The sequence below is a fragment of the Agrobacterium tumefaciens str. B6 genome (assembly GCF_001541315.1).
Classification (GTDB): domain Bacteria; phylum Pseudomonadota; class Alphaproteobacteria; order Rhizobiales; family Rhizobiaceae; genus Agrobacterium; species Agrobacterium radiobacter.
This window is the reverse complement of sequence record NZ_LMVK01000023.1, coordinates 113,537-171,207: the sequence shown is the minus strand read 5'-3', so window position 1 is coordinate 171,207 and position 57,671 is coordinate 113,537. Positions and strand designations below refer to the sequence as shown.

Below are 57,671 nucleotides of genomic sequence, written 5' to 3'. Positions count from 1 at the left end.
CCGGACGCTTCGGCCCGCTCCCAAAGACGCCAAACCTGTCGGAGCCGTAAAATGACCGGCCGTAAATCCATCCGGGATTCTCTGGCAGTGCTGGTATGGGGGGCCGTTGCGACGGGCGCGATGGCGCAGTCCTCCCCCTTCGACATGTCGCCGGAACGGCCCGCCCAAACTGCTCCGACACCCGTACCGCCGTCCACCATTCCGCCTGCCGTACCGCGCCAGCAGCCTCCTGCCCAGAAGCCGGCCCCAACGCCGTCTCAGCCATCCGCCACGCCGCCCTTTTCGGTTCAGCCCGCGCCGCAGCAGCAACAACGCCCAGCCGTTCCGTTGCCGCCGCCGGTTTCGGCTCCTCCGCGTCAGGAAGGCGCAAGGCCGGTTCCGGCGCAGGCCTTGCCGCTCAGCGCCGACAGCCGCCGCCGATACATTCTGCCCTATGAAAAGCTCAGCCTTTCCGGTGAGATCGACCGCCGGCAATGGAGCGTTTATCTGACGCCGGAGCAGGTGAATGCCGCCGTTTCGCTCAATATCGGCTATCAGAACGCCATTGTGGTCGCGCCGGAAAGCTCGAATTTTCAGGTCAGTCTGAACAATGTCCCACTGGATCCGGCGCGTATCGAAGCGCCCGACAGCGAGGGCAATGTCTCCTTGAAGATTCCGCCCGGCGTCCTGCAGGTTGGTTCAAATGTCGTGAGACTGGGCGTGCAGCAACGCCACAGAACCGATTGCACGATCCAGTCCACCTATGATCTGTGGACCGATGTCGACCCTGCGAGCACCTATATCGGCTTTAATGCCGATGTCGCAGGAAGCTTTGCCAATATCGACGATATTCAGGCAACGGGGCCGGATGGCAAGGCGATGACGTCGATCGAGATTGTCGCGCCGGCACTGGGCAATCCGGCGTTTGCGGATTCTCTCCTGCGTCTTTCACAGGCGCTGGCGCTCAGAACCCAGATGCCGAACCAGGCGATCCGTTTCGTGGCCGCGCCTTCCACAGAACGCAAGGCAGGCACGCTGACGGTCCTCGTCGGAACCGCCCGTGAGATTGCCGGGATAGTCGGTACGCTGCCGCCCGAGGCGTCGGCGGGCGCCTTTGCCGGCTTTGGCGCCGCAGCACCTGGTGGTCTTTCGCCGCTTTTCGTCAGCGGCCCCACCCCGCAGGCGGTTCAGGCGGCAATAGAGACGCTGTTTTCCTCGATATCGCGTACGCCCGGGGCGCAGAGAACGACCTTTTCGACCCGCAGCTGGCATGCGCCCGATGTGCCGCTTGTGATGTCGGACCGCCGTATCGCGCTTTCCGAACTTGGCCTCGAAAGCACCGAATTTGGCGGCCGGCGTTTCCGCAATGAGTTTTACGTGGGCATGCCCGCCGATTTTTATGCCTCGGCCTATGGTGAGGCGTCGCTTCTGCTCGACGCCGCCTATTCGTCGCAGGTACTGCCGGGCAGCCATATCGATATCTACGTCAATGACGAGATCGCCTCGCCCGTGCCGATTTCCACCAATGGCGGCGGCATTTTCCGGCATCTGCCGATCAATGTGACGATGCGTCATTTCAAGCCGGGGCCCAACAAGGTAACCATCGGGGCGGTGCTGATGACGGCGCAGGATCAGGCCTGTGCGCCGGGCGCGCCCGCCCGCACGACCCCGCGGTTTGCGGTGTTCGACACGTCTGGACTTCATATTCCGGACTATGCACAGATCGGCCGCAAGCCCGACCTCGCCGCGATGGCGGGCGCCGGACAGCCCTATCGGACCGGCGGAACTCCTGTTGCACTGTCGCTCGACCGTTTTGACACTGACACCATGTCTGCGGCAGCGACGCTGATCAGCCGGCTGGCAAGCGTGGCGGGGCATCCCATCAACATCGAGACTGTCGCATCGCCGCTGGTGATCGGCGACCGCGACGCGCTGTTCGTCGGAACGATTTCGCAATTCCCGCAGGCATTGATCGGCCAGTTCAATCTCGTTCCGTCCAGCCAGATATCCTGGAAAATGGGAACCGGCGTTCAGCCGCCCGCGCAGAGCAGCGAAACCCTCTTCAACGACTGGCGGGAACGGGTGGATGGCGGTGTCTGGGAGGGGCAGGTGTCGTCTCTCGAGGAGTGGATGAAGCGGAATTTCGACCTGAGCTCGGATACGCTGCGCTTCCTGCCGGCGGCCGAGCAGCCTTATGCGCCACCCGGCAATGTCTCCTTCATGCTGGCGCAGGGACTCAGCCCCTCCGGCCAGGGGGTGTGGACGCTTGCCACGGCACCGACATCAGCGGAACTTCTTGACGGCATGGCGGCGATGACGCGGGAAAACCGCTGGCGCGGTGTCACGGGTCGTGTCGCCGCCTACGATGCCGCTGCCGAAAAGCTCGAAACGGTGGAAGTGGAGCGGCCGTATTTTTACGTCACGCGGGCGTTTTCCCTTTCCAACTGGAGGCTGGTTGCCGCCAACTGGCTGTCATCCAATGTGCTTTCCTATTCGCTGGCATTCATCGGTTTCGTGTCTCTCCTCGGCCTCGCCACTTTCACGATGCTGCGCATGATGGGGCGGCATCGATGAAGAACGGGATCTCGAAACTGGCCGGCATTCTCCTCGTGTCCGTGATGGCGGTGTTTGCAGGTATTTCGGTCAGCTGCGCCGCTTCGGTCTCACCGGAAGCGTGGTCGACCTATAAGGGTGCATTTCTGGATTCCGGTGGTCGTATCATCGATACCGGCAACGGCAATATCAGCCACAGCGAAGGGCAGGGCTACGGCATGTGGCTTGCCGTGCTTGCAGACAACCTGTCCGACTTCGAATTGATCTGGAGTTTCACACGTACCGAGCTGCTGGTGCGTGATGACGGGCTTTCCGCCTGGAAATGGGATCCGCGCACCAAGCCGCATGTCACTGATATCAACAATGCCACGGATGGCGATATTCTGATCGCCTATGCGCTGGCGCTGGCGGCCGGGCAATGGAACCGTCAGGATTATGCCGAAGCATCCGCGGCCATCGCATCCGCCGTTCTCAAGAAGACGGTGGTACAACGTGGCGGGCGGGTGCTGCTTCTGCCGGCTGCCAGCGGTTTTGACGAGGGCGACCGGGAGGACGGGCCAGTGGTCAATCCTTCCTATCTGATTTTCGAGGCGTTTCCGGTCCTCAATCTCGTCGCGCCATCGCCGCTCTGGAAAGCGCTTGCCGATGATGGCGTGGCGCAGATCGGCGCCTTCGCTTTCAGCGATAGAAAACTGCCGGCCGATTGGGTGTCTGTGAAGACGAAGCCGCAGCCGGCGTCGGGTTTTCCGCCGGAATTCGGTTATAATGCGGTGCGTATTCCGCTTTATCTTGCAATGGCGAAGATGGGCTCGCCGGATCTGCTTTCCCGTCTGAAACCCGGTATGACGCTGGAAAGCGGCGCTGCCGGACCCTTCGACCTGAAGAGTGGCGAGGTCAAGGATGTCCTGTCCGATCCCGGCTATCGTATCATTCCGGCGCTCGCCGGCTGCGTCAGCGGGGGGGCGGCCATTCCCGCCGAACTTAAAAACTTTCAGCCAACACTTTATTATCCTTCCACATTGCATCTTCTGGCATTGTCGTTTCTGGCAAGGAATAACGGGGAATGCCGATGAACAAGCCATTGTCGACCTCGGCTCTCATCCTGCTTCTGATTGCGCTCGCCGCCTTCCACTGGCGCGACAGCATTCTCGGGCGGGTTTCGGACGTGCATACCTCGGCGGTCGGTGATAACCGCGCCGTGCAGCGCATTTCGCCGGCAGCCAATCCGGCCCAGATCAACGCTTTCGTCAAAAACCGCGAGATGGCGCAGGTGACTCAGCCCGCGACACCGCCGGTAACGGTGCCGGCGACCGATCCTTTGCCGGTGACGCAGGCCGGCGGGCAAGCACCGCAAACACAGACGGCGCAGGCACCGGCCCCTCGTACGCCCCAGCCCACATCGGGCAGCATGCCCGAAGTCGATCTCAGCGCGCTACGCTATTTTGCGGCGAGAGGCGATACCCAGCGCCTTCAGGCTGAAATCGCGCGTCTTCGCACGCTTTATCCCAACTGGACGCCGCCGGCCGATCCTCTCGCCATTCCCGAAAACGGCGATCCGCGGCTCGATGCCATGTGGCAGCTCTATACCGACGGCCGTTATGCCGAGGTGAGAAAGGCGGTGGCCGACCGCCAGCAGGCGGACCCCGGCTGGCAGCCGCCCGACAATCTGACGGGCATGCTCACCTTGGCCGAAGCGCGCCAGCGGCTCGTCAATGCCTCCGATCTCAAGCAATATGCGACGGTGGTGGATACGGCGGCCAACAATCCCGGCCTGCTGACCTGCAGCGAAGTCGATGTTCTGTGGCGGGTGGCCGACGCCTTCGCCAATACCGACCGGATGGGACGGGCACGCGACGCCTATCTCTACATTCTCGACAATTGCACCACCGCAAGCGACAGGCTCGCCACGGTGCAGAAGGCATCCGCGCTTCTGCCGGCGGAAATGATGGACGATCTGCTGGCCAAGGAAAAACCTGGCGCAGACGGCCAACTGGAATTCGAACCGGTGAAGAACGATCTCGCCCGCCAGTTTGTAGCCAAGGCCGGGGAAAAAGTGAAAGAGGGCGAAAAAGAGCGCATCACCGTTCCCTCCGCCTATGTGATGCGGCTTGAGCGGCTTGCCGAAACCGACAAGCTTGCGAGCGACGCCCTGTTGCTCGGCTGGTACAATATCCGCCAGAAGAACATGACAGAGGCGGAAAAGTGGTTCCGCAAGGCGCGGGAAGAGGAAGACAGCGCGTCCGCCTCTCAAGGGTTGGCGCTGGCGCTGATCGACCGTAACGAGCCGCGCGAGGCCGAGGACGTCATGTATAAATGGCGCATGGCTTCCGACGATGCGCTTGCGACCTATCTTGCCGCAACGGCCAATCTTCTTGCGCTGCAGCCGCCGGTCGTGCTGCCGCCGGATGTGTTGCAACGCATTGCCGTCGAAACGGTGGCGCGCAAGGATGCGGCCCCCGCGCAGCAATTTGGCTGGTACTCGCTCGCCTTCCGGCAGACCCCGCTTGCGTTGCAATGGTTCAGCACGGCTCTTGGCTGGAAGCCCGATGATGAGCCGTCTGCCTACGGCATGGCCGTCAGCTATCACGATCTTCGCAATCTCGCCGGTCTGCGTGGCATCCAGCAGCAATGGGCAAGCCGCTCCCAGCGGATCGCCGATGTGGGAACGGCGCGCATGGTGGATCAGTCCGGGCAGACGGTTGCCCCCATAACCGCGCCGTCCACTGCCCCACAGGCGACGGCGCCCGTATCGGCCTATGTGCCGCAGGCCGAGACGGCGGTGGTATATGCCCCGCCTGTCGTCCAGCAGCCGGAACCCGCACGCAAGCAGGCGCGCCGACCGGTGCAGGTGCAAAGGGAAGCCAGCGCCGCATCGCGCCCACGCTCCTGCGCGGCCTATCCCGATCCGCAGCGTCTGCCGCCGCAGCAGGCGCTCGATCTCGGCTGGTGCCTGATGGAGACGAACCGGCCGGCGGAGGCGCTGAAAGCCTTCGAAGCCGCGCTTGAAGGCGGTCAGTCAGCAGTTAAAAGCGACGCAGCCTATGGCCAGAGCCTTGCTTATCTGCGTATGGGCTTGACGGACCACGCCGCCGGTTCGGCGACGAAATCGAGCATGGACCGCCCGCGCGCGACGGAGCTGCAGGTCTCGATCCTTGCTGACCGCGCGGTTTCTGCCTTCCAGTCGAAGCGTTATGCCGAAACGCTTCTCCTGCTCGACCAGCGGGCACGGCTGGCGGATGAGCGCACGGACCTGATGGTGCTGCGTGGTTATTCCTACCTCGCCATGCGCCGTTACGGCGAAGCGGCACAGATTTTCGAAAGCCTGACAGCCATCGGAAATCAGGATGGGATCAAGGGCCTGGCTGCCGTGCGCGCCGCTCGTCCGAGTAACGGCCCGCAGGGCGGCGGCTGAGGCAGGCCGGCGTGACGCCGGTGGCCGCTTATTTCACGTCGGTGAGGTTGCAGATGATACGCATGAAGATGCGTGCTCCGATGCCGACCAGCGCGTCCGGAAAATCGTAATCGGGATTGTGCAGGTTGGGGTAGTCCCTGCCTGCACCGAGGAAGAACATGGCCGAAGACGAAACGGCGCGAAAACGGCCGAAATCCTCGGAAGCCCGCATGGGCAGCCCTTCCGAACCGTGGGAGATTTTCTCCTCGTCCAGCGCTTGCCGGATATGCTCGACCGCGTCGGGCGCATTTTCGCAATGGAGGAAAATATCGTCATAGGTGATGTCGAGTGCCAGCTTCTGCTCGGCTGCAACCTTTCTCGCCAATGACTCCGCAGCCTCGCAGAGTTTTTCCATCCGGTCGTCGGTCAGTGTCCGCAGCGTCGCCCAGATTTCCGCATCGGCCGGAGAAATGCCGAAAGCGGCTTCACCCATAACGGCATGGGTGATCGTCACCATCGAAAAATCAGGCTCAGGCGGGAAACCGGAGCCGAGTTCGGCCAAGGCCGGCATTAGCTGAGAGATGGCCCGCATGGGGGAAATGCCGTGTTCGGGCGAGGAAGCATGCGCGGTCTTGCCGGAAAGGCGGATTTTCACACCACGCGACGCGCAGTTGACCGGTCCCTCCACGACGCTGACATGGGCGAAAGGCAGGCCCGGCAGGTTGTGGAGTGAAAAGGAGTAGTCCGGCTTTATGTGTTCGAAGCGCGGGTCGGCGAGCACGGCGGCGGCGCCCGCACCGGTTTCTTCCGCCGGCTGGTACAGAAGGATCACGCGGCCGGTCTCCGGGCGCTGCCGGGAAAGGCCGAGCGCCAGCGCCGTCAGAATGGTGGAATGGCCGTCATGGCCACAAAGATGGCCCTTCCCATCGGTGCCGGAGCGGTATTCGGCCTCACTCTTTTCGTGAATGGGCAGAGCATCGAGCTCCGAACGGATCAGGATCGCCGGACCGCTTTTGCCGCTGTCATAAACCGCGGCGACACCATGGCCGCCGAGATCCGCAAAAAGCTGGTCGGGCTGCGCCTGCTTCAGGAAAGTGCGGATGCGCCGCGCTGTTTCCTTTTCTTCGCCGGAGATTTCCGGATGACGGTGCAGATCATGGCGAAGCTCAACGAGATCGAGCATGTCCTTGTTGGTCAGAAACATCAAAAATCCTTGCAAGTCGTCCGGCCGGTTTTTCCAGCCGCAACTTACAGGGCGTTGCCTTTAATGCAAAACTTTTGGCGGGTGCCAGCGTTTGCCCGCCGTTTTCGGCTTGGTAGCGAGGGTGACGATATCTGACGGCAGCGGTACCTTTGTTTTTGCCAGTTCCAGCCGGGCAAGAGCTGCACGGGCTTTTTCTGCATATTCCAGATGCGCCGCATCGTCGGAATGATAATGCTGCAGCCTGTCGAGGATTTCAGCGCCTTCCACCGTTCTTTCGGCGGCAATCAGCGCCACCGCGCATTTATAAAGCGCTTCCCGGTGGAAGGGTGCGCGATTGGTTACCTGGCGGAAGGCCTCGGATGCCTCGTGGTAGTACTGCTGCGCCAGCCGGGCCTCGCCGATGCGAAGCCACAGGACGACGGGTTCCTGGCCAGCGGCCAGAAGGCTGAGAAAGGCGATCTCGGCCTCCCGGAATTCACCCCGGTCGAACGACAGATTGGCGAGCCCGAATTGCGCGCCGAGATGGTCAGGTGCTGCGGCAAGCACCTGCCCGAAGGCGATATTGGCGGCCGCCTTCTGGCCGCTCTTGTAGAGTTTGAGCGCCTGTTCGTAGACAAAACGGATGCTGCGGGGGTGAAGCGTGCCGCCGAGATTTTCGCCCGAGCGGGTGCGGAACAGCGTGCAGCTCAGCTTCTGCTCCTCCGGCCCGAAGAAATATTTGTAAGGCTCGTTGCCGCGCAGGAAATCATAGGTCCTGAAACCCTGCTCGATCGCCCGGCGGATGCAGTGGCCATGCAGCACGAGGCCGGGGGAAGGGGTCTTCCAGTTCTCGTCGCGGCCGGTGATATAGAACAGGACCGACTTCTTCTGGCGGTCGATGATATTGGCGAGTGCCCCCAACGGCTGGTCGCCGAACCAGAGGACCGGTACTTCCAGATCGCCGCGGATATAGACATCCATCAACATTTGTCGTGTCGCGCCGATCAGGAGTTCCGTACGCTCCTTGCCCTTGTGCGGCGCCCAGCGGATGCGCCAGAAATCGAACAGGATATCCATATCCCGCCTGATCGTCTCTCTCGTCGCGAAGGTGATGCTATATTCATCGCCGCCTTCGACCTTTCTCAGGAAACGTCGGAGCTTTTGCCGGGTCTGGCTGCTCATATGGCTGTCGAGATAGCTATCGAACGTCTCCGGCAGGGCCACCACCGGGCAGATGCAATTGTTGATGTTGTAGGGGTTGGTCGGCATGTTGTCGCGGAACATGACGAGCGGACCCTGAAGCGCGCGGATCATTGCGTCGCGACGCTCCGGCGGGCCGGCGAGATAATCGAGTTTCAGTTCTGTCCAGTTCTGCTGGCGTATATAGGAGCAGAAACCGGCAACGGCGTGATTTTCATAGTCCGGCAGGGTGATGAAGCCGGTGTAATCCGCTGCCGCATTGCCTGCCATGACGATGCTATCATGGAAGCGGCCGGTTTTCTTGTCCGGTTCGGTGACGATGCGCAACGGGAAAAACGCCACATAGGGCGAGCCTTCCGGCCGTTCGCGCAGCGCAAGGATGAACCAGCGCCTGCGGCGCGGCATATAATCCCTGAGCCATCCCCAGGAGAGGAAATGCCGGGCATGGGGATCGGCCATGAACACCGCATCCCAGTTTTCGCGGATCGCCTCGAAGCCGGCGTCCGTGTCGATGATATCGATGCGCATTCGTCCCCCTCCCAATACTGATCACACATTCGGGAGGCTTCATTTTATGGGGAAACGGTCGGCTTCAAATATTCCCTTCGGGTGAAAGCCGTACATCAAATGGGATTAGCCCGTCGCCGATCCGCCATCGCTGCGCCGCGACAAAAAAGACCTTGTCAGCCGATGGCAGCGCTCTAACATGCGGGGCTGAATGCGCGGCCGGCTCAACGGTCCGCATGGCACAGGAGTTCTCATATGGCTGTTCCTTATATGCTTCTGACCGGCGCCAGCCGCGGAATAGGGCATGCCACCGTCAAGCTGTTTCAGGAAAAGGGCTGGAGGATTCTCACCGTATCGCGGCAACCCTTTTCCGAGGAATGCCGTTGGCCGTCTGCACGGGAGAGCCATATTCAGGCTGATCTGGAGGACTTGTCCCGCATTGACGCTCTGGCGGACGAGGTGCGTTCACGCCTGCCGGAGGGAAAGCTTGCGGCGCTTGTCAACAATGCCGGAATTTCGCCCAAGGGTGAAGGCGGAAGTCGTCTCGGTGTGAAGGATACGACGGCGGATATCTGGACGCGGGTGCTGAACGTCAATCTCGTTTCGACGGCGCTGCTTGCCCGCGCGCTTTTGCCGGAACTTGAGGAGGCGAAGGGCTCCATCGTCAACGTCACATCGATTGTGGGCTCACGTGTGCATCCTTTTGCGGGCGTGGCCTACGCCACATCGAAGGCGGCGCTCGCGGCGCTGACGCGCGAACTTGCGCATGAGTTCGGCCCGCGTGGCGTGCGCGCCAACGCCATTGCGCCGGGTGAGATCAACACCGCCATCCTCTCCCCCGGAACGGCGGAACTGGTGGACGCGCAGGTGCCGCTCGGGCGGCTCGGCACCACGGCCGAGGTGGCGCAGACCATCTATTTCCTCTGCTCGGAACAGTCGAGCTACATCAACGGCGCGGAAATTCACATCAACGGCGGCCAGCACGTCTGACACGCCGACCATCAACCGAAAATGGAGCCCTTATCGATGACCATCCTGCCGAATTCCGTCGAGGCACGCGATATCGCCTATCAGATGCATCCGAACGTCAATCTGCGCAAATTCGAAAAGACCGGCGGTCTGGTGATCGAGAGCGGCGAAGGCATCTATGTGACCGACAGCAGCGGCAAGCGCTATATCGAGGCGATGGCGGGGCTCTGGTCGGTGGCGCTCGGTTTCGGTGAAAAGCGGCTGGTGGAAGCGGCGACGAAGCAGATGCAGAAGCTGCCCTATTACCACACCTTTTCCTACAAGACGCACGGCCCGTCCGTCGATCTCGCCGAGTTGCTGATCGAGCTTTCGCCGGTGCCGATGTCCAAGGTGCACTTCACCTCCTCCGGCTCCGAAGCCAACGATCTCGTTGCCAAGATGGTCTGGTATCGCTCGAACGCCCTGGGCGAGAAGGACAAGAAGAAGATCATTGGCCGCATCAAGGGTTATCACGGCGTGACCATCGCCTCGGCCTCGATCACCGGCCTGCCGCGCAACCATGAAAGCTTCGATCTGCCGCTGGACCGCATGCTGCACACGGCCTGCCCTTCCTATGTGCATTTCGGCAAGGATGGCGAAAGCGAAGCGGAGTTCACCGCACGTATCCTTGGGGAATTGGAGGATCTGATCCTGCGGGAAGGTCCCGAGACCATCGCCGCCTTCTGGGGCGAGCCGGTGATGGGCGCCGGCGGCGTTCTCCTGCCGCCTGAAGGTTATTGGGAGGGTGTGCAGGCGATACTGAAGAAATACGATATTCTGCTTGTCGTGGACGAGGTGATCTGCGGTTTCGGCCGAACCGGCAAGATGTTCGCCTGCGAGACCTATGACATCAAGCCGGACGTGCTTGTCGTCTCCAAGCAGATTTCGTCGTCCTACATGCCGCTTTCGGCGATCATCATGAATGACAGTTTCTACCAGCCGATTGCCGATGAATCCGATCGTATCGGCTCCTTCGGCCACGGTTACACCGCCTCTGGCCATCCGGTCGCAACGGCTGTGGGGCTGGAAAACCTGAAGATCATTCAGGAGCGCGACCTTGTCGGTAATGTCGCCCGACTGGAAGGAAAGTTCCTCGATCATCTGAACGCGCTTGCCGACCACCCGCTTATTCATTCCTCGCGCGGTATCGGCCTGATCGGCGCGCTGGAGGTAAAGCCATGGGAGGGCATGAAGGCGGGTGATACCACGCTCACGCTGGCTGCGGCCATCGAGAGCGAAGGCGTCATCACCCGGCCGATCGGTGAAGCCATCTGCTTCTGCCCGCCGCTGATCATCACTGCCGAGCAGCTGGACGAGCTGTTTGCCGGTGTGAAGCGCGGTCTCGATAAGGCATTGGCCGCGAAAGGCTGACACTGCACAGTTTGCAATTCCGCAACGGAAAAGCCCGGAGTATCGCAAGATGCTCCGGGCTTTCTGTAGTTGCCTGCCCGGGAAAAACCGGGACAGGCCGGACCTTGGGAGGTCGTATTATTCGGCCGGCTGGACCGATGCCGGAAGCGAATCCACATCGGCGATGCCGGTGAACTCTTCCTTGCCGCTCAGAACGCGGGCAAGCTGGTCCTGATCCAGTTCGCCTTCCCAGCGGGCGACGACGATGGTGGCGACCGCATTGCCGACGAAGTTGGTGAGCGCACGGCATTCCGACATGAAGCGGTCGATGCCGAGGATCAGCGCCATGCCGGCAACTGGAACCGAAGGCACGACGGAGAGCGTGGCTGCGAGCGTGATGAAGCCAGCGCCGGTGATGCCGGCCGCACCCTTGGACGAGAGCATGGCAACGAGCAGCAGGAGGATCTGTTCACCGAAGGAGAGGTGGATACCGGTTGCCTGTGCGATGAAGAGCGCCGCCAGCGTCATGTAGATGTTGGTGCCATCGAGGTTGAACGAATAACCGGTGGGAATGACGAGGCCGACGACGGAACGCTTGCAGCCCGCCTTTTCCATCTTGCTCATCAGGCCCGGCAGGGCGGCTTCCGAAGAAGAGGTGCCGAGAACAAGAAGCAGTTCTTCCTTGATGTAGCGGATGAGCGCGACGATCGAGAAGCCGTTATAGCGGCAGACGGCGCCGAGAACCACGAACACGAACAATGCGGACGTGATGTAGAAGGTGCCGATCAGCATGGCGAGGTTGGTAACGGACGAGATGCCGTATTTGCCGATGGTGAAGGCCATCGCGCCAAAAGCGCCGATGGGGGCGGCCTTCATCAGGATCGCGACCAGCTTGAAGATCGGATACATCAGGGCATGCATGAAATCGGTGACGGGCTTGCCCTTTTCGCCGACGACGCCGAGCGCGATGCCGAAGAGCACCGAGAAGAACAGCACCTGCAGAATATCGCCGCTGGCGAACGCGCCGACGATGGTGGTCGGGATGATGTTCATCAGGAATCCGGTGATGGTCTGCTCATGGGCCTTGTCGGCGTAGGTCGCGACGGCCTTGGCATCCAGCGTGGCGGGATCGATGTTCATGCCGGCGCCCGGCTGCACGGTGTTGGCGACGATGAGGCCAACGATGAGCGCGAGCGTGGAGAAGACCAGGAAGTAGATCATGGCCTTGCCGGCTACGCGGCCAACCTTCTTCATGTCGTTCATGCCGGCGATGCCGGTCGCGACGGTGAGGAAGATGACGGGAGCGATGATCATCTTGACGAGGCGGATGAAGCCGTCGCCGAGCGGTTTCAGCTGTTCGCCGAAAGCCGGATAGAAATGGCCGAGCGCGATACCGGCGATGATGGCCACCAGAACCTGAAAATACAGGTGCTTGTAAAATGGCATTTTGGCGTGGCCTGCGGCCACGGCTGTCGTATCGATCATGTTTTTTCCTCCTCGGCCTCACCCTGCCTTTATTGGCCTCCCGGGATCGCCGTGTCGTTGACGGCTTCGTGCCGATTGTGGAGTCATGTGCAATACGCATGCCAGACTTGCTTATTTGCCGTAACCAGCTGATTTCAAAAGTAGTTTTTATTGAAGCTTCGCCGGCTCAAGGGCATTTGTGCGGAATTCCGGACAAAATCTCTTGCGATCTGTGCGTAAATCCGCACAATTATCCCATGACCTATCAGGATCAGACACCTCATTCCCAGGCGAAACGGCGGGCGCAATGGCTGGCGCTGGCGGGTCTGTGGCTGCTCGTCAGTCTTGGTGTTCTGCTGGTGGCCGATGAGTTCGCCCGCAACCAGGCACTGCGGGCGGCGGGTTCCGAGGCCGCCACGGATGCCGAATTGAAGATCGCGCTTCTTAATGTTGCGCTGGAGCGGCCGCGCGCCATTCCGCTGGTCCTGTCAGGAGATCCCGATCTTGCCGCTGCGCTGGATGGTGGTGGTGCTCCTGCCCTCGATCGGCTGAACCGCAAGCTGGAGGGGCTTATTGAAGGTACGCAATCCTCGGTGATCTATGTGACCGGGCCGACCGGATTGACCATTGCGTCGAGCAATTGGCGGCAGGCGGACAGCTTTGTCGGCTCCAATTATGCTTTTCGCGAATATTTCCAGGCGGCGATGAAGACCGGCATGTCCGAACATTATGCGCTTGGCAATGTCAGCCGCCGGCCGGGTCTTTATATCTCCCGCCGTATCGATTCCGCCGACGGGCGGCCGCTTGGCGTCGTCATCGCCAAGGTCGAGTTCAACCGGCTGGAGACCGACTGGAACATCGGAGGCAAACCGGTCTATGTGGTCGACAGAAACGGCGTCGTGCTGATGACCAGCGTGCCGGAATGGCGCTTCAGGACCGTCGCGCCGATTGATGAGGCGCAGCGGAAAATCATTTCCGAGAGCCTGCAATTTGGCAATGAGGCGCTTTCAACCTTGCCATTTCGGACGGCGCGGCGCTCGAGCGACAGCGTTCCGCTTATTCATGTTGATGAACCGGGGAGCGAGCGCGGCGACTACCTGCAACTCGAAATGCCGGTTCCGACCACTTCATGGACCCTGCATTATCTGCAGCCCGTGGCGCCGGCGCTGAACGCCACAATCCGCGAGGGCAGGGTGGTGGCGTTGGCGACGCTGATGCCGCTGATGGCGCTTTCGGCCCTGTGGCTGTGGCGCCGGCACAAGGCGCTTAAGGAAAAGGAAGAGGAACAGCGTGCCCGCACTGAGCTGGAAATGAAGGTGCAGGAACGCACCCGCGACCTGACCAGAACCCGCGATCACCTGCAGGCCGAAATCGCCCTGCATGAAAAAACCACCGGCGAGTTGCGTAATGTGCAGCACGAGCTGGTTCAGGCCAACCGCCTTTCCATTCTGGGGCAGGTGGCGGCGGGTGTGGCGCACGAGATCAATCAGCCGGTGGCGACGATCCGCGCCTTTGCCGACAATGCCCGCACGCTGCTGAAACGCGACCGCATGTCTGAGGCCACCGAAAATCTCGAAAACATCGCGGCGTTGACCGAGCGTATCGGCACCATTACCGGCGATCTGAAAATATTGGCCCGCAAGGGTCGCACCGCCGCCGAGCCTGTCAGCGTTCGCTTGGTCATCGAAGGCGCGGTCATGCTGTTGCGCAGCCGCTTTTCCGGACAGATGGATGCACTGGATATCGTGTTGCCGGATCAGGACCTGAAAGTGCTCGGCAGCCGTATCCGGCTGGAGCAGATCCTCATCAACCTTCTGCAAAACGCGCTGGAAGCCACCGAGGAGATTGGGGCGGCCCGTGTCGAGGTGCGTGTGCGCGAAGAAGGTGACATGGTCGTGCTTTCCGTCAGCGACAACGGCACGGGCATTCCTGAAGCCATCCGCGCGCAGCTTTTTTCGCCCTTCAACACATCAAAGGAAAGCGGCCTCGGCCTCGGTCTCGTCATCTCCAACGATATTGCTTCTGACTATGGCGGGCGTATCGAGGTGGATAGCAGCGAGGCGGGTACTCGTTTTTCCGTATTTCTGAAGCGAGCATGACATGACGGTGGACGGAACCATATTCCTGGTGGACGACGACTCCCAGCTGCGCAAGGCGATGGTGCAGACGCTGGAACTCGATGGATTGCCGGTTACTTCGTTTTCTCGCGCAGAACAGGCGCTTGAGGCCTTGAACGAGGATTTCGACGGCGTCGTCATCACCGATGTGCGCATGCCGGGCATGACCGGGCTAGAGTTTTTCGACCATGTCCGCAAGATCGATGCCGATCTGCCTGTCATCCTCATCACAGGGCATGGCGATGTGCCGATGGCCGTCGATGCGCTTCACAACGGCGCTTATGATTTTATCGCCAAGCCATTTCCTGCCGGGCGCATGGTGGAAAGTGCCCGCCGGGCTGTGGAAATGCGCCGGCTGGTGCTGGAAAATCGCGCCCTTCGCCGGGCGGGGGGACGGGCGGAAGATGATCTGCCGCGGATGGGTCAGCCGCCCGCCATGGAGCGCCTGCGCACCACGCTTCGGCACATTGCCGATACCGACGTGGATGTGCTGGTGGCTGGCGAGACCGGCAGCGGCAAGGAAGTGGTGGCAACGGCCCTTCACCGCTGGAGCAAGAAACGCTCGAAAGGTAATTTCGTGGCGCTCAATTGTGGGGCGCTGCCGGAAACGGTGATTGAAAGCGAGCTTTTCGGCCATGAACCGGGAGCTTTTACCGGCGCGCAGAAAAAACGCGTCGGCCGCATCGAACATTCGAGCGGCGGCACCCTGTTTCTGGATGAGATAGAAAGCATGCCGCTTGCGGTGCAGGTGAAGATGCTGCGTGTGCTGGAAATGCGCGAGGTCTCGCCACTCGGGTCGAACGAGGAGCGGCCGGTCGATATTCGCGTGGTGGCGGCGGCCAAGGTCGATCTTGGCGATCCGTCCGAACGTGGCACGTTTCGCGAGGACCTCTATTACCGGCTGAATGTGGTGACGCTGTCCATTCCGCCGCTGCGCGAACGCAAGGCGGATATTCCGCTGCTGTTCTCCCATTTCGTCACCAAGGCCGCCAACCGTTTCAACATGCCGGTGCCGCAGATCAGCTCGGGCATTTCCCGCCGCCTCAATGATCATGACTGGCCGGGCAATGTGCGCGAACTCGGGCATTTCGCCGAAAGGGTGGTGCTTGGGTTGGAGGCGGAATCAGCGGGAGCGCCTGCATTGCAATCCGCGCTCCCCGCCTCCGGCACCTTGCCGGAGCGCATGGATGAGATCGAAGCGCGCATCATCCGCGAAACGCTGGAACAATCGAATGGCGACGTGGCGGAAACCATCGCCACGCTCGGCATCGCCCGCAAGACCTTTTACGACAAGCTGCAACGCCACGGCATCAACCGGGCGGATTATGTGAAGAGCGGCGCGGCGTGAGCCGGCGCGGGGCCGGTTGACGCATGATGAAAAGCCGCGGACGTTTCCGTCCGCGGCCTGACAATAACGACCATAATTGTGCCGAAGGTCGGCTTGATCAACCCGCTACGCAGAAATGACGCTGGCCGTCATAATCCGTATAGGTCCCGGTGCGGGAATTGAAGCTCCGGTAACGCTGCGAGCAATAGTCGTACCAGGCGTTGGTCCATGGCTCGATGGTGCGATAGGTGGCGCGCTGGCCGTAAACCGGGCGGCTGTCATAGACAGGTTGCGGGCGGTAGACCGGAGCGGGGCGATAAACAGGCTGCGGCTGGGGCCGATAGTAGCGATAGTCCGGCTCTTCATCGACATAGCTCGGCTCATAGCGGCGGGGCGGGTCGATATAGACACGCTCATCATCCACCGGCGCCGGGCGGGACATTGCGGAGCCGACGGCGACACCAGCGGCAAGACCGAGTACGCCACCCAGAATGGCAGCATCGCGACGGTCGCGGCGGTCCCAGTCGCCAGCGGATGCGCTGCTCAAGGGAACAATGGTAGCGGCGGCGACAGCAATTGTCAGAACTGTTTTAGCTGCAAAGGACGACATGGTGTGTTCTTCCGTACAGGTGGCAGGGTGCTGCCAGTTGCAAATTCGATGGTTAAGGAAATACAGCCCGGCTGCTGAACGGGCGCTGAATGAATTGTGGCGGACCGGCGGCTGCCCGCAATTCCTGTTTGCGTGCGCCGCACTTCGCGCTAGAACTCAAGAACAAACAGGACGCCCCGATGAGCCTTTCCCAGATAACCGTCAATTCCGACACCTCGCATGAAGACCGTGCCCAGGCCATTCGCGATACGCTGCGTGACGCCATTGTCGACCGTCGGCTTGCGCCGGGAACCAAACTGTCGGAATCGGAAGTGGGTACGCTGTTCGATGTCAGCCGCACGGTAGTGCGCGCGGCACTTCAGATGCTGGCCTATGAGGGGCTGGTGAAGGCTGAGCGCAACCGCGGCGCCTTCGTTTCCAATCCCACACCGGATGAAGCGCGGCAGGTGTTCGCCTCGCGCCGGCTGATCGAACCCGGTGTCGTCGATGCCGCCATCGAGAAAATCACGCCGGCGGCAGCCAAGCGGCTGCGGGAGCATCTGGTGCAGGAAAGCCGTCATCAGCATGAGCGCGGCCCGAGCGCCAGACGCGCGGAAATCAAGGCATCGGGCGATTTCCACCTGATGCTGGCCTCGCTTGCCGGCAATGCCATTCTGGAAAAATTCATGGACGAGCTGGTCGCCCGCTCGTCGCTGGTGATCGCGCTTTACGGCCGCTCGGGTGTTTCAAGCTGCGGCCACAATGATCACGCCGATCTCTTGGACGCGCTTGAGGCGAAAGATACGGCGAAGGCCCGCGCGCTGATGTTGCAGCATCTTGACCACATTGAGGCCGACCTTGATCTGCGCATGATGGAAGGCCTGGCACTGAAGGATGCGCTGGCGCTCTGATTGACCGCGCATCCCCGTCTAGAGGGGCGGGGATGCGCGGATTAATCGCGTGTCAGGCGGCGTAACGGCTGATCGCCAGATCGTGGGTGTCGATCTCCGGCTTGTTCCCGCTGATGAGATCGGCAAGCACCCGTGCGGAGCCGCAGGACATTGTCCAGCCGAGCGTACCGTGGCCGGTATTGAGATAAAGATTGCTGTAGCGGGTGGCGCCGATGACAGGCGTACCGTCTGGCGTCATTGGGCGCAGGCCGCACCAGAACTTCGCCTGGGTCTGATCGCCAGCGCCGCCGAACAGGTCTTCCACCGAATGAGCCAGTGTTTCCTGCCGCGCTGCCGGCAAATCCTTGCTAAAGCCGGCGATTTCAGCCATGCCGCCGGCGCGGATGCGTGAGCCAAGCCGGGTGATAGCCACCTTGAAGGTCTCGTCCATGACCGTGGAGACGGGCGCGCGCTCCTCCTTTACGATCGGAACCGTGATGGAATACCCCTTCACCGGATAAACCGGCAGAGTAAGGCCAAGCTGCCGCAGGAATTGCGGAGAATAGCTGCCGAGTGCGGCGACGAAAATGTCAGCCTCCACCAGTCCCCGGGTGGTTTCCACCGCCTTGACACGTCCCGCTTCAACGATGGGGCGCATGATGCCGGTATCGTAGAGGAAGGTAACGCCGGCTTCTTCGGCCATGCGGGCAAGTTCAGTCGTGAACATGAAGCAATCGCCGGTTTCGTCGCCCGGCAGGCGCAGGCCGCCCACGATCTTCTCCTTCGCCGGCGCGAGGCCGGGTTCGATGGCGGCGCAGCCGTCGCGGTCGAGAATCTCGAAAGGCACGCCGCCCGCCGTCAGCACGTCGACATCCTTGCCGATGGCGTCGAACTGCTTCTGGGTACGGAATACTTCGAGCGTGCCCTGCATGCGCTGGTCATATTCGATGCCGGTCTCTTCACGCAGGGCCATCAGGCAATCGCGGCTATATTCGGCGACGCGCACCATGCGGCTCTTGTTGATGGCATAACGTGCCGAGGTGCAGTTGCGCAGCATCTGGCTCATCCAGCGCCAGGCGGCCGGGTCGGCCGTCGGGCGGATGATCAGCGGCGCGTGTTTCATGAACAGCCATTTCATCGCCTTCATCGGAATGCCGGGGGCAGCCCAGGGTGAGGAATAACCGGGGGAAACCTCACCGGCGTTGGCGAAGCTGGTTTCCAGCGCTGCGGCCGGCTGGCGGTCGATCACAGTCACCTTGTGTCCGGCTTTGGCCAGATACCAGGCGGAGGTCACGCCGACGACTCCGGCTCCGAGGATAGTGACGTTCATGATCGTCTCACTTGTGATTGACTGATGTTGAAGCAATGGCCGGGGTTTCACCCGGCTGAATGTAACTGCGGCGATAACGGCGTCCGAGGCCTGTCAGGATCTCATAGGCGATCGTGCCCGCATCGTCGGCGATGTCTTCCAGCGTCTGGTCTGGCCCGATCATCTGCACGAGACTGCCCTGCGTCAATGCGTCTTCGGGCAGGGCGGATATGTCGAGAATAATGCTGTCCATCGAAACGCGGCCCGCAATCGGCAGGCGCACGCCGTTATACCACGCCGCGCCGCGATTGCTGAGCGAACGCGGCAGGCCATCAGCGTAACCGGCCGCGATTGTCGCAAGCTGCGTCGGACCGGGCGCCTCGAAAGATCCGCCGTAACCGACCAGCGAACCGGCTGGAACAGTGCGGGGCTGGATGACGGCGAGGTCAAGACGAACGACCGGCTTCATCGGGTTGGGGCGGGCAAAAGAGGGCGCGCCGCCATAAAGCGCGATGCCGGGGCGCAGGAGATGATTGTGGTAATCATTGCCCAGAAAGATGCCGCCGGAGTTGGAAAAACAGACCGGTACATCAGGGAAAGCAATGGCAGCTTTGCGCATCACCGAAAGCTGCGTGGCATTGGAGGCATGGTCCGGTTCATCGGCGCAGGCGAGGTGGCTCATGACGAAGGCGATGTCGATACCATCAAGCAATTGCGGCTGTGAGGCGAGGACTTCAAGCTCTTCGGGGGAAAGGCCGAGACGGCACATGCCGGTATCGATCTGCACGGCGGCGGCAAGTCTTTTGCCAAGCTTCTTGGCGTGAGCCGACCATTGAGCGATCTGCTCCAGCGAGTTCAGAACGGGAGTAACGGCCATGGCGGCACAGGAGGGCTCATTGACGGGCTGAAGACCATTGAGAACAAAAATCCGCGCTTCTGCCGAAAGTCGGAGCCTGAGCGCTAGCGCTTCATCGATATGGGCGACGAAGAAATTGCGGCAACCCGCCTCGAACAGGACCTGCGAGACGATATCCGCGCCGAGACCATATGCATCGGCCTTGACGACCGCTGCCGTCTGCGATGCTGGCGCCATCGCCGCAAGCGCCAGATAATTGTCGCGCAATGCGCCGAGATCGATGGTCAGATGGCCGCTTGCACCACCGGCTGCCTGCTGGCGGCTGATCTGCATATCCATGTCGCTCACCCTCATTTTTATCTCATGAGGGTATTGCAACGATTATCGAATTTCTTGGCGATTGTTCGAAGGAAATGCGATAGAGTTCGTAATCACGCAATTTTCTTTTGCTAATTGGAATTTTCTATGTCGTCCCTCGATGCGACCGACCGCCATATCATCCGTCTGCTTCGGCTCAATGCCCGCATCAGCAATGCCAAGCTTGCTGCAGAGGTCGGACTTTCGGCATCCGCCTGCCTTCGCCGTGTCGATATTCTCGAGCGGGAAGGGATTATTCGCGGGTACACGGCACTGACCAGCGGTCTTGCCGGCGGCGAGGTGATTTCGGTCATCGTGCAGATCACGCTGGATCGGCAAACGGAGGATTTTCTCAACCGTTTCGAAAACGCAGTGCGGCGATATCCGGAAATCCGCGAATGTTATCTGATGACGGGCGGCTCGGATTATTTTCTGCGCTGCGAGGCGGAAAGTGCGGGGGATTTCGAGCGTATTCACAAGGAAATTCTGTCGAAACTGCCGGGGGTTTCGCGCATTCATTCGAGTTTTGCGATCCGGAATGTGTTGGCGACGCCGAAGGCGCGGTAGCGTGGAGTGTAGGGCTTCCCCCCTGTCCTGTCGGACATCTCCCCCTCAAGGGGGAGATCGGATGGAGCCACCGCTTGTTCCCTCGCAATCATCTACTATCAATAAAGTGGCGTCACTGAATGTCGTGGGCCAGCCACTTGTCGATCTCCCCCCTTGAGGGGGAGATGTCCGGCAGGACAGAGGGGGTAAGCCCCGCACTCTGCACTAACGCCACCACCGATAAAAATGATGCACCGGCCCCCGCCCATGTCCAACGGCAAGCCCCCGCCCGGCATCGAGCGCCCCGCTCAGATACTCCTTCGCAAGCCCCACCGCTTCCCGCAACTCACAACCCCTGGCAAGATAAGCCGTGATCGCCGCCGCCAGCGTGCACCCCGTCCCGTGGTCATTCTTCGTCTCCACCCGTGCCACGGAAAGCGCCTGCATGGCGCCGTCCGCAAACAGATAATCCGTGCTCTGCGGCCCCTCACCATGGCCGCCCTTGATGAGCACCGCTTTCGCACCCGCCTTCAGGATTGCATCGGCCTGACGGGTAATCTCCTTCTCCGTGGTGCCCATCTGCGTGCCGGTCAGCAACGCCGCTTCCGGCAGGTTCGGCGTGACGATGGTGGCGAGCGGCAGAAGCTCGCGCCGCAATGTCTCGATGGCATCTTCATGCAGCAAACGGTCGCCTGACGTCGCCACCATGACGGGATCCAGCACCACCGGCTGTGATTGCTGCCGAAGCCGTTCGGCGATGGCGGCGATGGTTTCGATCCGCGATACCATGCCGATCTTCACCGCATTGACGGCAAGATCGGAGAAAACCGCGTCCATCTGCGCGACGATGGTGGCCACGGAAATATCCTCCACCGCGGTCACGCCTCTGGTGTTCTGGGCGGTTATGGCGGTGATGACGCTGGCCGCATAGGTATCAAGCGCTGAAAAGGTCTTGATATCAGCCTGAATGCCCGCGCCGCCGCCGCTGTCGGAGCCGGCAATGGTCAATGCAATTGATGTCATGGTTGTCTTGCTTTCAGCGTTGCGTCAATTGCGGAGCGGAAGTCCTTGGCTGCACTGGCAATATCGCCCGCGTGGAAAATGGCGGAAATGACCGCGACACCATCCGCACCCGCCTTGATGACGGACGGTACACGCGCAAGATCGATGCCGGCGATGGCGCCCACCGGCATATCAGGTCGCCATTCCCTCAAAAGGGCGCGTAGCGTCGCAAAACCGTCGATGCCAACGGGCTTGTCCGGATTGACCTTGGAAACGGTTTCGAACACGCCGCCAATGCAGGCATAGTCGACGGGCATGGAAGCTGCCCGTTCGGCATCGGCACGGTTCTTGACGGTAAGGCCGATGATCGCCTTTTCACCGAGAATGCGCCTTGCGGTCTTTGCATCCATGTCGTCGGCGCCGAGATGCACCCCGTCCGCGCCAGAAGCGAGCGCCACATCCACACGGTCGTTGATGACAAGCGGCACGCCGGTGCCGGCGATGGCCTCGTGAATGGCGCGGGCGTTTTCGATCATTTCCCGCGTAGAGCCGTGCTTGTCGCGATATTGCAGAATGGTCGCGCCGTTGAGTGCGGCGGCGAGAGCAAGCTCCGGCAGCGGTGCGACATCGCTAAGGCTTGCGTCGACCAGCGCGTTGAGGCGGTAATCAACCTTGTTCATGCCCGATCCTCGCGCGATTGATGATGTCCTCACCGGAAATTTCGGAAAGCGCATCCAGAAGTGCCGGTTCAAATGTGCCGGGGCCTCCGGCGTGTCTGGCGGCGAGTTCGGCGGAAACGCCTGTCACGGCAAGGGCGGGGGCCGCCGCCGTCAGCGCGTCTTTTTCCCCCGCCATGAAGGCGGCGATGACGCCGCCCGAGAGGCAACCCGTGCCAGTCACCTTCGCCATCCACGGATGGCCGTTGACGATCCTGACGCTGCGGGTCGTGTCGCTGAGGTGATCCACAGGCCCGGTCTCGATTCTCACCACATCAGGCACATCGCCGATCAGGCTCATTTCGGCGTGATTGCCGCGCACGATCGTCGGGGAAAGTGCGATGAGTTCGCGCGCGAACTCCAGTCGCGACGGTGAATAATCGCAATGCACGGGGTCGACGATCCACGGCTTGCCGGAGGCATTGGCGATCTCTATCGCAAGCCGGATGACCTTGCGCCGTTCGGCATCCAGTGTGCCGAGATTGACGGTCAGTGCATCCGCCTTGGCCACGAAGCTCTCGATTTCCTCGAGCGAGGTGGTCATGGAAGGAATTCCGCCGACGACGGTGATGCCATCTGCGGTGAATTTCTGCACCACGGTGTTCATCAGGCAATGCACGCGCGGGCGCGTCTGCCGCACGCGCTCCAGAATTTCGGCGGCCTTTGCCGCTGTCGGATAAGTCGTCGTCATGGCTGTTGCAGCTCCACGGCGATGTCGTCCGCCGCCGGCGCCTGCTTGATCAGCTGCATCTCCTGCATGAAGGCGCCGAAACGGGCATAGCGGGTGCGGTCGAATGCGGCCGGGCGCTTGGCGAAACGCGGCAGCGTGTCGAAGAAGGCCTGCTTGTTCAGCGCGTCATCAAGGTTCGGATAGGCCTTGATGAAAAGCTGCCAGGCTTCCTGCGGGTGGTTGGTGATGAAGATCGCGGCCTGTTCCACGGCGGAGAGGAAACGCGGCAGGCGGCTGTCCTTTACGAGATCGCGATGGGGGACGAAGATCAGTTCGTCATAGGCCGGAACGCCATGTTCCTCGGGAAAGAAGGAGCGGCCCTCATGTCCCTCGAGCTTCATCTGCGTCAGCTCGAAATTGCGGAAACCGCCAAGCGTGGCATCCACCTTGCCAGCGATCAGCGACGGCGAGAGCGAAAAATTGACGTTGATGAGTTCGACATCATCCTTCGTCAGCCCGTCCTTTTCCAGCATGCGCTTCAGCATGGCATCTTCGAAGCCGGATACGGAAAAGCCGACCTTTTTGCCCTTCAGATCCTTCAGGCTCTTGATCGGCCCATCGGCGAGAACGGTGACGGTATTGAGGGGCGTTTCGACCAGCGTGCCGAAACGCACGAGTGGCAGGCCGGCGTCGTGGTCGAGATAGAGGTTCGGCTGGTAATGCACGCCGATATCGGCCTGTTTTGCCGAGACGAGACGCGGCACGGCGGAGGGGTCTGCGGGCGGAACCAGTTCCACCTCCAGCCCGGCATCGGCAAACAGGTCGCGTTCTTTTGCAATCACCATCGGCGCGTGATCCGGATTCACGAACCATTCGAGCAAAACGGTGAGCTTGTCGGCCGCCTGGGATTGCATGGGCGCAAGCACGCTTGCAGCCGCGACGACGAGGGAAAGAAGAGTTCGTTTCATGGTGCCGAAAGTCTCCGCAAATATCTGAAAGGAGTGGTGTGTTCTGTTTCTTTGGCCCAGGGGGCGAGATGGGCTGTCGAGAGATCGACGATAAGCCGCAGCAGCACCGCCATGACCGCGAGAATGGCCATGGCGGCGAACATGGTGTCGGTCTGCATGCGGGCATTGGACTGGATCATCACAAATCCGAGCCCTGCGGATGCGCCCACCCATTCGCCGATGACGGCGCCCAGCGGGGCTAGCGGTGCCGCCACTCTCAAGCCCGAGATCAGCGACGGGAGCGCCAGCGGCACACGCAACCGGGTGAGGACCTGCCAGTGGCTCGCCTTTGTCAGCGAAGCGGCGTCGAGGATGGCGCGCTCCGTGCGGTTGAGGCCGTCAGTGAAGGAGGACGCGACCGGAAAGAAGATGATGATCGCCGTCATGACCACTTTCGAGGCCATGCCGAAACCGAACCAGAGGACGAGAATGGGGGCGAGCACGAACACCGGAAAGGCCTGCAACACCAGAACCAGGGGCCAGACGAGGCGGCCGGGGCGCGGGATGGCGGCAAGGGTGAGGGCGACGAGGAGGCCGGCGGTGATTCCCGCCGCAAGTCCGAGCGCCATTTCGCTGAAGGGTACCAGAGCCTGTCCGAACAGGAAGCCGGGCTGGCGCAGGAAAGCGCCGGCACCATCGGCGGGCGACGGCAGGATATAACGGGGTGGCGAAAATAGCCACGTCCCCGCCTGCCAGAAAAACAGCAGAAGACCGACACCGTTCAGCGCATGGGTGGCACGCATGGGCCGGACCTCAGACGCAAACGCACCGTGTGCGAAGGGCGGAACGTTTCAGCATCATCATTCGTCTCCAGATGTGACAATCACGGAGATCAGGGCAAAGCGGAGAAGAGAAAGGGCAGCGCCCCTCGGGCGCGACAGTTCCGTTCCTACGCCGGCATGACCCGGATCAGGTTCAAGGGTCCGGCTCAACGCCATCTCAGCACCGTCCGGTGCTCCCCTCGGAAGAGTTTGTTTTGTAAGTCAAGTTTCATAAATGTCAACGTCCCGCCGCCGATCCGTCGTCAGGCGCGATCGCGGGTACCCGTATCCATCTGCGTATTAGTTATTGAGGAAATTAGATTTATCGAAAATTAGTTATCTCTTGAAACTGCCTTTCAATATTGTACGACTAATTTGGCCCCGGGAAAGATTTTCGGGGGCGAATTTGAAGAACTTCTGGCAGGATAAATCGGGAAATTTCGGCATTCTCAGCGCCTTGTTGATGGTGCCGCTGATTGGCGCCGCCGGGGTGGCCCTTGATGTGACGCACGGCATGGCCGTCAAATCAGACCTGCAGATGGCGGCGGATGCTGCGGCGCTCGCGGTGGTTGCCGATACGTCGGCGAGCGTTCACAAGGCAAAGGAAATGTCGAGTGACGGCGTCATTACGCTTGGCGGCGATGAGGCTTCCGCATTCTTCGAAAGCAATGAGAGGGCCAATCCCGACTACAAGCTCCTGTCTCTCGACGTGTCGGTGATCAAGCGCGGTAACGCCATCGAATCGTCGGTCAGCTTCAAGGCATCCATCGGCACGACGCTTTCACGGGTCCTCGGAGAGGATCTCATCACTGTTTCGGGCAAGGCGACCGCCAAATACGAGACGGAAACATTCAGCGACTTCTATGTGCTTCTGGATAACACCCCCTCGATGGGCGTTGGTGCCACGCCGGCCGATGTCGCCACCATGGTTGCGAATACGAGCGACAAATGCGCTTTCGCCTGTCACATCGTGACAAACGGGGTGGTGGACAAGAACAGCTATTATTACAAGGCCAAAAGCCTCGGAGTGACGACGCGCATCAATGTGGTCGCAAAGGCCACGGCGAGCCTTATGGACACGGCGAAGTCCAACCGCAAAAGCAGCAATCAATATCGCATGGCGGTCTACACTTTCGGAGAGAAAGCCGAAGATACGAAGCTGCTCGAGGTCGTTCCCTTGACGTCGGACCTGGCGACCGCGAAGAAGAAAGCCGGTGAAGTCGACCTGATGTCGATCCCAAAGCAGGGATTTAACAACGACCAGCAGACGGATTTCGACCGGGCACTCACTCAGATCGGCGACAAGATCGGCAATTCTGGCACCGGAGCGAGTTCGGCCAGCCCCGAGAAGATTATCTTCTTCGTTTCAGACGGTGTCGGCGATAGCTACAAGCCATCCAGCTGCACCAAAAAGACGACCAGCGGCCGCTGTCAGGAGCCGATCGATATCAAATATTGCACGAAGCTAAAGGAAAAGGGCTTCCGGATCGCCGTGCTCTACACCACCTATCTGCCGCTGCCGACCAATGACTGGTACAATAGCTGGATCGCGCCCTTTCAGCCGGAAATCGGCGCACGCATGCAGCAATGTGCTTCTCCGGGACTGTTCTTCGAAGTCAGCCCGTCGCAGGGCATCAGCGAGGCGATGACCGCCCTCTTTAAAAAGGCCATCACATCACCCCGCCTGACGGGGTGATGGAGAACGAACCCGCTATCGTTCAGCCGATGGTGCGAAGTTTTTCAAACAGCTGCCGCTGGCTGCTATCGGCACGGTAGAATATCGCCGGCTCGCCGAGCGGCGCTTCGACGGTAATGTCTCGCCCGCCGCGATAATGCGTGTCGCTCCACAGATGCACCCATTCGCCGTCGCCCGGAAGATAGAGCGAACGTTGCGTTTCTCCGGCTTTCCAGACCGGTGCGACAAGCATGTCCGCCCCGTAGAGGTAGCAGTCCTGAATTTCGTAGGTCTGCCGGTCATCCTCATAATGCAGGAAGAGGGGGCGTTGCACCGGCAGGCCCGACTCTGCAGCCTCGGCGGAGAGCGACTTCAGATAGGGGGCGAGCGCGACATAGATGGATGTCATGCGGGCAAAATGGGTAAGAACCGCCTCATCCTGATCGATCTGCAGATTGTCGCGCGGGCGGTTGCCCTCATGGGTGCGCATGACCGGCGTGAAGGCGGCCATCTCCGTCCAGCGCATGATGAGTTCAGCGGTCCTGACATTGCCGAACAGGCTGGTGTACCCTCCGATGTCCGAGTGGTGATAGGCATTGCCCATGAGGCCGGAGGAAAGCGCGCCGCAGATGACGGTGACCAGGCCGTCGTGACGGGAGAAGTCGACAGACTGGTCGCCGCCCCAGATCAGCGGGCAATGGGCTTGCACGCCCGTGAAGCCGGCCCGCATGAAGAACAGCGCTTCGCCGGTCTTGCCACGGCTCTCGACGGCCTTCGCATTGACCTCGGCCCAGAGAGTGGGCCAGGCATTGTGCATCAGCTTGGCGTCGACGCCATTGGAAAGCGTGATATCGATCGGCAGGTATTCGCCGAAATCGGCCATCCAGCCGGAAAGGCCGAAATCCAGCATATTCCTGCCGATGATCTCTTCGGCGAACCAGTCGGCCGCGGCCGGATTGGTGAAATCGACCACACCGCAATCGAACTCGCCGAAATCCACCAGCGCCGTTTTTCCCTCGGCGTCGGTGGCGAAATAACCAGACTTTTCGGCGACCGGGAAAAGCGGGCCGTCGACGCAGAGATAGGGGTTCACGTAACCCAGGAAGCGGATGCCCTGATCGGCAAGCTCGGCGATCTTCTGGCGCAGATGCGGATAGCGCGTATCATTCGCCTGCCAGTCCCAGAACAGGCGGGCACCAAAGGATGTCTGGCGAAGACCCACCCAATCCTCGCACCAGAGGCCGGAAACCTTCGTTCCGGCGGCGCGGATTTTCTCCAGCCGGGCAAAGGAGTTGGCGCCGTCCTTTAACCCGATGATCGCACCGTTATAGACCCATTCCGGCAGTTGCGGCTGACGCCCGAACCGTAGCGAAAGCGCGGAAACGATATCGGTGAAATTGTCGCCGGGGAAAAACTCGATCCTTTCGGGGATGGCCCAGATTTCGATTTCGTGGAAATCGTCATCGCGGAAATCGAAGACCGAATAGGCGCTCGTTTCCACATGCAGCGCATATTTGCGCGACGAGAGCCAGGTCGGCTGCGGATAGTTGGTGTTGTAATAATCACCGCCCGCCTTGCCGCTGACGTCAGACTTGAAGGTGATTTCGGTTGTCTTGTCGCGGCCGACCCCCGGCTCGGAGGTCCAGAGCGGGAAACGACGGCCGCGCATGTCGAAATAGGACATCTGCTCGCCGCCGCCCCAGACATGCTCGTCCGCTTCCGCAACGATGCGCAGCCAGAGGCGGTTGACGGTTTCATCTAGAGCCGTCAGCCTGATAGCGTTGCCGTCGAGCGTCAGGCGAAGGCGCGGTGCCTGTCCCGGTGAGGATGAGAGCGTGACGCTGTCGCCGTTGACCTCCGCATGGCGCAGGGCGGTTCGCTCGATGACATAGTCTTCGATATCGAAATTGCCGCGATACATATCCATCCGCTCCTTGCCGAAACCGGCGAAGAAGGCCGGATTATCAGACGAATGGGAAAGGATGGTGCGGTTGCCGATCGCGAGTGTGAAGCCGTCTTTGGTCGTTTCGAAATGCATGACTTAACCTTTTAGCCCTTGAGACCACCGGCGGTGAGGCCCGAGACAACCCGTTCCTGGAAGATAACGATCAGGATCGCGACCGGCACGATGCCGACCACCAGCGCCGCCGAAATGACCGGCCAGGGGAAGGCGAACTCGCCCTGATACAGCTGGATGCCGACGGGAAGCGTGCGGAGCGCTGGGTTCGAGTTGAACGAGAGTGCCAGCAGGAACTCATCCCAGGCATTGACGAAGGCGAGGATGCCGGCGGTGAAAACGCCCGGCGCGCAGAGCGGCACGACGACCTTGAAGAGTGCGCCGATGCGGGTGCAGCCGTCGATCATGGCGGCGTTTTCGAGATCGCGCGGAATGCTTTCGAAGAAAGAGACGAGCATCAGCGTGCAGACCGGAAGAGAAAGGACCGTGTAAGGCAGAATCAGTGCCGTCCAGCTGTTGAGCAGGTTCAGCGCGCGCATGATTTCGAACAGCGGCACCAAGAGCGTCACCAGCGGGAAGGTGGAAACGGCGATGATGAGTGAGAGGATCAGCGCCCGGTATTTGAGGTTCAGCCGCGCCAGCGCATAAGCCGCCAGCACCGAAATCAGAATGGTGAGCGCCGTGGAGAGCAGGGCCACCATGAAGCTGTTGAACAGGAAGAGGTGCAGCGGCTGGTCTGAGAAGGCCTGCATGTAGTTCGCAAGCGTCGGGCTATGCGGAAACCACGTGATCGGCTTGACCGTCAGTTCCGCTTCGGTCTTCAGCGAGGTGAAGAGGATCCAGATTGCCGGGAAGAGGCCGTTGACCAGCAGGATGGAGGCCGCGATGAAGCGCAGCGGCTTGCCGGAAAAGACGGAGGACAGACCGGAATTTGCAACGGTGCTCATGGGATCAGTCCTTCGTCCTGATGATGCGGAGATAAACGGCGGTAACGCACATGGAGAGCGCAAACATCATGACCGCCAGCGCTGAACCGTAACCGAGATCAAGGAAGGAAACGGTGTTCTGGTGGATATACATGGCAAGCGTTGTGGTGGACGTGCCGGGGCCGCCGCCAGTCATCATGTAAGGAATATCAAAGGTCTGCAGCGCTGTGATCGTACGGAAGATGAGGGCGACGACGATCGAGGGCTTGAGAAGCGGCAGGGTGATTTCGAAGAACTGGCGGACCTTGCCGGCGCCATCCACATCAGCCGCTTCATAGAGCGAGCGTGGAATGGTCTGAAGGCCGGCGAGGATCATCAGCGCCATGAACGACGAAGTTTTCCAGATGATCGTCAGGCAGATGGCCGCAAAGGCCCAGTTCGGCGAGTTGAACCAGATGATGCCTTCAAAGCCGAGCCGGTTCAGAACGTCGTTGACCACGCCATATTCGTAATGGAAGAACCATGCGAAGATGAGGCCGGCAAAAGAGAGCGGCAGCGCCCAGGGAATGAGCAGCGACAGGCGCATCGGCCACTGCATGGAGAAGGGGAGGTTGGCGAGCAGCGCCAGCACTAGGCCCATGAACAGCGCGCCAGGCACGGTGATCAGCGTTATCAGAACCGTATTCCAGGTCGTTTCCCAGAAGATTGGATCGTCAAACATCGCCGTGTAGTTTTCAAAGCCGATGAATTCCGCCGGCAGGCCTGATGTCAGCGACAGGCTGAAAAACGAGGTGTAGACGAGCCGCGCCACCGGATAAACGATGATAAGCGAAAGCAGGATCGCCGCCGGCGCCAGCAGAAGCACGGCCAGCGACCGGTCGCCGAGATCGAGCCACCGCGTCCAGCGCGGCTGCGGTTTCTCGTCCACCCGAACCATGGTTCTATCAGGCATTGTCACGTCTGCCACTCCCGCAACTGGATTCACGTCATCGTCTCCCGATCGGACCGGTTTATATCCGGCCCGTTTATCGCGCCGTTCAGGCGGCTTTATTCCTGTCAGTCGAAACGGCCGGAAAGGGTATGGTTTGCATGCCGCCTTCCGGCCCAAAGCTTAGCGCAGAACGCGCCGCAGACGGCTTTCCATCTGCTTTGCTCCGTCTTCCGGCGTCATCACGCCGGCAAGCACGCCATTGACCGTGGTGCGGATCGTCTCGCTGACCTCGTTGTAACGGGGCGTGACGGGGCGGGCCTTCGCGGTCTCAACGACGGGCAGGGCATCCGCGAACCAGGGGATCGTCTTGGTCACGTCCGCATCCTTGTAGAGTGCGGCATAGGTGGGCAGAAGGGCGGCGTTGATGGCCATGAACTTCGACACATCCTGACCCGAGAGATACTCCACCAGCTTCTTGGCTTCGTCCTGCTGCTTGGAATAGGCGGAAACGCCGAATTCCCAGCCGCCGAGGCAGGTCGTCTGCTCGCCGCCTTTGACGGCGGGCAGGCGGGCGACGCCGACCTTGTCGTTCACCTGCGATTCCTTGCCCTGGAAATGGGTCCAGGCGTAGGACCAGTTGACGGCGAAGAGAACCTTGCCGGCCTGGAATTCCTTGCGGGTATCGTCGGTTGCCACTTCCGAAATGTTCTTCTTGGAAATGCCTTCGTCGACGAAGCTCTTCCACAGCTTCAGCGAATCCACGGCGGCCTTGTTGTCGAAATTCAGCTTGCCGTTTTCAACCAGGGACTTGCCCTCGCTCCAGTAGGGCAGGAGGAAGGTGCAAACCGCGCCTTCGATCGCCTTACCCTGGAAGGACAGGCCCTGAAGTTCGGGGTTGTTTTCGCCTTCCATCACCTTCTTGGAAGCTTCCTTCAGCTCGTCCCAGGTGGTCGGCGACTTGATGCCGTATTTGTCGAGCAGGTCTTTGCGGTAATAAAGGAACATGGAATCGGCGAAGGCGGGCAGCGCCACGATCTTGCCATCCACCGTGTTGGCTTCCGCATAGGTCGGCAGGTAGGCGGACAGGTCCTTGCCGGCAAAATCGCTGGTCCAGCCGGCCGTGGCGAACTGTGCCGGGCGGATGACGTCGAGCATCAGCACGTCGAGGCTGGAATCCTTGGCCGACATGACGGTGTTGAGATATTGCGCCTGCATTTCCGAGGTGTTGCCGCCGGTCTCGATGACCACCTTCACACCCGGCGTCTTGGCCTCATATTGATCAAGCGCCTTGCGCCACACATCCGGCTGATGCTGGCTGGAAACGAAGATTTTCAGTTCGGCATCGGCAAAGGCCTGTCCCGAAAAGGCGAGCATGGTCGCGCAGAGCGCTGCACCCATAAGGGCTTTGCCCCGGATAGCTTTGAATGTCATGTGTTCCTCCCGTTATTAAACCCTTGGCCGCAGCGTTTTTCGCCGGGCGATCAGTGGATAGAGCGTTCCGTTGCCGCGTCGAAAAGATGGACCTTGGATGGATCGACGCCGATCCGCAGTTCCTCGTTCGGCGTCGGCCGAAGGTGCGGCGGCATGCGTGCGGTCAGCGCCGCATCGCCAAGGCTGAAATGGACGAGCGTGTCCGAGCCCAGCGGTTCCACAACCTGCACCTTGACCGCAAGCTGCGTGTCGAAGCCCTCGACGGGGCCGAAATGTTCCGGGCGAATACCGACGATGACTTCACGCCCGTCGAGGCCCGTTTCGCGCGATGGCCGGATCGCGGCCATCGGCAGGGAATTGCCATCGGAAAATGCCAGCCGGTCGCCGCTCACCTTTGCACGGGCGAAATTCATCGCCGGGGCGCCAACGAAACCTCCCACGAAGACGCTTTCCGGCCGGTTATAGACCTCGTCAGGTGTGCCGACCTGCTCGATATCGCCGCCGCGAAGGATGACGATGCGGTCCGCCAGCGTCATGGCCTCCACCTGGTCGTGGGTGACGTAAATGATGGTGGTGCCGAGCTGCTGGTGCAGACGCTTGATTTCCGTGCGCACCTGTCCGCGCAGCTTGGCATCCAGATTGGAAAGCGGCTCGTCGAACAGGAAGACCTGCGGACGGCGCACGATGGCGCGGCCCATGGCCACACGCTGGCGCTGGCCGCCCGAGAGCTGGCCGGGTCGCCGGTCGAGAAGGTGCTCGATGCCGAGCATCCTCGCCGCCTCGTCAATGCTGGCATTGGCCTGCGATGCGCTGACACCGCGCACCTTCAGGCTGAAACCCATGTTTTCGCGCACCGTCTTGTGCGGATAAAGCGCATAGTCCTGAAACACCATGGCGATGTCGCGCTCACGCGGCGGGAGCCGGTTGACGACACGGTCGCCGATCCTCACCTCGCCGTCGGTAATGCTTTCCAGCCCCGCGACCATGCGCAGCGTCGTGGATTTGCCGCAGCCGGAAGGGCCGACGAACACGACGAATTCGCCATCGTTGATTTCAAGGTCGATGCCCTTGACGATGCGAAGCGCACCGTAACTCTTGTCCAGCTTGCGCAGGCTGACCGAAGCCATATTTTCCTCCTCACGACCGGCGCCTCCAGAATTTGAATGGACGCAATAGCCGGTATCAACCTTCAAATTCCACGCATCGCATCTTCGAAAATCGATCCCGATTGTCTGGCGATATCGTGGGATGGCGAAACGCCTGTCTCCCTGAGGTCGTGATATTACCTTTCATGAAAAGGAAATCAATAGTGTATCAATTTTATTTCTAACAAAAATCAAGAACTACTAAGTCATTGATTAAAAGAAATATAACTGCAAAATGAGCCGCACGACAGGCTGTGGCTTGCTTGCCTCCCGTCAAATTCTTTGATCCATGTGGATCACCCGAAATTTGCGCAAGATCAGTACGCGGCCTGAGCCTCGCGTCATGGCGACATAGAGGTTTGCGCATTCAAACACCGGCATTGAGGATTACGGAGATGTCGGCTTCGAGCCCCTCGAGTAGTAGCGTGCTGTCGACCGAACATCTGGCGAGTGGCCGCCCACCAAGCGCGACTGTTCGCGCATCGCGACTGTCGCGTCGCGGAAGGATGGTCCCCGGGCGAGGCAGCAAGCTGTAAGGCGCGCTGGGCCGCAGCAAGGACTGCCGGTCGATAACATCGCACTCCACTCGCCCGGTTGATGGCAACGAGCAGGTCTGCGCCCGCGGGAAGCGTCCGCTCCTGTTCGAAAACAACAGCGGCCCTTTCCATATCCGACATGGCAATATTCCACACCGAAACACAAAAAGTGCATCGAAGCACGCTTTCGTGGTTTGGATATGGTCAGCAAACTCTCATACGGGTCCTCGACATTTGAAGGTTGCATCAGAGGCCGGACAGATGTCAGCACCCGGCTACTCGCAGATCATACCTGACTGAAAATTGCTCTTGCATTCAACGAGGTGTCCACAGATGCCGTGACGACCTTGAGGCCCGTGCATAAATTTAATTCCTGTTTATCCTAATATTATAAATAAAAAACTTAGTAGCTATGTGGTCGCCAGGTCCTGTTTCGCGTGGCGGCACGCTTTTTCCGGATATTTTTCGAATTGACATAGCGCAAGTCTCAGCGCTGGTTCGTGAGGAAAAATTTAGTCTTATCTGATAGTTATCGTCATGAAATGCAGGTGCGTCGATCCGTCGGGATTGGTCTCCCGGTTTTAGTTGGCCGCCTATCGTCTCACGGATTTGTAGAAGTTTTTGTGGTAACTCCTTAGGGTTGCGACGCCGTTGGGTCTGTGGCGTACTCGCACTCGTCAAATGGAATGGGTTGGGAAATCATTCGATGCGACGGGGGGCACCTATGAATTGTCGTTGCCAGATGAATGGCTTAAGACGATTTCTCTGTTCTGGAACCGCATTGGTTTCCGGTGCAATCTTTTTCTATTCGGAGCCTGTGGATGCCGCGTGCATCTTTACTCCGACAGCGGGTGACGACAGTTACATCTGCGACAGCGGTACGTCGGTGGGTGGGCTGACCGATACCGGCGGCAACAATACGTTGCTTCTTCCAACTGCCGGCACGGGAACTATCGCCGGCAACGTTACGTTTGGAGCCGGTGCCGACAGGATCGAAATCTATTCCGGCACCATAAATGGCGCCGTGGTCCAGGGAGACGGCAACGACGCCTTCGTCATGTCCGGCGGGACCATTACCGGCAATGTGCAACAAGGCAGCGGCGTAGACGATTTCCGGATGGCAGGCGGGACGATCCAGTCCCTCAACCAGGGCGACAATCTCGACACTTTCTTCATGTCCGACGGACGTATCATCGATGCGTTTGATGATGGCGATGTCGCCACCATGACGGGTGGCCGTATCGGCCGTGTCAACATGAAGCTCGACGACAACGTCTTCGACATGTCGGGCGGCATTATCGACCGAAATCTTGTGACCGGTTTTGGCAATGACACGATCATTCTCTCGGGCGGAACGATCGGCGGCAATATCAGCGTCAGCGGTGGAACTGACAGCGTCACCGTTACCGGGGGCGTGGTTGGCGGCAGCGTGCTGCTGAGCTTCGGCAACGACAGGTTCAACTGGAACGGTGGCGGCATCATCTACGGCGCGATCGACCTTGGCGCGGATGACGACACTGCCACGCTCACCAATCTCGCGAATGCCCACATCGGGGCAACCACGCAGATAAGCGGCGGTCTGGGCACCGACAGCCTGACGATGAGCAACGTCAAGACCGAAGGGGTTGCCCGCTTCGACAGTTGGGAAACGATAAACCTTACCAATGATACCGAGCTTGTCTTCGATGGCACGCTGACGCTTGGTGACAGCGGCACAGGGACGGGCACGTTAACGATCGATTCCGCCAGCACGGTCTATGGCGGCGGGCAGAATGGAAGAGTTTCCGCCTTTTCGGCGGGGGCATTCGCCAATCTGGTCAATTCAGGTCGTATCGATCTCACCAATGGTGGCGGCGGCGCGTCGGACACGTTTACGATTTCAGGCGATTATGTGGGTAACGGCGGCCAGATTTTTCTTGATACCGTTCTTGGCAGTGACGGCTCCGCTTCCGACAAGCTGGTCATAGACAGAGGCACCGCATCCGGAAGCACGGGCATGAACGTGGTCAATGCGGGAGGTTCCGGCGCGGCGACTAGTGCGGACGGGATCATGGTCATCGAGGCCGTGAATGGCGCGACCACCGCGGGCGGCGCATTTGCGCTCAACAGCCGTGTTGCTGCCGGCGCATACGAATATTACCTGTTCAAAGGTGGTGTTTCGGCGGGAACTCAGGACAATTGGTATCTCCGCTCGACGATCGTGCCGGGGAGCGGGGCGATTGCCGGGGCGCCGGACCCGCTTCAGCCAAATATCACGCCGGAGGCCGAGGCGCCCGAAATCACCGGAGCGCCTCCGGCTTCGCAACTGCCGCCCACGCCCATACCTACCGTGGGGGACCCGACGACGGCCCCGACGGACCCGACGCCTCCGATCAATGCGGGCGATCCGCAACCGACAGCTCCGCCCACGCCACAGGCGGCAGCTGCTGCAAGTCCTCCTCCTGCGCCACCGGCACCGCCGACCACGCTTGCATTGATCCCAAGCGCCGGCGCTGCGCCGCCGACACCGGGCGCCACGCCGGTGATTGCCGATATCGTGCCGCTCTACCGGATCGAGGTTCCGACCTATTCGGTTGTGCAGCCGCTCGCTCAATATTTGGCGCTGTCGACACTTGGCACCTTCCATGAGCGGCGCGGCGAGCAGGTGCTACTTCAGGACGACGGATGGATGCCCAATACATGGGGCAGAACCTTCGGCCAGAACACGGACATGAAGTGGGACGGTACGGTTTCGCCGAGCTTCGACGGTAATCTCTACGGCCTTCAGGCCGGGCAGGATCTGCTCGGCCGTGAAAGCGGCGACGGGCATTTCGACCGGTTCGGCCTCTTCGTCGGGTATACGAAGATGGACGGCGACGTGAAGGGGCAGGCACTCGGCTGGAATGATCTTGCCGTGGGCAACGTTAAAATCAGCGGCACGAGCTTCGGTGGTTACTGGAGCCACATCGCGCCACAGGGCTGGTATGTCGATGCGGTCCTCATGGGAACCTGGTTTGATGGCCGCGCCTCGTCAAATGCCGGCCAATCTATCGATATCGACGGGTCCGCTGTGACCGCCTCTCTGGAAGGCGGTTATCCGATTGCTCTCGACGAGCAATGGAGCCTCGAACCACAGGCCCAGATTGTCTGGCAGCACCTCTCGCTGGACGATACCGCCGATCGTTATTCCTTGGTCTCCTTCGACAGCGAAGACACCGTCACCGGCCGGCTGGGCGTGAGGTTGCAGGGCAAATACGAGACGAGCGCAGGTCTCATTCAGCCCTATCTCAAGGCCAACCTCTGGCACAGTTTCTCGTCCGACCAGACGGTCCGTTTTGCAGGCGATCCGATCGTTACCGAACTCGGCGGAACGTCGTTCGAGCTTGGCGGCGGCGTTACTGCCGCCTTGACGGAGACTGTCAGCCTGTTTGCGACGGTGGACTACACGACCAATCTCGGAGGCGAAAAATCGCGCAGCTGGGAGGGCAATATCGGCCTCAGCGTCAAGTGGTGATCGGTAAATCAGGACAGGTGGGAACGGGCTGATCGAGACGATCTGATGGCTCGGGCATAGCAGGTCATTTGGGGCATTTTGAGGGGGTTGCGGAATGCGTAAAAGCAGGATTGTGGCAGCGATTGCCTTCGTTTTGGGATTGTCCTTCCCAAGTTGGGCAGAGGCCGCTGGCTATATCACTCCCTGTCTTCCCGCGTCGGCCTCAATCCCACATCCTGGCGGAAGGTGAGCCTGCCTCATGTCGTTCCGCTGGATGTTACCCTCAATATGCGGTCTGATCCTCATTTCAGGCTCCGCCCCGGCTCTCGCCCAAAGCTGCACGACGATAAGAAGCCAGATGGGGGCCAGCGCGAGCGCTTCCAACGCGGAGACGATGCAGAAGCAGCGGCAGATAGCCGCCATACGGGCGCTTGAACGACAACGGTCCTGCACCCCGGAGAAAGCCGCATCGGGCGGGTTGTTCAATCCCTGTCGGGGATTAGCTCGCCAGCGTGCAGATGCCGAGAGTGAGCTTGCGGCCGTCCGTCGGAGCGAGCGGTCGGCCTCGTTGCAGGCACGCTTTCAGGCGCTTGGATGCGACAACACCAAGCAGCAGCGCACGTCGGATCCCGAGCGACGTTCGGGGTCCGACGTCTATGCCCGCAACGCCCTTTATTATTGCGTTCGGCCTTCCGATGGATATCACTTCCCGGCGCCGAACTCACAATTTGGCGGACCGAACTATGCCAAATCCGCAATCGAACAATGCCGCTTCATTTGCGAGGATCCGGCAATGACCGTCTATGTTCTCGAAAATCCGCAGCTGGAAATATCGGAGATGCTATCGGTCGAGACAAAAACGCCCTACAGGGAGCTTGCGGCTGCCTTTCGATATCAGACGGATCTGGGCCGGAATTCATGCAACTGGTCGCGCTATTTCGCACGGATGAACGAACTCAGCGCCCGCACCGTTTCGACCACCGATCTCACTGGTTCCATTATTCCTGTTCCTTCTCTGCGGCCGGCAAACGTGGCGTCATCGGCCCTGGCTTTCGAGGGGCCCCTTTTGCCGCAGAGCGGTGAGCGGACAGTCCGAATTGTCGGGCCGGTTTTCCTTCAGGACAGCGAGGGCGAGTTCCGTGCGAAGGCCCAGTTGGACAAGGAACGGTAGGTTCAATGGATATTCATCAATGGCCGCTAGCACCACCTCGCGGGTCTTGGTATTCTATTTAGCTGCTGCCTGAATAATTTCACGAGACGCCCCGTATTTTTGCTTCGTAAGGCGATGGTATGCAACGAATTCGTTGACGGGCAGCGCCTTGGAGAACAGCCATCCTTGCCCGAAGTCGACGCCTTGCTCCCTGAGATATTCCGCCTGTTCTTCCGTCTCGATCCCTTCCGCCACGGTAAACAGGCCGAGCGCTTTGGCCATGCCGATGATGTGCGATGTAACCGAACTGGTGGCCGTATCCTTGCCCACCGTGTCGACAAAGGATTTGTCGATCTTCAACGCATCCATCGGCAGGCCCTGCAGATATTGCAGGCTTGAATAACCGGTTCCAAAATCGTCAATCGCCACCGAGTGGCCGCGTTGCCGTGCTTCGGCCAGCGTAATTTTTGCGGCTTCGATATCGATGAAGCCGCGCTCCGTCGCCTCCAGCCAGATTTGTTCGGGCCGGATATCCGTATGCTTCAGCTTTTCCGCGATGACGGTGAGGATACGGCCGGACGCGACATCGGCCGCGCTGAGATTAACGGCGATATGCAGCGTCCGGTCCTCGACAAGCACCTTCCGCAGATCGGTGACGATGGCATCGACAACCTGATCGGTAATCGCCAGGATCAAACCGCTTTCTTCCGCCAGCGGAATGAAGAGATCGGGGCGCACCAGAAGACCATCCGGTCGCCGCCAGCGAACAAGCGCCTCCGCGCCGATGCAGATACCGGTCTTCAGCTCCACAATCGGCTGGTAATGAACGATGAATTCGCGTTTCTGAACGGCAATACCAAGTTCAGCCAGGGGCGACAGGCGGTTCCTCGACAACCAGATGACGGTGCCGACAACGAATGCCGCGATGATTGCCCCAGCGGGCAGGTAAAATATCTGCTCGCCCCGAACCTTCGCTGTAATGTTTGCGCGGGGTTCCATTGCGATCGCGGCCAGTCCGTCGCCACGGCTGACTGCGTAGATAATCTCGTCGGTCATGCCCACTTTGGGCTCGCTCAGCAATGCTTTCACCAACTGCGGGTCAGGCGCGTTCAATTGGTTTATCAGAACGCCTTGCTCGGTTGTGATGGCAAGGGACATGCTGTCGTCGATCAGAATATCGACAAAACGCGAGGGAGCGACGAGCACATTGTGCGCCCCGAAGTGAAGCGCCGTCATTCGTGTGCCCTGACTGACGGTAGGCTCTATCCGGATGGCGACTTCCATCCCGTCGGGTGTCGCATATTCGGTGCGGGATTTAGGAAAAAAACCGTGGGTAATACCCCAGGATGTGCATTTGAGATGGCCGTTTTCGAAATATCCCACTTCCTCCACTGACGGTGCGTTCATCGTCAGCTTGCGCATCAATTCAATATGTTCGGTGGAGCACGGCGGCAGATGGGCTGCCTTGGCAGTGTCGAGAACATCCTTGGCAGCCCTGAACGTATCGGATGCCCGTTGAATTGCCTGGCTCGCAAGCACTTTCAGAGTGTCCTGGTCCTTCCGGACGGCAATCACCCATGATGTATAGGCCATTGTCGCAATCGGGATGACGGCGCCGAGAACCCCTAGAAGAACGCCAAGCGCGATGATGCGGGAACGCCTTGCTTCCATCTACCGGCACTCTCGCGGATACAATTGCACGTTACTCTCCATGCGCTTACCTGATATTTTTTCGATATTAGTTCGATCGCTCGAAGGGATCCAAGACGCCACCTTCAATCCTGCCTCGTCCCATTTAAATCTCCAATTGCTAAAATCCTCCACCATACCTCATCGGAGCCCTTCCGCACGTCTTTCGACGTGTATCAAAGGTAGCATTCGGGCCTTCCCCCTTTCTGGGCTTCAGTTTCGGAATCTGTTCTGGCCTGAACTTGCGATTGGAAAGCGGAGGTCTGTTGACGCTTTGCAGTATGCGAGTTTCTGCCAGTACTTCCGCAGGAGGTCGCTTACCTCGAAACGTCCAAATCGTTCCAGAGCCGTCCACAATGCCGGGAAAAAAGACCTTATCTCGATTGGCTCTTCACCAACCTACCTATAAAAAGCAGGCATCACTCCCATCGCCTGGAATTAGCATGTCGCCGCTTATTCTCAAGGCATCATGAAGGGCGGGTTCAGCCGCTGCCACGTATCAGCCAGGCCGGCTGTGATGATCGATCCCGCTAAGATTAACGTGCTGCAACCGCGCGCTGTCGAGAGATGCTTTGATTTCCACGGTCAGCAGATCGGCGACGATGCGGCCAATGCGGGAGAGCGGCTTTCTTGCACCTATGGCCACGCTAACCGTTTGCGGTTCGGCACTCTTGTCGCGCACCGGCAGGAAGATCAGCGATCCCTCGCTCAGTTCCGGCGCCGCATCCAGTTCCGAAGTGAACGCGATGTAGCGGCCGCTGCGAGCAAGCTGTTTGACGAGCTGAAGCGAGTTGGTGACCACCGCCTTCTGCGGATCGGTGAACAGCCAGCCGTGACGCGCCGAAACCGACTGCTTCAGCAACCTCTTCCATTGGCCGATTCGACCGGATCTCAACGTATGCGTGAAACGTATCGCGCGACTGTATGGTCGAACCAGGTCCATGAAACTTCGGCCACTGCGCCATCCTGCGCCTGGCTGAGGCGCAGAACTCGCGGCACCGATACGCCGGCTTTCTGTCCGAAAACTTCGGGCGTCCATTCGGGCACGTCACCGAGGTCGATGCGATCCTCCGCCTTGGATATCCAGAGGTTGAGGCGGGTACGGTAATAGAGGTAGAGCGATTCCGACATGTTCTCGATCGCGATTGAGTCGACGTAAGAGCCGTCAAGCCAGATTTCCTCGATGGCTGCCGGTTTGCCGGCGATGCGCCGCAGACGGCGGATCCTGTGCCCTTCCGCCGATGTGCCGAAGGCGGGCAGGTTGGCAGGCTTGGCAAGGCGCGCCACATCCAGAACCTCCGCCGTCGGCAGGCCGCCGCCTTCGATCAGTTCGAGCCGGAAGAAGGCGTAGACACTTTGCGGATCGCTGACGGCGCGGATGTAATTGCCGGAACCCTGCACGCGCTCCAGAAGGCCGCGTTCCTGCAACTCGGCAAGCGCCTTACGCAGTGTGCCGACGGCGATGCCGAGATCGGCCGCCATATCGCGCTCCGGCGCCAGCTTCTCGCCGTCGATCAACCGGCCCGCCGCCACCTCGCGCACCAGCATTTCGGCGATCTGCATATACATGGGCAGGCTGCCGCCAGTGTGTTTCATATGCCGTTTCCTCCCCCGAAACAAAAATTGATACATCATTGATTTACATATTTCTTGATGTTATGCAAGAAAAACGAGAGCGGCCTTGAGGAGGAATTGCATGACCGTCGTACCCGTTACATCCGCTGATCTCGATGCTGCCGAGGTCTCCTGGTTTTCCGCTTTGTGTTCCGATGACTACGCCTATCTCGGCGTGCCTGACGGTAGCCTGCGCTCCAGCTTCGAGCATTGCTCCGATATCGTCAAAAAAGCCGAAGAACTCGGCTTTCGCAACATTCTCTGCCCTTCGTCCTATCAGGTCGGGCAGGATACGCTGAGCTTCGTCGCCGGCTGTGCGCCGATCAGCGACCGCATCAATTTCCTTGCGGCGATCCGCTGCGGCGAGATGCAGCCGATCATGCTGGCGCGCACGGTTGCCACGCTCGATCACATGCTGAAGGGCCGCCTGACGCTCAACGTCATCAGCTCCGATTTCCCCGGCGAAGTGGCCGACAGCGCCTTCCGTTACAAGCGCAGCCACGAGGTCGTTGAGATTCTGCGTCAGGCCTGGACCCGCGACACCATCGATCATGACGGCGAGATCTACCAGTTCAAGGGTGTGTCGACCGAACCGGCAAGACCCTACCAGCAAAATGGCGGCCCGCTTCTCTATTTCGGTGGTTACTCTCCCGATGCGCTGGAACTCTGCGGCGCACAATGTGACGTCTATCTGATGTGGCCCGAGACGAAGGATCAACTGGCAGACCGCATGCGCGCCGCCAATGAGCGCGCCGCCGCCCATGGACGCACGCTGGATTATGGCCTGCGTGTCCATATGGTCGTGCGCGATACCGAGCAGGAAGCCCGCGAATATGCCGAACATCTGGTCTCGAAGCTGGATGATGAGTATGGCCAGCTGATCCGTAACCGCGCTCATGACAGCGGTTCGCTCGGCGTGTCGCATCAGGCACGAGCCCGCGAACTCGCTGACAAGTTCGGTTATGTCGAACCCAATCTGTGGACCGGCATCGGCCGGGCGCGCTCCGGCTGCGGCGCGGCGCTGGTCGGTTCGACGGATCAGGTTCTTTCGGCGCTGGAGGATTACCAGAAGATGGGCATCCGTGCCTTCATCCTTTCCGGTTATCCGCATCTTGACGAGGCGGAACATTTCGGCACCAAGGTTCTGCCGCAGATGAAAACCTGCTCCCTGCCGCATGCCTACGGCCGGGTGCCTTCTGAAACGCCGGCCACGCCGCTCGGCAACGGGGAACGCCACTGATGGAACGCATTGCTCTTTCCGACAAACTCGAACTCAGCCGCATCGTCTATGGCATGTGGCGCATCGGTGACGACGCTGATACATCGCCCGCCCATGTGCAGGCGAAGATCGAGGCCTGCCTCGCGCAGGGCATCACCACCATGGATCAGGCCGATATTTATGGCGGATACACGGCGGAAGCGATTCTGGGAGCGGGCCTGAAGGCCGCGCCCGTACTGCGCGACAAGATCGAAATCGTTACCAAATGCGGCATCGTTGCGCCGGCCGGCCGCCACTCCGCCGCCCGCGTCAAGCACTACGATACGACGGCTGGCCACATCAATGCTTCGGTTGAGGCATCTCTTCGCGACATGGGAACAGATCACGTCGATCTGCTGCTCATTCACCGTCCGGACCCGTTGATCGACGCGGAAGAAACCGGCAAGGCGCTCGATGCGCTGGTGGCGTCTGGCAAGGTGAAGGCCGTCGGCGTCTCCAACTTCCGCCCGTGGGACTTTTCCCTGCTGCAATCGGCCATGAGCAACCGGCTGGTGACCAACCAGATCGAGATGAGCCTTCTCGCCACGGATTGCTTTACCAATGGCGATCTCGCTTTCCTGCAGGAAAAGCGCGTTTCTCCGATGGCATGGTCGCCGCTTGGCGGCGGTTCGCTGTTTTCGGGTGCTCATGGTGGCACCATGGCTGCCCTGCAGCGCATCGGCAAGGAACAGGGCGTTGATGCGACGGCTGTCGCGATCGCCTGGCTGCTGCGTCATCCGGCGAAGATCGTGCCGGTGCTCGGCACCAATAATATCGAGCGTATCAGAACCGCGGCCGATGCGCTCCGCGTGACGATGGACCGCCAGACATGGTTCGAACTCTACACCCTTGCGATTGGAAAAGAGGTGCCGTGATGACAGTGGCAGAGGCGATCAAGATGCCCAATGAGCATGTATTCGTTCCCGGCGGCGAAAACAGTCGCAGCTTTCGTAATGCGCTCGGCGCTTTCACGACAGGCGTGACTGTCGTGACCGCCACCACGCCGGAAGGCCCGATCGGCATGACAGTCAACAGCTTTGCGTCCGTGTCGCTTGATCCGCCGCTGGTGCTCTGGTCACCGGCCAAAAGCTCATCACGTTATCAGGCCTTCAGCGGTGCGACCCATTTTGCTATCCACGTTCTGAGCGCGGATCAGGACGTGCTGAGCGCCCGCTTTACCCGCAACGGCCGTGCCTTCGACGATCTGGACTGGGAATTGAACGACGAAGGCGTGCCGGTCATCCCCGGAACACTTGCCCGTTTCGAGTGCCGACAGGCGGCGGCCCATGATGCGGGCGACCACACCATCATCGTCGGTGAGGTGCTGCGCGCCGCGCATCGTGATGGCGATCCGCTGTGTTTTTCGGGCGGCACCTTCGGTCGCTTCGCCCGGCAATAACGGAACCTTCGGTCATTCCGGAACCTTCGGTATCAGTGATGCCGTTATTAGGGAAACACTCCACTTTTCTAAGGAGCGCGCTGGTCGCGCTCCTTTTTTTCGAAGTAAAATAGCATTGTTCGCTTTTTATACTGACGCTGGTCTCTGAAACCGGGTTAAGTGGCAGCAAGAGATGATTCGCCGGACATAACAGGCGAAATGATGCGCCGATGAGGAAAAATTGATGACCGGTGGTTTCTGGCGGGAAGAGGCGTCGAAGACCGGTTCAGGTTTTAGGCCCGTCCGGCAGGGTCGTTTTTATCCCAGGAATTATGCAATGCCTCCCTGGTCCGAGCCAGCGCGATCGATGAGATCAGTTTGATCTCGAAGCCGGCTGAGCCGAGCTGGTATGCCAATGCGCGATGATAGTTTCCCGTTGCTTCGAAGGCTACGCGGACAGGACGCTGATAGCTGCGCAGCAAGCTGATGAGGCGATCGAACTCATCAAGATTGTTGAGCACGCTCACCCGACGTCGGCGCTTTTTGTCCGGTGCTTCGATCAGCACCTCGTGGCGTTCTTTGGAAATATCGATAGCTGCCAGAACGGGAGCAGATGCTGTAATGTCACAATCGGTCATAGCCGGTCTCCTTACAGTGTGGCTTCGCAAAACCACTGTGAGACCTGATGCCCGGCTATAACCACCTGCTTCGCCTGATTGGGCTACGCAACTGGTCAAAGCCTCTTGCAACGCAAACTTCCGAAGGTGTTACGGCACCGCATATCTCTCCTTTAACCGTGCATCGCCGGATTCCGGGCTGCTTGCCTCTGAGACATCCTCGGAGAATGCCCAAAATGCCGCCAATGCTGTCGAGACAGCGCGGGAAGATCCGGCGCTTTATCAGGCGGCATTGTTTCTGAGGCAAAATGAAACGCAATCCGCCTTTTCACAGCTTGCCGGCGAACTGCATCCCTCACTGGCCATGGCATTGATAAATCGCAGCCAGCTGACGCGGGATGTCATTCTCGAGAGGTTGCGCAGCGCCTTCGGCGGTGTGGATTCGCGCTCGATCATGTCCACCGACAATGTGACGGGCGAGGGCGGACCACAGCGTGTGGACGAGGGTTCCCTCACGGTCTGGTCCAATGGATTCGGATCGCGCAGCCGTATCGACGGTGATGGAAATGGCGCAACCGTTGATATCAAAGGTAAGGGCGTCCTTATCGGTCTGGATGGAGATTTGGGTGACGGCCTGCGTGCTGGTGTTGCCGCGGGTTACGGCCACGACAGCATAAGCCAGAAGTCCGCATCGGCGGATGTGGATAGCTATTATGTGGTAGCTTATGCGGGTCTGACGAACGGTCCGGCATCGCTGCGCCTCGGCGCGACCCATGCCTTTCAGGATATCGACACGCGCCGCGTGCTTTCCTTTTCAACATTGCAGGAAAATCTCACGGCCAGCTATGGTGCATCCACAACGCAGGCCTTTGCCGAGGCCGCCTGGCGTTTCGATCTCGATCGCACCCTGATCGAGCCCTATGCCAATATCAGCTATGTGAACCTAGAAACGAAGGCCTTTGGCGAGAAGGGCGGTGTTGCCGCGGTTTCGTCCGGTTCGGCCAGCCACGATCAGCTATACACGACGCTTGGTGCGCGTTTGCGTCAGGATATTTCGTTGGACGACATGTCCGGGCAGGCGACGTTCGATATCGGATGGCGGCACGCCTATGGTGACCCGTCAGTGGTGAGCACATTGTTTTATACCGGCGGCAATGGATTTTCCGTCTCAGGAGCAGCGATGACGCAGGATGTCACGCTGCTTAACCTGGGGCTTGGCTACGATCTTGGTCCTTCCGCCACTTTGACATTCCGTTATGGCGCGGTCTTTGGAGCGGGTGTGCTGGATCAATCCGCTTCAGCCGAACTGGGAGTCCGTTTCTGATGCCATTCAAACCAAACATGTCGCGGAACGCGGCGCTTGCTGTTGCCGTCTTCGCAGGGGCCATGGCGGGTGATGCGGGTGCGCAGGAAGCCGCGAACCCGGCCGTACCGCTGCATGAAGTTCATGGAAGCTGGCAACTTGCCTGTGCGGCACCAGTGAAAAAAGATCCCGCCGATCCGAACACCACGGAGACGGTGCCGGCCAAACCGCTCTGCGCCATTGCGCAGGTGCAGCTTGAGGAAAAAACCCGCAAACTTGTCGTCTCGGTCGAATTCCGGCTTGATGATTCCAAAACGCCGGGACAGCTTTCAGGCACCATCGTCATGCCGTTCGGTCTGGCTGTCACCAAGCTCTTTTCGATAAAATCCGGCAATGTGCGGCTGCAGGAAGTGCAGTGAGCACCTGCCTTCCTGTCGGCTGTGTCGTGTCTTTCACGCCCTTCGTCGAACTTGTCTCGGCTCTGGAAACAGGCAAGACGCCGACGATCGAAGCCCCGGACCTGCAGGGCCGAACCGTCTCATTCCAGCTGCAGTCGGCAGGTTTTTCCGAGGCGTTGAAGCACCTCGGAAGCCTGTATTAAGCCGCGACGGAATCGGGCTCTACGGCGCCTTCCGGCTTTTGCTGTTCAGCATGTTTCTCGGCTGATTTTTTGCGGGAAAACAGACCGGTGAGGAAGTGGCCAAACCTGTCCATTTCCACGAAGATGACAGGCGTGATGAACAGCGTCAGCAATTGCGAGACGATGAGGCCGCCGACCACGGCGATACCGAGCGGCTGGCGCAGTTCCGAACTCGCGCCCGAGCCGAGTGCAATGGGGAGCGCCCCAAGGAGTGCACAGAAGGTCGTCATCATGATCGGTCGGAACCGGCGCACGCAGGCTTCGTGAATGGCTGTAGCCGGTGGTTCGGCCTTTTCGCGCATCAATTCCACCGCCACGTCGATCATCATGATCGCGTTTTTCTTGACGATGCCGATCAGCATCAGCAGGCCGATCAGCGCGATGATCGAGAAATCCATGCCCATCACCTTCAGCGCCACCAGCGCGCCGAAGGCCGCCGCCGGCAGGCCGGAGAGGATGGTCAGCGGGTGGATGAAGCTTTCGTAGAGCACGCCGAGAACCACATAGATGGTCAGCACCGCCGCCAGAATGAGAATGCCGGTATTGCCTTGGCTCTGCTGGAAGATCGCCGCCGTGCCGCCATAGCTGGTGAAGACATCCTGCGGCAGGCCTATCGTGCTCTTGATCTGATCGATCCGGCTTGTGGCATCGGAAAGCGCCACGCCGTCAGGCAGGTTGAAGGAAATCGTCGTGGAGACGAGCTGGCCCGTCTGGTTGATGGTCACAGGCGCCTGTGTGCGGGTGAGGGTGGCGAAGTTTGAAAGCGGAACCAGAACGCCCGATTTTGCGGAGAGAATGTTGATATCGCTGAGGAAATCATCATTCCACGGTTTGGAGCTGTCGAATTCCACGATAACGTCGTAGCTGTCGCCGGTGGACTGGATCTGCGCCGCCGTATAACCGCCAAAAGACATTTCCAGCGTCTTGCGCAGCTGATCATTGGTGATGCCGAAGGCGGCCGCCTTTTCCGGATCGACGGAAATCGTTGCGGCGATCGCTCCATTCTGGGCATCCGAGGTGACTGACGTGAAGGTGTGATCGCGGCGCATCGCCTCCATCAGCTTGTTCGACCATTCATTGGTCGTGTCGGCATTCAGGCCCTGAACGACGAGCTGGTATTGGCTGGCGGAGCTGCGCCCGCCGAAACGCAGGCTCTGCTGCGGGTTGATATAGGTGCGGGTGCCCGCCACTTTCGATGTGGCCTGCCCAAGTTCCGTGAGCACCTGGCTCAGCGGCGCACGCTCTTCCTTCGGCTTCAGTTCCACGAACATCGAGCCGTTGTTCAGCGGGTTACGGGAATTGCCGCCGACAATGGAGGTGACGTGCACCACGGCCGGATTCTTGCGGATCTGATCGGCGACCTGAGCCTGCAGGTCACGCATCGCCGTGTAGGAAATATCCTCACGCGCCTGTGTCGAGACCGAAAGACGGCCAATATCTTCCTGGGGGAAGAAGCTGGAGGGCAGGGTTTCGAAGAGATAAAGCGATGCCGCGACCGAGGCGAGAAATGACGCCAAAACGATGCGGCGATGGGAAAGGCACCAGCCGACGGCGCGACCATAGGCGCGTAGCGTACGTTCGAAACCCGCATCGAACCAGCGGATGATCGCCGGTGGTCTGGAGGAATGGCCGGAGAGGCGCGAAGCGAGCATCGGCGTCACCGTCAGCGACACCAGCGCCGAGGCCATGATCGCGAGCGTGACGACCATGCCGAACTCGTTAAAGAGCCTGCCGATGACGCCGCCCATCAACAGGATGGGAATGAAGACGGCAACCAGCGAGATGGACATGGACAGAATGGTGCTGCTGACCTCTGCCGCGCCCTGAAGGGCGGCTTCCCGCATGGGCAGGCCTTTTTCATGCAGGCGCAGGATGTTTTCCAGCATGACGATGGCATCGTCCACCACCAGCCCCACGGACAGGGTTAGTCCGAGCAGTGAAATATTGTCGATGCTGTAACCCAGGACATACATCATGCCGAAGGCGGTGATGAGTGACAGCGGCACGGCAAGCCCCGGAATGATGGTTGCCGTCAGATGTCCGGTGAAGAGATAAATGACAGCCACCACCAGCCCGATGGTGAGGAACAGCGTGAACTGCACGTCCGAGATCGCGTCCTTGATCGCGGTCGAGGCATCATTCATGACGTTGATATTGACTGAAGGCGGTAATTGCTGGTGAAGCGCCGGAAGCTTGGCCTTGATGGCGTCAACAACCTCGACTGTATTGGCATCCGGTTGACGCTGCACGGCGAGAATGATGGCCTGTTCGCCATCGAACCAGCTGCCGGCATTGGTGTTGTCGATGCTGTCGGTGACATTGGCGATATCACCGAGGTGAATCCGTGCGCCGTTGGTCGTTGAAACGACCAGCGAGCGGAACGCCTCGGCATTGGTGCGTTGCGTGTCCGCCTCGATCGTCAGGCGTTGATTTTCGTTTTGCAGGGCGCCGACAGGCACCTGATTGTTGGCCTGAGCGATGGCCGTGGTGACGGTGTCGACACCGAGGCCTCTTGCCTGGAGCTGCGTGGGGTCGAGGCCGATGCGCACGGCGTAGGTCTGCGCGCCATAAATACTGACCTGGGCGACGCCCGAAATGGTGGAAAGAAGCGGCGAGATGATGTTTTCGGCGATTTCGTCCACTTTGCTGGTGGGCATTTCCTTGCTGTTGACAGCGAGCAGCAGCACCGGCGCATCGGCCGGGTTGGTTTTGCGATAGCTCGGCGTCGTCGTCATGTTGCTCGGCAACTGCCGCTGCGCGCGCGAGATTGCCGCCTGCACATCGGCGGCCGCAGCATCGATATCGCGGTTGAGATCAAACTGCAGCACGATCGAGCTGTTGCCGAGCGTGTTGGTGGCGCTGATTTCGCTGACGCCGGGAATGGTTTCGAACTGCTTCACCAGCGGTGTGGTGACGGAGGTGGCCATTGTTTGCGGCGAAGCGCCGGAAAGCGATGACGAGACATTGATCGTCGGAAAATCCACTTTCGGCAGGGCGGCAACGGGCAGCAGGCGGAAGCCTGCGAGCCCTGCCAGTATCAGGCCTATGGCAAGAAGCGTGGTGGCGACGGGCCGGTTGATGCAGAAATTCGGGATCATTGGCCGCCAACCTTTTCCTGCGGAATATTGGCGGCCAGATTACCGGCCGCGCCGCCCTTGTCGGAAAATTGCTCGACGACGAGCTGGCCATCGGCAAGTTCCGATTGGCCCTCGATGATTATATGCTCTCCGCCGTTCAGGCCGCTCGCGATGGCCGTGAGATCGCCATTCGAACGGGCGACTTCCACCGGCGTCATATGGGCATGATGGTCGCTATCGACGGTATAGACGAAATTGCCCTTCGGACCGGGTCGCACGGCGACCGTCGGCACGACGATCATCTCCTCATCCGAAACAAAATGAGCCGTGACGTTGACGGACTGGCCGGGCCATAAAAGACCGCGATCGTTCTTGAATTCCGCCTTGGCCAGCACGGTGCCGGAGGTCTGGTCCACCGTATTGTCGTAGAACCGCAGCACACCGCTCATCGGCTCGCCACCCGTCGCCGCCGGATCGACATCAACAGCGGTGTCTTTTGTCACGCCTTCACGCAGTTGCGGCAGATAGCGTTGCGAAAGCCGGAAACTGACCGAGATCGGATCGTATTTGGTGATCGTCACGATATTGACGCCTGCGCTGAGATAGGCGCCGGGGCTGACAGTGACGTCGCCTAGCCGTCCGTCGAAAGGCGCGCGGATTTCCATATGCTCGAGCGTCACCTGATCTGAGGCGAGCGTTGCCTTGTCGGCATCGATCTTGGCGCTGGCGCTGTCGCGCGCCGCCCTGGCCTGATCCAGCACCTGTTGCGATTCCGCGCTTTGCTTGACCAGATTGGCGGCGCGCTGGAAGGCTGCCTCCGTCTGCTCAAGCGTTGCCTGATCGGCTGCGATATTGGCTTTGTCCTTGTCGACGGCGGCGCGGGCGATGCGATCGTCCATCTTGAGGATCAGATCGCCTGCCTCGATGTGCTGGCCATCCTTCGCCTCGATTTCGGTAACGAGGCCGGCCTGAAGCGGCGCGATATTGGTGATGTCGGCTGCAACCGCCCAGCCCGTCGCCGTTGCATCCATCGGCAGCGTCGCCTTGCTGACGGCGATGGTGCTGACGGTGGGTGGCCCGCCATTGCGCCGACCTCCACCTTGTCTTTGTCCCTGCTGTCGGGCTGGCTGGCCGCTCTGGGCCAATTGTGCCGCCGGTTCGGTGTTCGCCTGCTGCGAGACGCTGGCGAATTGTTTAAGGTAAGGAACTTGGTCGAGCGGCAAGCGATCCCTAAAATACCAGGTACCGGCGGCTGCAATGGCAAGAACGCTTAGGGCGGTCCAGAAACGTTTCATCTGACGATTCCGCGTAATGAGAGCGATACATGTTTCCCGAACATGTGCGGTAAGCCTTGGGAGCAGCTTTCCCCCACAAGACACCCAATGCGCTGCGAAATCACCTTAAACTTTTGTAATGGCGGCGACAATGACCGTCGCTATATGCGTTGTCTTTCAGGGGGCAGACGGTTTCGGTCCGTGCCGAAAGCCCATGCTTGATCACGTTCACCTTCGCCGCCGGTCCCGGCCAAAGAAAAAGCCGCCTCGTTTCCGGGGCGGCTTTGGTACAAGTGGCGAGAAACCGACGATCAGAAGGCCCGGATGGCGTTGCGCGTGGCAAGCACGTCCTCGGCAACATTGCCCGTCGTCGCCGGAACGGAGCCGACGAGATCCAGGAATTTGTAGAGTTCGGTAGCCTGCGAATTGGTGACGTAGATGATGTCGCGATCCTGCATCGGGAACTTGGTGGCAGCGAAGAAGGTCGACGGGTCGCGCAGATTGGCGCGGAAGATGACCGGAACGTCCTGTCCGGGGAACTTGGACGTGTTGATGCCGAGCTTCACGAGAAGATCGCGCTTGACGATACGATAGACATAGACCTGGGCGGGGTCGGCACGGGAATCGAGCAGCCCGCCCGCCTTGCCGAGTGCATCCGAAAGCTTGAGATCGGCATCCTCGAACTCGAAACGTCCATTCAGGCCCGAAGCGCCGAAGGCGAGATAGGTGCGGCGCTCACGCTCCACCATGATCGTGTCGCCCGGAACCACATAGATGTTTTCGGACGGCGTGCTGACGAGGTGGTTGTAGTTGACGCGCGCGGTCTTGCCGCGGCGGATCAGCGTGACATAGGATTCGATATTCGGGGCGCTAAGGCCCTTTGCATAGGAGATAACGTCGAGAACGCGATCTCCTGCTTCCGAAAGCTGAACCTTGGTCGGCTCCTTGACGTCACCCAGCACGGAGGCCTGCGCGGAGCGGCTGGAAATCTTGGTGATGAGAACCTGCGGCTCGATGGCGCGGTTGGCGAGCCGTTCCTCGATTTCGCTCTGGACATCCTCCACATTGCGGCCGGTGGCGCGAATCTTGCCCGCATAGGGAACGCTGATATTGCCTTCCCGGTCCACCGTCTGGTTCGGCAGGCTGATGAAGTTCCCGGGACGGCTGCCCGCGTCGTTCGGGATAAACAGGCCGCCGGCCTGGCTTTCAAAGATCGCGACCTGCACCACGTCGCCGACACCCATCGGCAGGGCCGGAACGCCGCCCTTGCCGCCGCCGAAACTGCCGAGCAGCGTCGTGGTTGTGGTATCGCCGACATAATTGAGAACGGCGCTGTTGATATCGAGCAGCGCATAGTCGACACCTGCGGTTTTCTGCTTGTCCTTGGAGGCGAGTTTCACGGAAGCGTTAGATTCGATCGACGCTGCATCGGGCCCTGAGGCCGCTGTAACCGTGCACCCCGCCAGTGCTGCGGAGGCAAGCAGAATCGAAACATTCAATAAACGCATTTGGTCCTCGAAATGAATGCCGTCCGAAAAGCAGAAACAATCCGGACATCGTATAAGTTTTTAAAAATAAGCACTTCATAAATGACACCGGTAAAGAAAATCAAAACCGGTATTACATCCGTTTAGCGGAATCGCATCCCGAGATGTTTACGCCTGCCAATCAGGCATATGCCCAGTTTCAGGCGATGCTTCAAGTTGATCATCGCTCAACTGCGCCGAAAAATTTCGGGCGAGGCACGATGTTTTAATCCCCTGATGGTGTCAGTATTGTTGTGCTTCAATATTCAGTCGGCTGCCATAATCTCTTTGATTACCGCATTGCGCTAGTGCAGTTTTGTCACGCTTGCGCGGTTTCTTTTGCGGTTGATTCAATTGAGTTCTAATCAATTGTTTTATAAATGTTTTTATTAGCTCGTTATGCCCGCTCAGCCAGCGCGAAATTCACGGTATCCGCAAATTCCCGCAGGAAACGCTCACGTGAGAAGCGAGCGGCATTGTTGATGCAGGCGTTCTTGTCGAAGCGATCGGAATTGTCGACGAATTCCTGTACGGCGGCGCAGATCGCTTCCGGTGTCTGCTCACCGAAATAAAGGCCGGTCGGATGGTTGGAGGCACCGAGAGGAACGACGGTTTCCAGCACGCCACCTTTGCCATAGGCGATGACCGGTGTGCCGAGCGCCTGGGATTCGACGGGCACGATGCCAAAATCGTCCTCTGCCGCAAAGACAAAGGCCTTGGCCTCGGCCATATATTTGTGAAGCTCTTCATTGCCGACGAAACCGAGGATTTCGACATTCGGCGCGGCGATTTCGCGGATGCGTTTCATGTCCGGTCCGTCGCCGATGACGACCAGTCGTTTGTCCGGCATCTTTGCAAAGGCTTCCACGATAAGGTGCACCTTCTTGTAAGGCACCAGCCGCGACGCCGTGACGAAATAGTCGCCCTTAAGGTCGGACGGGGAAAGATGGGACGTGTCCACCGGCGGATAGATCACGGTGGAATCGCGGCCATAACACTTGCGCACCCGGTTGCGGATGAATTTGGAATTGACCGTCATCAGGTCAACGCCGTTGGCGGTGCGGATGTCCCACATGCGGATATAGTGAAGAACGGCGCGCGCGATCCATGAGGCGAAGCCGCGCGTCAATCTGGTTTCCTTGAGATATTGGTGCTGCAGGTCCCAGGCGTAGCGGATGGGGCTATGGATATAGGAGACGTGAAACTGGCCCGGCCCGGTGATGACGCCCTTGGCGACCGCGTAGCTCGAGGAAATCACCAGATCATAGCCGCTCAGATCGAACTGTTCGATGGCGAGCGGCATCAGCGGCAGATAGGAGCGGTATTTTTTTCGGGCGAAGGGCAGTTTCTGGAGGAAGGAGGTGTTGACGGGACGCCCGCCGAGAAACCCCCGGTCGCGCTCGCTCATGAAATCGACGAGGCAATAGAGGTCCGCGTGAGGATAAATTTCAAGAAGGTTGTGAAGCACTTTTTCGGCGCCACCTCGGTCGGTGAGCCAGTCATGCACGATTGCCGTCTTCATAATTTCCCCAATAATTTCAACGTAATAAAAATGAATATTCCGCCTTGGAGTAAAGTTCGGCGGTGTAGAATATCAGGTCTGTCTGCAGCCTTTAAAAATACGGCTGGCGGTGATGAATAGCGTAACGACTAATAAGAATGTGCTGGTATGTATGTGGTGATCTGATGTTGGTCCGATCTTTAATAGCACTTTGTTCGCAAATGCGAAATATCCAACCTTCTTAATTCCCTTTCTTCCTTTACAGCCGAACGCCTGCCGTCATTCCCGCCGTCCCGGCTGGAAGAGTTGGATTTTTTGGTGCGCTGTATTTTGGGTAAAATCCCCATTTTTCCATCACCTTACAACCTCTTGCCGCCTCCCGCGCAAACCTGCCTCCCGTTTCGCCGATCACGGAAACTCATCGCCATGCCGCATTGTCATTGACACGGCGACGTATCGAGATATTCTGTTATAAAGATGCATATAACATAATAATGGAACACATAAGAGCTGGGAGCTTGACCATGAGACGTAAACTTGCATTTCTCGCCACTGCCGCTTTGCTGTTGGCACCTAACGTAATGATGGCCGCGGAGAAGGGCGGCGTCATCAATGTCGCGACGATCGGTGAGCCGCCGACACTTGACCCCATGGCGTCTACCGCCGATCTCGTCGGCATCGTCACGCAGCATATTTTCGAGACGCTCTATACCTTCGACAAGGGCTGGAAGGTGACGCCGCTTCTGGCGGAAAGCCTGCCCGAGATCAGTGCTGATGGTAAAACCTACACGATCAAGCTGCGGCAGGGCATCAAGTTCCATGATGGCAGCGACATGACGTCTGAAGATGTCGTCGCCTCGCTTGGCCGCTGGATGAAGATCGCCTCGCGCGGCAAGCAGGCAGCCGGCTTCATCGAGAATATCTCCGCACCGGATGCGGGGACGGTGACGATTACCCTCAAGCAGCCCTATGCGCCGCTGACATCGCTGCTTGCCTTCAACAATTCGGCGGCGATCATCCTGCCCGCTGAAAAGCAGGCGGAGCCGATGGCCGAATTCATCGGCACCGGTCCCTACATGCTGAAGGAGCGTAAGGCCGACCAGTATATTCAGCTCGTCCGCTTCGACGGCTACAAGTCCCGTGATGGTGAAAGCGACGGTTATGGCGGCGCGCGCCATCAATATCTCGATGAAATTCGCTTCGTTCCGGTGCCTGATCCGAATACCCGTGTCGAGGCCGCTGTTTCCGGCCAGTATGATTATGTCGATTCCATTCCAGTGGAATCTTTCGACAAGGTGAAGTCGTCGTCGGCGTCGCAGCCGCTGATGCTGAAGCCTTTCGGTTTCCCGGTCTTCGTGTTCAACACCAAGGAGGGTCTTTCTTCCAAGCTTGAGGTGCGCAAGGCGGTAACCGAGGCGCTGAACATGGAAGACATGCTGGCAGCCGCTTTCGGCGGCAAGGATTTTTATGCGCTTGACGGCGCCTATTATCCCGACAATTTCTCCTGGCACACGGAAGACGGCGTCGAGGGCAACTACAATGTCGGCAACCCGGAAGCCGCTGCCGAAAAGCTCAAAGCGGCCGGTTATAATGGCGAGCCGCTGCGCATTCTCACTAGCCGCCAATATGAATTCCACTACAAGATGGCGCAGGTCGCCGCGGAATATCTGAAGCTTGCCGGCTTCAAGGTGGATATGCAGGTGGTGGACTGGGCGACGCTGACGCAGCGCCGCGCCGACCCGAAGCTCTGGGACATCTATATCAGCCACAGCCCCTTCCTGCCGGAACCGGCGCTGATGGGCGCGCTTTCGACCAGTTCGCCGGGCTGGTGGGACACGCCGACGCGCAAGGCTGCGGTTGACGCCTTCACCTCCGAAGCCGATCCGGACAAACGCATCGCGCTCTGGGCCAATGTGCAGAAGACGATCTATGCCGAGCTGCCGCTCCTCAAGATCGGCGACTTCAATGCCGTGGCGGCCAAGTCCAACAAGCTGGAAGGCGTCGATCCGGCTCCATGGCCGTATTTCTGGAACGCTTCGGTCACGAAGTAATATTGCCATGGCACACGGGTGCCGGGTTGCCGGCACCCTTCAGCAGCTTCGCTTCAACTGTCGAGCATGAGCGGTCCGCCGCTTGCGCCACCGGGAGCCTTTATTCGTGATACGGTATATTTTCCAGAGACTTGCCGGAATGATCGTGGTGATGTTCCTCGTCGTCACCATCGTTTTCGTCATCCTGCGCGTCACGCCCGGAGATCCGGCCGCGGTGATGCTTGGGCCGGATGCCTCGGCGCAGGACATTGCGGAACTGCGCACCCGGCTCGGGCTCGATCAGTCACTTGGCGTGCAATATGTCTATTATATCGGGCAATTGCTGAAGGGCGATCTTGGCCAGTCGATCTTTCTCAACATGCCGGTCGGCTCGGCGCTTCTGGATCGGGCGGAACCGACCTTCTTCCTGACGATCTTTTCGCTGCTGATTGCCAGCGCCATCGCGCTTCCCGTCGGAATCTATGCCGCTTACCGGCGCGGTTCCTTCGTGGATCAGGCGGCGACCACCATAGCGATGCTGGCGGCGAGCATTCCAAGCTTCTGGCTCGGCCTCATCCTCATGCAGTTCTTCGCCGTCCGGCTCGATATGTTCCCGGTGTCGGGTTATGGCGGTCCGGGCGCCAGCTTCCTCGAGCGCATGTATCACCTGACCTTGCCGGCAATCGCGCTCGGCCTCGTTTCCTCGGCCCTCATTCTGCGTTTCACCCGCGCCTCGATGCTGGATGTTCTCGGTGACGACTACGTCCGCACTGCCAGAGCCAAGGGCGTCAAGGAGCGCCGGGTGGTGATGAAGCATGCGCTGAAGAATGCGCTCATTCCCATCCTGACCGTACTTGGTCTCACCGCCGCCGTGCTTATTTCCGGCGCGGTGGTCACGGAAACCGTCTTCGGCCTGCCCGGCATCGGCAATCTCGTCGTGTCAGCCGTGTTGAGACGCGATTATCCGGTCATTCAGGGCGCGCTTCTCGTCATCGCCGGGCTTTACGTGCTCATCAATTTTGCAATCGACATGCTCTACCTGCTGGTCGATCCGAGGGTTCGTTACTGATGGCCGATATCACCTCCACCGCCCAGCCGGCGCGCAGCCCGACCGTCCTGTTCATTCGGCGTCTGTTGAAGCGCAAGACGGTTGCCGCCGGTCTGATCGTGCTGCTGGTCTTCGTGCTGCTTGCCGTTTTCGCACCGATGATCGCGCCTTATTCACCGTCGAAACTGTCGATCGTGAACCGCCTGAAGCCGCCGAGCGAACTCTACTGGTTCGGCACCGACGAATTCGGCCGCGACGTGTTTTCCCGCACCATTTATGCCGGAAGGCTATCGCTTCTGGTGGGGGCCGTCGTGGTGGCGCTCTCGGCGTTGATCGGCATCACGCTCGGCCTGCTTGCCGGTTTCTTCCAGAAACTGGATACGCCGATCGCCCGGCTGATCGATGCCATGATGGCCTTTCCGGATATTCTGCTGGCCATCGCGCTGGTCGCCGCTCTCGGCCCATCGCTGACGACTGTCATCATCGCGCTCTCGGTCGTTTATTCGCCGCGCCTTGCCCGCATCGTGCGTGCTTCGACGCTGGTGATCCGTGAACTGCCCTATGTGGAAGCGGCGAAGGCACTCGGCATCTCCACCTTCCACATCATGACGCGGCATGTGCTGCGCAATCTGATCTCGCCGATCCTCGTGCAATGCACCTTCCTCTTTGCCAGCGCCATGCTGGCCGAGGCCGGCCTGTCGTTTCTGGGGC

General features: G+C 59.8%; 42 protein-coding genes, 3 pseudogenes and 1 riboswitch (2 of these 46 running past the window's edge). Of the genes and pseudogenes, 21 read left to right on the top strand and 24 right to left on the bottom strand.

All coding sequences use genetic code 11. The features are described 5' to 3' along the window. The 4 genes in view from bcsA to ASB65_RS16895 are tightly spaced (each overlapping or abutting the next) and all read left to right on the top strand, a layout consistent with a single transcriptional unit that may run on beyond the window. Positions 1-55 carry the end of a UDP-forming cellulose synthase catalytic subunit gene (bcsA, locus tag ASB65_RS16910; RefSeq protein WP_060724771.1) on the top strand. It extends 2,135 nt beyond the left edge of the window, so the window shows 55 of its 2,190 coding nt (coding positions 2,136-2,190); the start codon falls outside the window, past its left edge; it ends in the stop codon at positions 53-55. After that, complete coding sequence (locus ASB65_RS16905; RefSeq protein ID WP_060724770.1) at positions 52-2,553, top strand: cellulose biosynthesis cyclic di-GMP-binding regulatory protein BcsB; 2,502 nt, start codon at positions 52-54, stop codon at positions 2,551-2,553. The genes bcsA and ASB65_RS16905 overlap by 4 nt, the downstream gene beginning before the upstream one ends. Next, on the top strand, positions 2,550-3,605 hold the full coding sequence (locus ASB65_RS16900; protein ID WP_060724769.1) for a glycosyl hydrolase family 8: 1,056 nt from the start codon (positions 2,550-2,552) through the stop codon (positions 3,603-3,605). Before ASB65_RS16905 ends, ASB65_RS16900 begins: the two co-directional genes overlap by 4 nt. Further along, positions 3,596-5,944 (top strand): tetratricopeptide repeat protein, encoded by a 2,349-nt coding sequence (locus ASB65_RS16895; protein ID WP_060724768.1) that lies wholly within the window; start codon positions 3,596-3,598, stop codon positions 5,942-5,944. Before ASB65_RS16900 ends, ASB65_RS16895 begins: the two co-directional genes overlap by 10 nt. Before the next feature lie 28 nt (positions 5,945-5,972). Here the strand turns inward: ASB65_RS16895 and ASB65_RS16890 are convergent, their stop codons facing one another. Both ASB65_RS16890 and ASB65_RS16885 read right to left on the bottom strand, forming a co-directional pair. Further along, entirely contained in the window at positions 5,973-7,127 is a 1,155-nt protein-coding gene (locus tag ASB65_RS16890; RefSeq protein ID WP_060724767.1) for an amidohydrolase, read from the bottom strand. A gap of 60 nt (positions 7,128-7,187) precedes the next feature. After that, a complete protein-coding gene (locus ASB65_RS16885; protein WP_060724766.1) occupies positions 7,188-8,834 on the bottom strand; it encodes a GNAT family N-acetyltransferase in 1,647 nt (548 codons plus the stop codon). Between the two features lie 234 nt (positions 8,835-9,068). Between ASB65_RS16885 and ASB65_RS16880 the strand changes: the two genes are divergently transcribed. Continuing rightward, the gene (locus ASB65_RS16880) at positions 9,069-9,803 is read left to right on the top strand and encodes an SDR family NAD(P)-dependent oxidoreductase (RefSeq protein WP_003506382.1); all 735 of its coding nucleotides are present in this window, start codon (positions 9,069-9,071) and stop codon (positions 9,801-9,803) included. A 36-nt stretch (positions 9,804-9,839) separates the two neighbouring features. Then, a complete protein-coding gene (locus tag ASB65_RS16875; protein ID WP_060724765.1) occupies positions 9,840-11,192 on the top strand; it encodes an aspartate aminotransferase family protein in 1,353 nt (450 codons plus the stop codon). A gap of 117 nt (positions 11,193-11,309) precedes the next feature. Here ASB65_RS16875 and ASB65_RS16870 read toward each other — a convergent pair whose 3' ends face one another. After that, on the bottom strand, positions 11,310-12,656 hold the full coding sequence (locus ASB65_RS16870) for a dicarboxylate/amino acid:cation symporter (protein ID WP_060724764.1): 1,347 nt from the start codon (positions 12,654-12,656) through the stop codon (positions 11,310-11,312). 236 nt (positions 12,657-12,892) lie between these two features. Here ASB65_RS16870 and ASB65_RS16865 point away from each other — a divergent pair, with 236 nt between their 5' ends. Both ASB65_RS16865 and ASB65_RS16860 read left to right on the top strand, forming a co-directional pair. Then, the gene (locus ASB65_RS16865; RefSeq protein ID WP_060724763.1) at positions 12,893-14,734 is read left to right on the top strand and encodes a sensor histidine kinase; all 1,842 of its coding nucleotides are present in this window, start codon (positions 12,893-12,895) and stop codon (positions 14,732-14,734) included. A 1-nt stretch (position 14,735) separates the two neighbouring features. Then, positions 14,736-16,100, top strand: a complete 1,365-nt coding sequence (locus ASB65_RS16860) for a sigma-54-dependent transcriptional regulator (RefSeq protein ID WP_060724762.1) — start codon at positions 14,736-14,738, stop codon at positions 16,098-16,100. A 97-nt stretch (positions 16,101-16,197) separates the two neighbouring features. Here ASB65_RS16860 and ASB65_RS16855 read toward each other — a convergent pair whose 3' ends face one another. Further along, positions 16,198-16,689: a BA14K family protein gene (locus ASB65_RS16855; protein WP_003506390.1), complete on the bottom strand. Its 492-nt coding sequence runs from the start codon at positions 16,687-16,689 to the stop codon at positions 16,198-16,200. A 179-nt stretch (positions 16,690-16,868) separates the two neighbouring features. Between ASB65_RS16855 and ASB65_RS16850 the strand changes: the two genes are divergently transcribed. Beyond that, positions 16,869-17,579: a GntR family transcriptional regulator gene (locus tag ASB65_RS16850; RefSeq protein ID WP_060724977.1), complete on the top strand. Its 711-nt coding sequence runs from the start codon at positions 16,869-16,871 to the stop codon at positions 17,577-17,579. Between the two features lie 52 nt (positions 17,580-17,631). Here ASB65_RS16850 and ASB65_RS16845 read toward each other — a convergent pair whose 3' ends face one another. Both ASB65_RS16845 and alr read right to left on the bottom strand, forming a co-directional pair. Further along, on the bottom strand, positions 17,632-18,888 hold the full coding sequence (locus tag ASB65_RS16845) for a D-amino acid dehydrogenase (protein ID WP_003506393.1): 1,257 nt from the start codon (positions 18,886-18,888) through the stop codon (positions 17,632-17,634). 7 nt (positions 18,889-18,895) lie between these two features. Next, positions 18,896-20,062: an alanine racemase gene (gene alr / locus ASB65_RS16840; RefSeq protein ID WP_060724976.1), complete on the bottom strand. Its 1,167-nt coding sequence runs from the start codon at positions 20,060-20,062 to the stop codon at positions 18,896-18,898. Positions 20,063-20,188: 126 nt separating this feature from the next. On the opposite strand from alr, the gene ASB65_RS16835 reads away from it, so the two are divergent. Then, complete coding sequence (locus ASB65_RS16835; protein WP_003500727.1) at positions 20,189-20,647, top strand: Lrp/AsnC family transcriptional regulator; 459 nt, start codon at positions 20,189-20,191, stop codon at positions 20,645-20,647. A 204-nt stretch (positions 20,648-20,851) separates the two neighbouring features. On the opposite strand, the gene thiD is transcribed toward ASB65_RS16835, so the two are convergent. Genes thiD through ASB65_RS16810 form a run of 5 tightly spaced genes read right to left on the bottom strand, consistent with a single transcriptional unit; the run spans position 20,852 to position 24,764 of the window. Further along, the gene (thiD, locus tag ASB65_RS16830) at positions 20,852-21,649 is read right to left on the bottom strand and encodes a bifunctional hydroxymethylpyrimidine kinase/phosphomethylpyrimidine kinase (RefSeq protein ID WP_060724761.1); all 798 of its coding nucleotides are present in this window, start codon (positions 21,647-21,649) and stop codon (positions 20,852-20,854) included. Next, positions 21,646-22,308, bottom strand: a complete 663-nt coding sequence (gene thiE / locus ASB65_RS16825; protein ID WP_060724760.1) for a thiamine phosphate synthase — start codon at positions 22,306-22,308, stop codon at positions 21,646-21,648. The genes thiD and thiE overlap by 4 nt, the downstream gene beginning before the upstream one ends. Further along, a complete protein-coding gene (locus tag ASB65_RS16820; RefSeq protein ID WP_060724759.1) occupies positions 22,295-23,035 on the bottom strand; it encodes a hydroxyethylthiazole kinase in 741 nt (246 codons plus the stop codon). The genes thiE and ASB65_RS16820 overlap by 14 nt, the downstream gene beginning before the upstream one ends. Further along, positions 23,032-23,982 (bottom strand): ABC transporter substrate-binding protein, encoded by a 951-nt coding sequence (locus ASB65_RS16815; protein ID WP_060724758.1) that lies wholly within the window; start codon positions 23,980-23,982, stop codon positions 23,032-23,034. Before ASB65_RS16815 ends, ASB65_RS16820 begins: the two co-directional genes overlap by 4 nt. Then, a complete protein-coding gene (locus tag ASB65_RS16810) occupies positions 23,979-24,764 on the bottom strand; it encodes an ABC transporter permease (RefSeq protein ID WP_060724757.1) in 786 nt (261 codons plus the stop codon). The genes ASB65_RS16815 and ASB65_RS16810 overlap by 4 nt, the downstream gene beginning before the upstream one ends. Before the next feature lie 126 nt (positions 24,765-24,890). Continuing rightward, positions 24,891-24,993: riboswitch (TPP riboswitch) on the bottom strand. Positions 24,994-25,188: 195 nt separating this feature from the next. Between ASB65_RS16810 and ASB65_RS16805 the strand changes: the two genes are divergently transcribed. Then, a complete protein-coding gene (locus ASB65_RS16805; protein ID WP_060724756.1) occupies positions 25,189-26,478 on the top strand; it encodes a pilus assembly protein TadG-related protein in 1,290 nt (429 codons plus the stop codon). 22 nt (positions 26,479-26,500) lie between these two features. On the opposite strand, the gene ASB65_RS16800 is transcribed toward ASB65_RS16805, so the two are convergent. The 5 genes from ASB65_RS16800 to ASB65_RS16780 all read right to left on the bottom strand — a co-directional run bounded on the left by ASB65_RS16800 (position 26,501) and on the right by ASB65_RS16780 (position 32,829). Then, entirely contained in the window at positions 26,501-28,495 is a 1,995-nt protein-coding gene (locus ASB65_RS16800; protein WP_060724755.1) for an alpha-glucosidase, read from the bottom strand. An 11-nt stretch (positions 28,496-28,506) separates the two neighbouring features. Then, on the bottom strand, positions 28,507-29,361 hold the full coding sequence (locus ASB65_RS16795; RefSeq protein WP_003506423.1) for a carbohydrate ABC transporter permease: 855 nt from the start codon (positions 29,359-29,361) through the stop codon (positions 28,507-28,509). A 4-nt stretch (positions 29,362-29,365) separates the two neighbouring features. After that, positions 29,366-30,277 carry a carbohydrate ABC transporter permease gene (locus tag ASB65_RS16790; protein WP_060724754.1) on the bottom strand — a complete coding sequence of 304 codons (912 nt, stop codon included), beginning with the start codon at positions 30,275-30,277 and terminating at the stop codon, positions 29,366-29,368. Between the two features lie 174 nt (positions 30,278-30,451). Further along, complete coding sequence (locus tag ASB65_RS16785) at positions 30,452-31,702, bottom strand: ABC transporter substrate-binding protein (protein WP_060724753.1); 1,251 nt, start codon at positions 31,700-31,702, stop codon at positions 30,452-30,454. Positions 31,703-31,752: 50 nt separating this feature from the next. Beyond that, positions 31,753-32,829, bottom strand: coding sequence for an ABC transporter ATP-binding protein (locus ASB65_RS16780; RefSeq protein WP_060724752.1), 1,077 nt, complete (start codon positions 32,827-32,829; stop codon positions 31,753-31,755). Positions 32,830-34,107: 1,278 nt separating this feature from the next. Here ASB65_RS16780 and ASB65_RS16775 point away from each other — a divergent pair. Both ASB65_RS16775 and ASB65_RS16765 read left to right on the top strand, forming a co-directional pair. Further along, a complete protein-coding gene (locus ASB65_RS16775) occupies positions 34,108-36,876 on the top strand; it encodes an autotransporter outer membrane beta-barrel domain-containing protein (RefSeq protein ID WP_060724751.1) in 2,769 nt (922 codons plus the stop codon). 238 nt (positions 36,877-37,114) lie between these two features. Then, complete coding sequence (locus tag ASB65_RS16765) at positions 37,115-38,026, top strand: DUF2865 domain-containing protein (RefSeq protein ID WP_065695015.1); 912 nt, start codon at positions 37,115-37,117, stop codon at positions 38,024-38,026. A 54-nt stretch (positions 38,027-38,080) separates the two neighbouring features. Here ASB65_RS16765 and ASB65_RS16760 read toward each other — a convergent pair whose 3' ends face one another. The 3 genes from ASB65_RS16760 to ASB65_RS16750 form a co-directional block, all read right to left on the bottom strand. Next, the gene (locus tag ASB65_RS16760) at positions 38,081-39,676 is read right to left on the bottom strand and encodes an EAL domain-containing protein (protein WP_060724748.1); all 1,596 of its coding nucleotides are present in this window, start codon (positions 39,674-39,676) and stop codon (positions 38,081-38,083) included. 517 nt (positions 39,677-40,193) lie between these two features. Next, a complete protein-coding gene (locus ASB65_RS16755; RefSeq protein WP_060724747.1) occupies positions 40,194-40,556 on the bottom strand; it encodes a LysR substrate-binding domain-containing protein in 363 nt (120 codons plus the stop codon). A 29-nt stretch (positions 40,557-40,585) separates the two neighbouring features. Next, positions 40,586-41,290 carry a GntR family transcriptional regulator gene (locus ASB65_RS16750; protein WP_060724746.1) on the bottom strand — a complete coding sequence of 235 codons (705 nt, stop codon included), beginning with the start codon at positions 41,288-41,290 and terminating at the stop codon, positions 40,586-40,588. A gap of 100 nt (positions 41,291-41,390) precedes the next feature. Here ASB65_RS16750 and ASB65_RS16745 point away from each other — a divergent pair, with 100 nt between their 5' ends. Genes ASB65_RS16745 through ASB65_RS16735 form a run of 3 tightly spaced genes read left to right on the top strand, consistent with a single transcriptional unit; the run spans position 41,391 to position 43,965 of the window. Beyond that, a complete protein-coding gene (locus tag ASB65_RS16745; protein ID WP_003506436.1) occupies positions 41,391-42,548 on the top strand; it encodes an LLM class flavin-dependent oxidoreductase in 1,158 nt (385 codons plus the stop codon). Beyond that, a complete protein-coding gene (locus ASB65_RS16740; protein ID WP_060724745.1) occupies positions 42,548-43,441 on the top strand; it encodes an aldo/keto reductase in 894 nt (297 codons plus the stop codon). The genes ASB65_RS16745 and ASB65_RS16740 overlap by 1 nt, the downstream gene beginning before the upstream one ends. Continuing rightward, positions 43,441-43,965 (top strand): flavin reductase family protein, encoded by a 525-nt coding sequence (locus ASB65_RS16735; RefSeq protein WP_003506438.1) that lies wholly within the window; start codon positions 43,441-43,443, stop codon positions 43,963-43,965. Before ASB65_RS16740 ends, ASB65_RS16735 begins: the two co-directional genes overlap by 1 nt. 287 nt (positions 43,966-44,252) lie before the next feature. Here the strand turns inward: ASB65_RS16735 and ASB65_RS16730 are convergent. Continuing rightward, positions 44,253-44,582: pseudogene (locus ASB65_RS16730) on the bottom strand (IS110 family transposase); the annotation flags it as partial. 133 nt (positions 44,583-44,715) lie between these two features. On the opposite strand from ASB65_RS16730, the pseudogene ASB65_RS16725 reads away from it, so the two are divergent. Then, positions 44,716-45,885: pseudogene (locus ASB65_RS16725) on the top strand (autotransporter outer membrane beta-barrel domain-containing protein); the annotation flags it as partial. Then, positions 45,885-46,465: pseudogene (locus ASB65_RS16720) on the top strand (invasion associated locus B family protein). The pseudogenes ASB65_RS16725 and ASB65_RS16720, both read left to right, overlap by 1 nt. Here the strand turns inward: ASB65_RS16720 and ASB65_RS16715 are convergent. The 4 genes from ASB65_RS16715 to ASB65_RS16700 form a co-directional block, all read right to left on the bottom strand. Continuing rightward, positions 46,462-49,602: an efflux RND transporter permease subunit gene (locus tag ASB65_RS16715; protein WP_060724743.1), complete on the bottom strand. Its 3,141-nt coding sequence runs from the start codon at positions 49,600-49,602 to the stop codon at positions 46,462-46,464. The pseudogene ASB65_RS16720 and the gene ASB65_RS16715 overlap by 4 nt on opposite strands. Then, positions 49,599-50,876, bottom strand: a complete 1,278-nt coding sequence (locus ASB65_RS16710) for an efflux RND transporter periplasmic adaptor subunit (protein ID WP_060724742.1) — start codon at positions 50,874-50,876, stop codon at positions 49,599-49,601. Before ASB65_RS16710 ends, ASB65_RS16715 begins: the two co-directional genes overlap by 4 nt. Positions 50,877-51,166: 290 nt before the next feature. Next, positions 51,167-52,363: a polysaccharide biosynthesis/export family protein gene (locus ASB65_RS16705; protein WP_060724741.1), complete on the bottom strand. Its 1,197-nt coding sequence runs from the start codon at positions 52,361-52,363 to the stop codon at positions 51,167-51,169. Between the two features lie 415 nt (positions 52,364-52,778). Then, positions 52,779-53,903: a glycosyltransferase family 4 protein gene (locus ASB65_RS16700; RefSeq protein WP_060724740.1), complete on the bottom strand. Its 1,125-nt coding sequence runs from the start codon at positions 53,901-53,903 to the stop codon at positions 52,779-52,781. Between the two features lie 503 nt (positions 53,904-54,406). Here ASB65_RS16700 and ASB65_RS16695 point away from each other — a divergent pair. The 3 genes from ASB65_RS16695 to ASB65_RS16685 form a co-directional block, all read left to right on the top strand. Next, positions 54,407-55,933, top strand: a complete 1,527-nt coding sequence (locus tag ASB65_RS16695; protein WP_060724739.1) for an ABC transporter substrate-binding protein — start codon at positions 54,407-54,409, stop codon at positions 55,931-55,933. A gap of 106 nt (positions 55,934-56,039) precedes the next feature. Beyond that, positions 56,040-56,981 carry an ABC transporter permease gene (locus ASB65_RS16690; protein WP_060724738.1) on the top strand — a complete coding sequence of 314 codons (942 nt, stop codon included), beginning with the start codon at positions 56,040-56,042 and terminating at the stop codon, positions 56,979-56,981. After that, positions 56,981-57,671, top strand: the 5' portion of a protein-coding gene (locus ASB65_RS16685) for an ABC transporter permease (RefSeq protein WP_060724737.1). The gene runs 185 nt beyond the window's last position; the window shows 691 of its 876 coding nt (coding positions 1-691); it begins with the start codon at positions 56,981-56,983; its stop codon lies beyond the right edge, outside the window. The genes ASB65_RS16690 and ASB65_RS16685 overlap by 1 nt, the downstream gene beginning before the upstream one ends.

Excerpts from the sequence above, each read along its gene's own strand:
- ASB65_RS16905 (WP_060724770.1), top strand. The coding sequence starts at position 52 with ATGACCGGCCGTAAATCCATCCGGGATTCTCTGGCAGTGCTGGTATGG.
- ASB65_RS16900 (WP_060724769.1), top strand. The coding sequence starts at position 2,550 with ATGAAGAACGGGATCTCGAAACTGGCCGGCATTCTCCTCGTGTCCGTG.
- ASB65_RS16895 (WP_060724768.1), top strand. The coding sequence starts at position 3,596 with ATGCCGATGAACAAGCCATTGTCGACCTCGGCTCTCATCCTGCTTCTG.
- ASB65_RS16890 (WP_060724767.1), bottom strand. The coding sequence starts at position 7,127 with ATGTTTCTGACCAACAAGGACATGCTCGATCTCGTTGAGCTTCGCCAT.
- ASB65_RS16885 (WP_060724766.1), bottom strand. The coding sequence starts at position 8,834 with ATGCGCATCGATATCATCGACACGGACGCCGGCTTCGAGGCGATCCGC.
- ASB65_RS16880 (WP_003506382.1), top strand. The coding sequence starts at position 9,069 with ATGGCTGTTCCTTATATGCTTCTGACCGGCGCCAGCCGCGGAATAGGG.
- ASB65_RS16875 (WP_060724765.1), top strand. The coding sequence starts at position 9,840 with ATGACCATCCTGCCGAATTCCGTCGAGGCACGCGATATCGCCTATCAG.
- ASB65_RS16870 (WP_060724764.1), bottom strand. The coding sequence starts at position 12,656 with ATGATCGATACGACAGCCGTGGCCGCAGGCCACGCCAAAATGCCATTT.
- ASB65_RS16865 (WP_060724763.1), top strand. The coding sequence starts at position 12,893 with ATGACCTATCAGGATCAGACACCTCATTCCCAGGCGAAACGGCGGGCG.
- ASB65_RS16860 (WP_060724762.1), top strand. The coding sequence starts at position 14,736 with ATGACGGTGGACGGAACCATATTCCTGGTGGACGACGACTCCCAGCTG.
- ASB65_RS16855 (WP_003506390.1), bottom strand. The coding sequence starts at position 16,689 with ATGTCGTCCTTTGCAGCTAAAACAGTTCTGACAATTGCTGTCGCCGCC.
- ASB65_RS16850 (WP_060724977.1), top strand. The coding sequence starts at position 16,869 with ATGAGCCTTTCCCAGATAACCGTCAATTCCGACACCTCGCATGAAGAC.
- ASB65_RS16845 (WP_003506393.1), bottom strand. The coding sequence starts at position 18,888 with ATGAACGTCACTATCCTCGGAGCCGGAGTCGTCGGCGTGACCTCCGCC.
- alr (WP_060724976.1), bottom strand. The coding sequence starts at position 20,062 with ATGGATATGCAGATCAGCCGCCAGCAGGCAGCCGGTGGTGCAAGCGGC.
- ASB65_RS16835 (WP_003500727.1), top strand. The coding sequence starts at position 20,189 with ATGTCGTCCCTCGATGCGACCGACCGCCATATCATCCGTCTGCTTCGG.
- thiD (WP_060724761.1), bottom strand. The coding sequence starts at position 21,649 with ATGACATCAATTGCATTGACCATTGCCGGCTCCGACAGCGGCGGCGGC.
- thiE (WP_060724760.1), bottom strand. The coding sequence starts at position 22,308 with ATGAACAAGGTTGATTACCGCCTCAACGCGCTGGTCGACGCAAGCCTT.
- ASB65_RS16820 (WP_060724759.1), bottom strand. The coding sequence starts at position 23,035 with ATGACGACGACTTATCCGACAGCGGCAAAGGCCGCCGAAATTCTGGAG.
- ASB65_RS16815 (WP_060724758.1), bottom strand. The coding sequence starts at position 23,982 with ATGAAACGAACTCTTCTTTCCCTCGTCGTCGCGGCTGCAAGCGTGCTT.
- ASB65_RS16810 (WP_060724757.1), bottom strand. The coding sequence starts at position 24,764 with ATGCGTGCCACCCATGCGCTGAACGGTGTCGGTCTTCTGCTGTTTTTC.
- ASB65_RS16800 (WP_060724755.1), bottom strand. The coding sequence starts at position 28,495 with ATGCATTTCGAAACGACCAAAGACGGCTTCACACTCGCGATCGGCAAC.
- ASB65_RS16795 (WP_003506423.1), bottom strand. The coding sequence starts at position 29,361 with ATGAGCACCGTTGCAAATTCCGGTCTGTCCTCCGTCTTTTCCGGCAAG.
- ASB65_RS16790 (WP_060724754.1), bottom strand. The coding sequence starts at position 30,277 with ATGGTTCGGGTGGACGAGAAACCGCAGCCGCGCTGGACGCGGTGGCTC.
- ASB65_RS16785 (WP_060724753.1), bottom strand. The coding sequence starts at position 31,702 with ATGACATTCAAAGCTATCCGGGGCAAAGCCCTTATGGGTGCAGCGCTC.
- ASB65_RS16780 (WP_060724752.1), bottom strand. The coding sequence starts at position 32,829 with ATGGCTTCGGTCAGCCTGCGCAAGCTGGACAAGAGTTACGGTGCGCTT.
- ASB65_RS16775 (WP_060724751.1), top strand. The coding sequence starts at position 34,108 with ATGAATTGTCGTTGCCAGATGAATGGCTTAAGACGATTTCTCTGTTCT.
- ASB65_RS16765 (WP_065695015.1), top strand. The coding sequence starts at position 37,115 with ATGTCGTTCCGCTGGATGTTACCCTCAATATGCGGTCTGATCCTCATT.
- ASB65_RS16760 (WP_060724748.1), bottom strand. The coding sequence starts at position 39,676 with ATGGAAGCAAGGCGTTCCCGCATCATCGCGCTTGGCGTTCTTCTAGGG.
- ASB65_RS16750 (WP_060724746.1), bottom strand. The coding sequence starts at position 41,290 with ATGAAACACACTGGCGGCAGCCTGCCCATGTATATGCAGATCGCCGAA.
- ASB65_RS16745 (WP_003506436.1), top strand. The coding sequence starts at position 41,391 with ATGACCGTCGTACCCGTTACATCCGCTGATCTCGATGCTGCCGAGGTC.
- ASB65_RS16740 (WP_060724745.1), top strand. The coding sequence starts at position 42,548 with ATGGAACGCATTGCTCTTTCCGACAAACTCGAACTCAGCCGCATCGTC.
- ASB65_RS16735 (WP_003506438.1), top strand. The coding sequence starts at position 43,441 with ATGACAGTGGCAGAGGCGATCAAGATGCCCAATGAGCATGTATTCGTT.
- ASB65_RS16715 (WP_060724743.1), bottom strand. The coding sequence starts at position 49,602 with ATGATCCCGAATTTCTGCATCAACCGGCCCGTCGCCACCACGCTTCTT.
- ASB65_RS16710 (WP_060724742.1), bottom strand. The coding sequence starts at position 50,876 with ATGAAACGTTTCTGGACCGCCCTAAGCGTTCTTGCCATTGCAGCCGCC.
- ASB65_RS16705 (WP_060724741.1), bottom strand. The coding sequence starts at position 52,363 with ATGCGTTTATTGAATGTTTCGATTCTGCTTGCCTCCGCAGCACTGGCG.
- ASB65_RS16700 (WP_060724740.1), bottom strand. The coding sequence starts at position 53,903 with ATGAAGACGGCAATCGTGCATGACTGGCTCACCGACCGAGGTGGCGCC.
- ASB65_RS16695 (WP_060724739.1), top strand. The coding sequence starts at position 54,407 with ATGAGACGTAAACTTGCATTTCTCGCCACTGCCGCTTTGCTGTTGGCA.